Origin of the sequence: Kineococcus esterisolvens (assembly GCF_050871405.1) — a bacterium.
GTDB lineage: Bacteria > Actinomycetota > Actinomycetes > Actinomycetales > Kineococcaceae > Kineococcus.
This window is the reverse complement of record NZ_JBJLRI010000023.1, coordinates 1-53,524: the sequence shown is the minus strand read 5'-3', so window position 1 is coordinate 53,524 and position 53,524 is coordinate 1. Positions and strand designations below refer to the sequence as shown.

The following is a 53,524-nucleotide window of genomic DNA, read 5'->3' as shown; positions in this document are numbered from 1 at the left end:
CCCTCGGGCGTGGCGGTCGAGCGGATCACCCCGTGCGGCACCGGCTGCACGTACTGCGCGTACAGCTCGCAGAACCCCGCCATCGCGTCGTCCACGAACGAGGACGGGTCCCCGAAGATCTTCGTCATTCGAACGGTCTCCTTCGATCGCTCAGAGGGTGCGGAACGGGGCCCAGGGCGTCTGCTTGGGCAGCACGCGCCGGATGTACTCGCGGTTGGTGGCGCCGACGCTGATGCTGTCGCCGCCGTAGTGCTCCACGCAGAACGCGCCCCGGAAGCCGGATTCGATCGCGATGGCGATGGCCTTGCGGTAGTTGATGGTGCCGAACTCCAGCGGCGCGGGGTGCGTGCGCACCGAGCCGGTGCCGGGCTCCTCGTCGCGGTAGTAGTTCTTCAGGTGCCAGTAGTTGGTGTGCGGCAGCATCTTCGCCGCGATCTCCTCCCACGGCTCCACGGGACGGTGCAGGCGCCAGATGTTGCCGAAGTCGGGGTTCAGGCCGACGTTGTCGTAGCCGACCTCGTGGATGAACTGCACGGCAGAGTCGGCCGTGCCGAGGTAGGTGTCCTCGTACATCTCCAGCGCGATCTGCACGCCCACCTCCTGGGCGTGCTTCGCGAGCTCCTGGATCTTCTTGACCGCGGTGCGGCGCGCCTCGTCGGAGAAGTCGTCCGAGTAGCCCGGCTCCAGCCAGAACCACAGCGCCTTCGCCTGCGCCGGCGTGAAGCCGCGCATGAAGCCGAAGTTGACCAGCGGGATGCCGATGGCGGCGCAGGCGTCGATCGCGCGGTGCGAGTAGGCGAGGTTCTCGTCGGCCTTCTCGTGGTCCATGACGCTGCGGCGGGAGGTGGAGAACGCCGGGATGCTCAGGCCCGCGGCGCGCACGGTGCGGGCGAACTCCTGCAGCCGCTCCGGGGAGAGGTCCGCGATGCGGATCCAGGTGTCGGTGGGGTCGATGCTCGTGTACCCGGCGTCGACCATGACCTCGAGCGTCGCGGCCCAGCCCTCGGCCGGCTGGTCCTGCACCGTCGTGCCGTCGGGCAGCACGCCGGGGTGCGGCATCATCGGCACCGTGATGGGCCAGTTCTCGCGCGTCAGCACCTCGGGGTAGCCGTCGAAAACGGTCGTGCGCTGGGTGGGCTGTGCGGCGTCGTCGCTCACGTCTCGCTCCATCGGGACCCGGGGTCCCAGATTCTATAGAAAATCAGGACGGGGATCAGACTGCCTCACGCCGTCCGAGCTGTCAACGGCCGGCGGCGCGCCCGGGTGCCCGCAGTCGTGGCCCCCCGCCGGGGGTCAGTCCGTGGTCGCCCTGGCCAGCACCCCCTCCAGGTGCACGCGCATCGCCGCGGCCGCCGCTGCCGGGTCGCGCACTTCGAAGGCGCGCACGATCGCCTCGTGCTCGGCGACGCTCTCCGCGGAGTCCGGCACGTGCTGCTCCACCTGGTGCAGACGCTGCACGAACCCGCGGAAGGAGTCCAGGGTGCGCACGATGAACGGGTTGCCGGTGCCCTCGGCGACGAGCTCGTGGAAGGCCCAGTCGGCGGCCAGGTAGTCCTTGAACCCGCTGTAGCCGGGGCCCGTGGGGGCGTGCCGCTGCTTCTCGACCGCAGCGTGCAGCCGGGCGACGAACGCGTCGTCGGCGCGGTCGCAGGCGCGCTCGGCGTTGCCCGGCTCCACCAGCAGGCGCACGTCGACGAGCTGGGCCAGCTCGTGCGCCGACAGCAGCGGCGCCGCCCGGTACCCGCGCCGGGCGCTGCGCACCACCAGACCCGTGCCCTCCAGCCGCGCCAGCGCCTCGCGCACCGGCGTGGCCGAGACCCCCAGGCGGTCGGCGAGGGTCTGCGTGCGCAGCGCCGCGCCGGGTTCGACCCCGCGGCTCATCAGCAGTTCCAGGAGCGCGTCGTGGACGGCGTCGGTCACCCCGCGGTGCTCCTCGCCCGTCCACTCGTGCGCGCCGGCCGGGCGCGCCGGCGCGGCCACGCCGGGTGGTGGGGTTCCCATGGCACGCGGACGTTACCGTCCGCGCCCGGCCCGCTCCGCGCGCTGGGCGGGCGGCGTCTAGCGTGGCGCGCGTGAGCGCACAGGGGAACGCGACGGACGACGGCCGGGCGAGCGGGGAGGTCGCGGGGTTGTCCGCGCGGGCCCGGCAGGTGGCCCAGGACGAGGTCGTCGACCTGGCCCGCGACCTGATCCGCATCGACACCTCCAACCCCGGCGACGGCTCCGGCCCGGGCGAGCGGGCCGCCGCCGAGCACGTGGCCACCCTGCTGCACGAGGTGGGGTTGCAGCCCGAGTACGTCGAGGGTTTCCCCGGGCGCGGCAACGTCGTGCTCCGCATCCCCGGCGACGAGCGCGGCACCGCCGAGCGCGGCGCCCTGCTGCTGCACGGGCACCTGGACGTCGTGCCGGCCCGGGCAGCGGACTGGAGCGTCGACCCGTTCGCCGGCGAGATCGCCGACGACTGCCTGTGGGGCCGCGGCGCCGTGGACATGAAGGACATGGACGCGATGCTGCTGGCCGTCGTGCGCGACCTGGCGCGCACCGGGCAGCGCCCCCCGCGCGACCTCGTCGTGGCGTTCCTCGCCGACGAGGAGGCCGCCGGGGTGCAGGGCGCGGAGTGGCTCGTGCACCACCGGCCCGACCTCTTCGAGGGGGTCACCGAGGCCGTCAGCGAGGTCGGCGGCTTCTCCGTCGACCTCGACGGCCGGCGCGCCTACCTGCTGCAGACCGCCGAGAAGGGTCTGGCCTGGTTGCGGCTCGTGGCGCACGGCCGCGCCGGGCACGGCTCGCAGGTCGGCACCGACAACGCGGTCACCCGGTTGTGCGCGGCCGTGGCGCGCATCGGCGCGCACGAGTGGCCGATCGAGTACACCGCCACCGTGCGGCAGTTCCTGCGGGGCGTCTCGGAGATCACCGGTGTGGCCTTCGACGAGGACGACCCCTCCGCGCTGCTGGCGACGCTGGGCACCACCGCCCGCTGGGTGGGGGCCACGCTGCAGAACACCGCCAACCCGACGCTGCTGGAGGCCGGGTACAAGCACAACGTCATCCCCGGCACCGCCACGGCGCTGGTGGACTGCCGGTTCCTGCCCGGGCGCCAGGAGGAACTGCTGGCCACGATCCGGGAGCTGGCCGGCGAGCGCGTCGACGTGGAGACGGTCAACGAGAGCGTGGCCCTGGAGACGGACTTCGCCGTGCCGCTGGTGGACCGGATGCGCTCGGCGCTGGAGGCCGAGGACCCCGGCGCTGCCGTGCTGCCGTACTGCCTGTCCGGCGGCACCGACAACAAGTCGTTCTCGCACCTGGGCATCCGCGGGTACGGGTTCGCGCCGCTGCGGCTGCCCGCCGGCATGGACTTCGCCGGGATGTTCCACGGTGTCGACGAGCGGGTGCCGCTGGACGCCCTGCGGTTCGGCGTGCGCGTGCTGCAGCGGTTCGTCGCCACCTGCTGAGACCCCGGGCGCATGCACGGCGCTGCAGGGGGCAGGGGAGCGGTGGAGGGACACCGCTCCCTCGCCGAGAACCCCGCAGCCCGAGACCCCGGAGGCCACCGTGAGCAGTCCCGACCCCACCCGCCCGTTCGCCGTCGTCACCGGTGCCTCCACGGGCATCGGCCTGGAGCTGGCCAAGCGGTTTGCCGCCGGTGGCTACGACGTGCTCGCGGCCGCCGAGGACGAGCGCATCACGGCGGTGCCGGCGCAGCTGGCCGAGGTGGCCGACGACGCCCGGGTGGAGGCCGTGCGGGTCGACCTGTCCACCGCCGCCGGCGTCGAGCAGCTGTGGGCGGTCGCCACCGCCGGTGGGCGGTCGGTGGACGCGGTGGCGATCCACGCCGGGGTCGGGGTGGGCGGCGAGTTCGTCGAGACCGACCTCGAGGCCGAGCTGCACCTGATCGACCTCAACGTGGTCTCGTTCGTCCACCTGGCCAAGCTGGCCTCTCGGGCGATGGTGCAGCGGGGCGAGGGCCGGATCCTCTTCACCTCCTCGCTGGCCGCCCGCGTGCCCGCGCCCTACCAGGCCGTCTACGGCGCCTCGAAGGCCTTCGTGCAGTCCCTGGCGCAGTCGCTGCGCCAGGAGCTGGAGCGGAAGGGGGTCGTCGTGACCGCGTTCCTGCCCGGTCCCACCGACACGGAGTTCTTCGAGCGCGCCGGCATGGAGGACACGAAGATGGCGAACACCTCCGCCAAGGACGACCCCGCCACCGTCGCCGAGCAGGCGTTCAAGGCGCTGCAGAAGGGGCGAGACCACGTCGTGACGGGGTCGTTGGGCACCAAGCTGCAGGGCGCCACGGCCAACCTGCTGCCGAACGCGCCCCTGGCCAAGGGGCAGGGCAAGCTCGCCGAGCCCGGCTCGGCGGACTGAGCCGGGGTCCAGGACGCCGTCCCTGACGCCACTGTCAGTGTGCTCTTGATTACGGGGAGTACTGAAGACGCGCCGTTCCGGGTGAACGCACCGCCGTGCGCGCGACGCCCTGGCACACTGCCCACCTCGGCCCTCCCGCTGCGGGCGGGCCGGGACGTCGACGGAGAGCGCCGGGGGAACCGGTGCCGCGCGCAGGAGCGCGGCACCCGGCGGCGCGGGGGAGGAGTGGAACCTGTGAGTGCACCCACGCTCGTGCGCCAGGAGGCCGGCACGGGGGCGGGCCTGCCCGTCGTCGTGGCCGGCGCCGGCTCGCGCGGTCTGGCGGCCGCCGAGGCCCTGCTGGACGCCGGCCTCGAAGTTGTGCTCGTCGAGACCGCCGACGCCGTCGGCGGCCTGGCCCGGTCCGTGCAGCTGTGGGGCCTGCCGCACTCGCTGAGCTCACCCGGGCTCGCGGTGAACGCCGCCCCGCAGGTCGTGGCCCAGTGGCTGGACCTCAGCGGCGGGCACGTCGAACGCACCCGCGCCCGGCACGCCCTCGCCCCGCACGGGCACCGGCCCCGGGTGCCGCGCCGAGGACCCGAGGTGCTCAGCCCCGTCGCCGGCACCGGTGCGCTGTGGGCCGAGCTGGCCCGCCGGCTGCGCGCGCGCGGCGCCCTGGTGCTCACCGGCGCCACCGCCACCGGCCTGCACGTGCAGGACGGCCGGGTGGCAGCCGTGCGCGTCCAGGACGCCACCGGCGAGCACCTGCTCGCCTGCCGCGGTGTCGTCGACGCCCTGCCCACCCACCGGCGCCTGCTGCCGCCCGGTGTCGTCGCCGTGACCAGCAGCCGTGACGCGCACCTGGTGCACCTGCTCGTCGAAGCCCCCGACGGAGCCGTCGTGGGCCCCCGCGCCCACGACGTCACCGCCGCCGCCCCCGGGCCCCGCGTGCGCCGGCTGACCTCCGCCCGCGCGTGGCGACCGCGCACGCTGGCGTCCGCCCGCGGGGCCGTCCTGCGCGCCGAGCTGGCCGCCCCCGGCGACGAGCTGAGCGGGGCGGACGACGCCGCCCTGCGGCGTCTGGTCCTGGCCGAGCTGCCAGCCCTCGGCGTGCCCGCTCCGGTGCGCGTCCTGGACGACGCCGTGCTGCGACTGCCCGCCAGCCTGCCGCTCGCGGTCGAGGAGGCCGGCGGCGCGGCGCTCGCCGGGCTGGTCCGCGTCGAGGACGGCCCCGTCCCAGGCGCCGGGGACGGGCTGACCGCCGCGCGCGCCGCGGTGCAGCGGCTGGCGGTCCCCGTCCGCTGAGCGGCCCGGGGCACCGGGGGCCCGGGCCGCCGGCCCCGGGCCCCCGCGTCGGGGCCCCGGCTTAGCCTCTAGGCGTGCCCGACCCCGCCACCTACCGCCCCAAGCCCGGGGAGGTCCCCGACGAGCCCGGTGTGTACCGCTTCCGCGACCCCTCCGGGCGCGTGGTCTACGTCGGCAAGGCCAAGAGCCTGCGGCAGCGGTTGGCGAACTACTTCCAGGACCCCTCCGCACTGCACCCGCGGACCCTGGCGATGGTCACCACCGCCGCGAGCGTGGAGTGGACGGTGGTGTCCACCGAGGTCGAGGCGCTGCAGCTGGAGTACTCCTGGATCAAGGAGTTCGACCCGCGCTTCAACGTCAAGTACCGCGACGACAAGTCCTACCCCTACCTGGCCGTGACCATGGGCGAGGAGGTGCCGCGCGTGCAGGTCATGCGCGGCGCCAAGCGCAAGGGCACCCGCTACTTCGGCCCCTACACGCACGCGTGGGCCATCCGCGAGACCGTCGACCTGCTGCTGCGGGTCTTCCCCGTGCGCACCTGCTCCACCGGGGTCTTCAAGCGCGCCGCCGCCTCCGGCCGGCCCTGCCTGCTCGGCTACATCGACAAGTGCTCCGCGCCCTGCGTGGGCCGCATCTCCACCGAGGACCACCGGGCCCTGGCCGGCGACCTGTGCGACTTCGTCGCCGGCAACACCGCCCGCTTCGTGCGCCGCACCGAGCGCGAGATGCGCGCAGCCGCCGCCGAGCTGGACTTCGAGCGCGCGGCCCGCCTGCGCGACGACCTCGGCGCCCTGCAGAAGGCGCTGGAGAAGTCCGCCGTCGTGCTGCCCGACGCCACCGACGCCGACGTGTTCGCCGTCGCCGACGACGAGCTGGAGGCCGCCGTGCAGGTCTTCCACGTGCGCGGCGGGCGGGTGCGCGGCCAGCGCGGCTGGGTCGTGGAGAAGGTCGAGGACGTCGGCCCGCCCGAGCTCGTCGAGCAGCTGCTGCTGCAGGTGTACGGCGGCGAGAGCGGTGAGGCCGTGCCCCGCGAGGTCCTCGTGCCCCACCTGCCGGCCACCCGCGAGTCCGACGTGGAGGACTGGCTCGGTGAGCTGCGCGGCTCCCGGGTGGACCTGCGCGTGCCGCAGCGCGGCGACAAGCGGGCCCTGATGGACACGGTGCAGCGCAACGCCACCCAGGCGCTGGCCCTGCACAAGACCCGCCGCGCCGGTGACCTCACCACCCGCAGCCAGGCGCTGCAGGAGCTGCAGGAGGCCCTGGGGCTGGAGGAGGCGCCGCTGCGCATCGAGTGCTTCGACGTCTCGCACACCCAGGAGACGAACGTCGTGGCCTCCATGGTCGTCTTCGAGGACGGCCTGCCCAAGAAGGCCGACTACCGCCGCTTCGCGGTGCGCGGCGACGAGGGTGGCGTGGACGACACCCGCGCCATGCGCGAGGTGCTCACCCGCCGCTTCAGGCGAGCGCGCTCCGAGGGGGACGCGGGTGCGTCCCGCCCCGCCGAGGACGCCGAGGACGCCGAGGTGCCGAAGGAGGGTGCGGGGGTCGTCGTCGAGCTCGTGGACGGGGCCCGGCCGGTGGACGGCGCACCGGACGCGCAGGCGCCCGCCGGCCCCGACCCCGACACCGGCCGGCCGCGCCGCTTCGCCTACACCCCCAACCTCGTCGTCGTCGACGGCGGCCGCCCCCAGGTGGACGCCGCCGCCCGCGCCCTCGCCGACGCCGGTGTCGTCGACGTCGCCCTGTGCGGGCTGGCCAAGCGGCTGGAGGAGGTGTGGCTGCCGGGGGAGGAGCACCCCCTGGTGCTTCCGCGCAGCAGCCAAGGGCTGTTCCTGCTGCAGCGCGTGCGCGACGAGGCCCACCGCTTCGCCATCGCCTACCACCGCTCCAGGCGCAGCCGGGCCATGACCTCCAGCGCCCTGGACGGCGTGCCCGGCCTTGGGCAGACGCGTCGAGCCGCACTGCTGAAGCACTTCGGTTCCGTCAAGCGCCTGCGCGCGGCCAGCGTGGAGGAGGTCGCGGCCGTGCCCGGGGTGGGCCCGCGCACGGCAGCGGCCGTGGTCGAGGCCCTCGCCGGGGCGCCGACCGCCGAGCCGGCGGTGAACACCGCGACCGGGGAGCTGCTCGACTGATGCCTCCAGCTCCCGACCTCGCGACGTGAAGCGGACGCGCCGTGACTTCTCGACAGCGGAGCGTGCTGGTCTCGTCGCGCGCGACACGCCCGGGGTGACAGGATGACGCCCGTGGAACCCCCGGCCGACGACCGCACGCACGCTCCCGCGGGCGCTCCGCCCTCCGGCCCGGACCCCGTTGCCCCGCAACAGCAGCAGCAACCGGGCCCGGCCGCGCAGCCTGGGGCGGAGGGCCCCGCCCCGGCGCGAGCCCGCCGCCCGGAGCTGCTCATCATCACCGGCATGTCCGGGGCGGGCCGCTCCACCACGGGCAAGGCGCTGGAGGACCTCGGCTGGTACGTCGTGGACAACCTGCCGCCCCAGATGCTCGAACCGCTGGCCGAGCTGGCCGCCCGCGCCGGCCTGACGGTGCCGCGCATCGCCGTGGTCGTCGACGTGCGCGGCGGCAGCTTCTTCGCCGAGCTCACCGGCACCCTCGCCGCTCTGGACACCCGCCACGTCTCCCCGCGCGTGCTGTTCCTCGACGCCACCGACGAGGTCCTGGTGCGCCGCTTCGAGTCGGTGCGCCGGCCCCACCCCCTGCAGGGCGACGACCGCATCGTCGACGGCATCGCCCGCGAGCGCGCCCTCACCGGCGACCTGCGCTCGCGCGCCGACGTCGTCGTGGACTCCTCCTCCTTCAACGTCCACCAGCTCGGGGCGCTCGTGTCCTCCCTGTTCGAGGCCGAGGGCACCGACGACCTGCGCGTCACCGTCATGAGCTTCGGCTTCAAGTACGGCACCCCCGCCGACGCCGAGCACATCGCCGACGTGCGCTTCCTGCCCAACCCGCACTGGGAGCCGGAGCTGCGCCCCCTGACCGGCCAGGACGCACCCGTCTCGGCCTACGTGCTCGCCGCCGAGGGGGCCGCGCCCTTCCTGGAGCGCTACGCCGGGGCCCTGGAGCCGGTGCTGACCGGCTACCGCCGCGAGAACAAGCGCTACGCGACCATCGCGTTCGGCTGCACCGGCGGCAAGCACCGCTCGGTCGCGATGGCCGAGGAGCTCGGCGCACGGCTGCGCCGCGACGGCGTGGGGGTGCGCGTCCTGCACCGCGACCTGGGGCGCGAGTGAGCCTGCCCACCGGCCCCCTGCCCGTCACCGGCGCGGTGCCCCTGCGCACCGCCCCCTCCGACGCCCCGGCCGTCGTGGCGCTCGGCGGCGGCCACGGCCTGTCCGCGTCCCTGTCCGCCCTGCGCCACCTCACCGACCGGCTGACCGCCGTGGTCACCGTCGCCGACGACGGCGGCTCCTCCGGCCGGCTGCGCCGCGAGCTGGGCGTCCTGCCCCCCGGCGACCTGCGGATGGCCCTGTCGGCGCTGTGCGACGACTCCGAGTGGGGCCGCACCTGGCGCGACGTGCTCCAGCACCGCTTCGACAGCACCGGAGGGCTGCACCAGCACGCCACCGGCAACCTGCTCATCGCCACCCTCTGGGAGCTGCTGGGCGACGAGGTGAGCGGCCTGGACTGGGTCGCCCGCCTCCTGGGCGCCCGCGGGCGGGTGCTGCCGATGGCCGCGGTGCCCCTGGACATCGAGGCCGACGTGGTGGGGCTGGTGCCCGGCGACGCGACGGCCGTCACCGCCGTGCGCGGCCAGGTCGCGGTGGCCTCCACCACCGGCCGCGTCAGCGCCGTGCGGCTGGTGCCCCCGGACCCGCCGGTGCCGCCCGAGGTGGTGCACGCCGTGCGCACCGCGGACTGGGTGGTCCTGGGGCCGGGCTCCTGGTTCACCAGCGTCCTGCCGCACCTCATGGTCCCCGCCCTCTCGCAGGCGCTCTGCGCCACCGGCGCGCGGGTGTGCGTCACCCTCAACCTCGCCGTGCAGCCGGGGGAGACCGACGGCTTCAGCGCCGAGGCGCACCTGGAGGTGCTGGCCGCCCACGCGCCGGGCCTGCGGGTGGACGCCGTGGTCGCCGACCCCGTCGCCGTGGCCGACCCCGCCGCGCTGGCGGCCGCCGCGGCCCGGCTGGGCGCCGAGCTCGTCCTGCGCCCGGTGTCCATCGGCGACGGCACCGCCCGCCACGACGCGCTGCGGCTGGCGGCCGCCTACCGGGACGTGTTCGCCGGCCCCGCGGTGCCCGGCGGGGCCGCGGGGGTGGCACCGTGGGGGCGGCCGTGAGCGCGGCGGCCGGCCGGCCCGCGGGAGCGCGGGAACCGGTGCACGCCGGCCCGCAGCGGGGCCGGTGGGCGCACGAGCAGGCAGCAGGTGGCGCGGTGCGCGCCGCCGGGGGACGCGAGGTCCGAGGAGGACTGGGCATGGCGATGACGGCGGCGGTCAAGGACGAGCTGAGCCGGCTGCCGGTGACGACGACCGCGGCCCGCAAGGCCGAGGTGTCGGTGATGCTGCGCTTCGCCGGCGGGTTGCACATCGTCTCCGGGCGCATCGTCATCGAGGCGGAGCTCGACTCCGCCTCGATCGCGCGCCGGTTGCGGCGCGACATCGCCGACGTCTTCGGCCACCCCAGCGACCTGCTCGTGGTGCAGGCCTCCGGGCTGCGCCGCGCCACCCGCTACGTGCTGCGCGTGGCGCGCGAGGGCGAGTCCCTGGCCCGCCAGACGGGCCTGCTGGACACCCGCGGGCGCCCGGTGCGGGGGCTGCCCTCGCACATCGTCTCCTCCTCCACCCAGATCGCCGAGGCCGCCTGGCGCGGGGCGTTCCTGGCCCGCGGCTCGCTCACCGAGCCGGGCCGGTCCGCGGCGCTGGAGGTCACCTGCCCGGGCCCGGAGGCGGCGCTGGCGCTGGTCGGCGCCGCGCGCCGGCTGGAGCTGGCCGCCAAGGCCCGCGAGGTGCGGGGCGTGGACCGGGTCGTGCTGCGCGACGGGGACGCCATCAGCGCGCTGCTGACGCGCCTGGGCGCGCACGACGCGATGATGACCTGGGAGGAGCGGCGGATGCGGCGCGAGGTGCGCGCCACCGCCAACCGCCTGGCGAACTTCGACGACGCCAACCTGCGCCGCTCGGCGCGCGCGGCCGTCGCGGCCGGCGCCCGCGTGGAGCGGGCCCTGGAGCTGCTGGGCGACGACGTGCCCGACCACCTGCTTCAGGCCGGCCGTCTGCGCCTGGAGCACAAGCAGGCCAGCCTGGAGGAGCTGGGCCAGCTCGCCGACCCCCCCATGACCAAGGACGCCATCGCCGGGCGCATCCGCCGGCTGCTGGGGATGGCCGACAAGAAGGCCGGGGAGCTGGGCGTCCCGGGCACCGACTCCGGCCTCACCCCGGACATGCTGGACGCCTGAGGGCGGAGCGCCGGGGCCCCTCTGCGAGGGGGTTCGCGCACCACGGGGGCAGCCCCGGCTGCACCCGGACGTGACGCAGGCCATAGGGTCGTGCCGTCGCCGCGGCGCTGCGGCGGGCGCAGCACATGACGAGTACCGCAGAGCTGACGCGGCCGGGGCCTCCCGGTGCGTCGAGGAGGAGAGCGCATGACCACCAAGGTCGGCATCAACGGCTTCGGCCGCATCGGCCGCAACTTCTTCCGCGCCGTACTGGCCTCCGGCGCGGACATCGAGGTCGTCGCGGTCAACGACCTCACGGACGCCAAGGCGCTGGCCCACCTGCTCAAGCACGACTCGGTCCTGGGCAAGCTGTCCGAGGACGTGCGCGTGGACGGCGACTCCATCGTGGTCGGCACCCGCACCGTGAAGGTCCTGGCCGAGCGCGACCCGGCCAAGCTGCCCTGGGGCGACCTGGGCGTGGACGTCGTCATCGAGTCCACCGGCTTCTTCACCGACGGCGAGAAGGCCAAGGCGCACGTCGCCGGGGGCGCCAAGAAGGTCGTCATCTCCGCACCCGCCAAGAACGACGACGTCACCGTCGTCATGGGTGTCAACGACGGCGACTACGACCCCTCCAAGCACACGATCATCTCCAACGCCTCGTGCACCACGAACTGCCTGGCGCCGCTGGCGAAGGTCCTCAACGACGCCTTCGGCATCGAGCGCGGCCTGATGACGACGGTGCACGCCTACACCGCCGACCAGAACCTGCAGGACGGCCCGCACAAGGACCTGCGCCGCGCCCGCGCCGCCGCCCTGAACATCGTGCCCACCAGCACCGGTGCGGCCAAGGCCATCGGCCTGGTGCTCCCCGAGCTCAAGGGCAAGCTGGACGGCTACGCGCTGCGCGTGCCGGTCCCGACCGGCTCGGCCACCGACCTCACGGTGACGCTGAGCCGCGAGGTCAGCGTCGAGGAGGTCGACGCGGCCTACAAGGCGGCCGCCGAGGGTCCGCTGAAGGGGTACCTGGTGTACTCCGACGAGGAGCTGGTCTCCAGCGACATCGTCACCGACCCCGCGTCCTGCATCTACGACTCGGGCCTGACCAAGGTCATGGGCGACCAGGTGAAGGTCGTCGGCTGGTACGACAACGAGTGGGGCTACTCCAACCGCCTCGTCGACCTGGCCGTCCTGGTCGGCAGCTCCCTCTGAGCACCCGCACCGGCCCGGGGCAGCGCGCCCCGGGCCGGTGACTGCTGCCCGCCCGCACCCGCTCGACGCACCCCACCGGAGGAACCGTGAAGACCATCGACGACCTCGAGCGCGAGCTCGGCGGCCTGCGCGGCCGGCGGGTGCTCGTGCGCAGCGACCTCAACGTGCCGCTGGACCACACCGGCGAGGCCCCCCGCATCACCGACGACGGCCGCGTGCGCGCCTCCGTGCCCACGCTGCGCCGGCTCCTGGACGCCGGCGCCCGCGTCGTCGTCACCGCCCACCTGGGCCGCCCGAAGGGCGCTCCGGAGGCGAAGTACTCCCTGGCCCCCGTGCACGCGCGCCTCGCCCAGCTCCTGGACGGCGTGGACGTGTCCTTCTGCCCCGTCACCGTGGGCGAGCAGGCCACCGCCGCCGTCGAGGCCCTGGGCGACGGCTCCCTCGTGCTGCTGGAGAACGTCCGGTTCAACGCCGCCGAGACCAGCAAGGACGGGGCCGAGCGCGGCGCCTTCGCCGACTCCCTCGCCGCCCTGGCCGACGCCTACGTCTCCGACGGCTTCGGCGCCGTGCACCGCCGGCACGCCAGCGTCTACGACGTCGCCACCCGCCTGCCGCACGCCGCCGGCGGACTGGTCGCCACCGAGGTGGAGGTGCTGCGCCGGCTCACCTCCTCGCCCGAGCGCCCCTACGCGGTCGTGCTCGGCGGCTCGAAGGTCTCCGACAAGCTCGGCGTCATCGACAACCTGCTCGGCTCCCTGCTCACCTCGGGCGACCGGGTCCTCGTCGGTGGCGGCATGGTGTTCACCTTCCTCAAGGCGGCGGGCCACGAGGTCGGCAAGTCCCTCCTGGAGGCCGACCAGCTCGAGACCGTCGCCGGCTACATGCGCACCGCCGCCGACAAGGGCGTCGAGCTCGTCCTGCCCACCGACGTCGTGGCGGCCACCGCCTTCGCCGCCGACGCCGAGCACGACGTCGTGGCCGCCGACGCCATCCCCGCCGACCGCCTCGGCCTGGACATCGGGCCGAACTCCGCGGAGACCTTCGCGGCGAAGCTCGCCGACGCGCGGACGGTCTTCTGGAACGGGCCGATGGGCGTGTTCGAGATGGAGCCGTACGCCGGCGGCACGCGCGCCGTGGCGCAGGCCCTGGCGGACTCGTCGGCGTTCAGCGTCGTCGGTGGCGGTGACTCGGCAGCGGCGGTGCGCACCCTCGGGTTCGCGGACTCGCAGTTCGGCCACATCTCCACCGGTGGAGGGGCGAGTCTCGAGTACCTCGAGGGCAAGCAGCTGCCCGGCCTCGACGTGCTCGCCTGAGACGTGCTCGCCTGACGAGCCGGCCCGACGCCGACCGACCCGCCCCCCACCAGGAGGAGACCGCACGTGGCCCGCACCCCGCTCATCGCCGGGAACTGGAAGATGGTCCTGGACCACCAGCAGGGCACCCTGCTGGTGCAGAAGCTGGACTGGACCCTCAAGGACGCCCGGCACGACCACTCCGCGGTCGAGGTCGCGGTGCTGCCCTCCCACACGAGCCTGCGCACCGTGCAGACGCTCATCGAGGGCGACAAGCTCCAGATCCGCCTCGGTGCTCAGGACCTCTCGGCCCACGAGTCCGGCGCCTACACCGGTGAGGTCTCCGGCGCCCAGCTGGCCAAGCTCGGCGTCACCTACGTCGCCGTCGGCCACTCCGAGCGCCGGCAGTACCACCGCGAGGACGACGCCCTCGTGCGCGCCAAGACCGCGAAGGCGCTCGAGCACGGGCTGGTCCCGATCGTGTGCGTCGGTGAGCCGCTGGAGGTGCGCAAGGCCGGCGAGCACGTGGCGTTCACGGTCGGGCAGGTCACCGCCGCCCTGGAGGGCCTGACGCCGCAGCAGGTCGGCGGGCTGGTGCTGGCCTACGAGCCGGTGTGGGCCATCGGCACCGGCGAGGTCGCCACCCCCGAGGACGCCCAGGAGGTCTGCGAGGCGGTGCGCGCCGCGGTCGCCGGGCAGTTCGACGCCGACACCGCCCAGGCCGTGCGCATCCTCTACGGCGGCAGCGTCAAGCCCGCCAACATCGCCTCGATCATGAAGCAGCCCGACGTCGACGGCGCCCTCGTCGGTGGGGCCAGCACCGACGCCGGTGACTTCGCCAGCATCGTCCGCTACCGCGACCACCCGGCCTGAGGACACCGCGGCCGCGCGGTTCCACCGGGCGGCCGTGCCGATGGCCTACCCTGGTCCAGCCCCGACCCGGTCGGCCCGATGTGCGGGCCGGCCCGAGATGAAGGATCCGCGTGACCGTCCTCCGCACCGTGCTCCAGGTCCTGCTGGCGCTGTCCAGCCTCTTCCTGACGCTGCTGATCCTCATGCACAAGGGAAAGGGCGGGGGGCTGTCGGACATGTTCGGCGGCGGCGTCACCACCAGCCTGTCGGGGTCCAGCATGGCCGAGCGCAACCTCAACCGCTTCACGGTCGGGGTGGCCCTGCTGTGGTTCGTGTCCATCGTGCTGCTCGGCCTGGTGCAGCGCTTCACCGACGACTTCTGAGCCACCAGCACCCAGCACAACCAGCACCGCACCGCGAGCAGCGGACGAGGGGAGACGTTCAACGTGGCAGGTGGCAACGCCATCCGGGGTAGCAGGGTCGGCGCCGGCCCCATGGGGGAGGCGGAACGCGGGGACACCGCTCCCCGCGTGCGCATCTCCTACTGGTGCGCCAACGGGCACGAGACCCGGCCCAGCTTCTCCGAGGAGTCGGGTGTGGAGCCGCCGGAGACGTGGGACTGCCCGCGCTGCGGCTTCCCCGCCGGCACGGACCGGGCGAACCCCCCGGCGCCGCCCCGCAACGAGCCCTACAAGACGCACCTGGCGTACGTGAAGGAACGACGGAGCGACGCCGACGGCGAGGCGATCCTCAACGAGGCCCTGGAAGGTCTGCGAGCTCGCGGCCTCATCCGCTGAACCTCCGCGCCGTTCCGCACGAAGGCCCCGACCGTTCCCGGTCGGGGCCTTCGTGCGTTCCCGGTCGCGGCCGGGTCAGCCGGGCAGTTCCGATGCAGCGGCCGCGTCCACCAGCCACAGCGTCGACTCGGTGCCGCGCACACCGGCGGCGGGAGTGCTGCTGACGTCCTCACCGGCGACGCCGCGGGCGACGGCACCGGCCTTCTCCGCCCCGGAGGCGACCACCCACACCTGCCGGGCGCGGGCCAGCGCCCCGAAGGTGAACGACAACCGCACCGGTGGCGGCTTCGGGGACTCGCGCACCGCGATGACGCTGGACTCGTCGCGCCCCAGACCCGGGTGGTGCGGGAACAGGGACGCCACGTGCCCGTCCGGGCCCATCCCGAGCAGCAGCACGTCGAAGGCCGGGACCTCCGCACCACCGGCGGCCGCCGCCAGTTCCGCCGCGTAACGGGCGGCGGCGGCGTCCGGGTCGTCGCCGTCCGGCCCGTCCGAAGCGGGCGGCTCGTGCACCGTCGCGGGATCCAGGTCCAGCGCGTCCAGCAGGGCCCGGCGCGCCTGGGTGGCGTTGCGGTCCGCGTGCCCGGCCGGCAGGAACCGCTCGTCGCTCCACCACAGGTGCACGCGGTGCCAGTCCACCGCGTCACGGGCGGAGGAGGCGGCGACCGCTTCGAGCGTCTTGCCGCCGATCGTCCCGCCGGTCAGCGACACGTGTGCGACGCCCCGGCGTGCCTGCGCGTCGGCGACGGCGGCGATCAGCCGGCCCGCCGTCGCGTGCGCCAGCACCTCGGGTTCGGGGTGGACGACGATGAGGGGCTGCGTGCTCACGAGGAGGAACCGCCCGTCGTGCGCCTGGCGGTACGACCGGCCGCGGCCCGCTTCGCGGGTGCGGCCTTCGTCGCGGCCTTCGCCGTCGTCGTCCTCGCCGTCCTGGTCCCGCTCGCCGCGGACTTCTTCGCGGCCGCACCCCGGCCGGCAGCCGCCGGCCGCGCCGAGGCGACCGCCCCGGTCGACGCGGTCCCGCGGTCGGGGGCGTTCTCGGAGTGCTCGTCGTTCGGGACCGCGGTGCCGCCGACGCGCTCGGCGGGTTCCCCGGGCTTGGCCCGCTTCATCGCCCGGGACACGCGTGCGGACTCCACCTCCGCGGCGGCCTGCTCGCGGGCCGTCTCCGCGGGCGGCCGCAGCCGGCCCTGCGCCTGCGCGGTGCGCACCGTCACCACCTTGGTGCCGACCTTCGGCAGCCCCTCGCGCAGCACGTCGCCGTAGACCTCGTCGGGGTCCAGGCGGCGCAGCTCCTCGGACAGGCAGTCCTTGACCAGGCGACGGGCGAGGGCCATGCGGCGGTCCGGCTGGCCCGGCTGGGTGAGCGTCGCCACGTTCTGGTCGGGACGCACCAGCTCGACCGGACCCGAGGAGCGCTCCAGGCGCACGCTCTGCACGCCGGTGCCCTTCTTCGTGCGGGCGCGCAGCACCGGGGCCTTGAGCTTCACGGCCAGCCAGGCCGCCAGCAGCTCGGTGCTCGGGCTGTCCGGCGCACCCGCCACCGTGATGGACGTGACGCGCTCGAAGGGCGGCTGGTCCAGCGCCGCGGCCAGCAGCGCCCGCCAGTTGGTCAGACGGGTCCACGCCAGGTCGGTGTCCCCGGCGCGGTAGGTGGCGCGTCGCTGCTCCAGCGCCTTGCGCGGGTCGCGCGCCTCGGCGGAGTCGGTGATGCGGCGCTGCGCGATCCGTCCGATGGGGTCGTTCGCCACGTCCTCCGGCGCCGCGCCCGGCCACCACGCCACGATCGGCGCGTCCGGCAGCAGCAGCGAGACCACGGTGGTCTGGCCGTGCTCCACGAGGGGGCCGTAGGCGCGCAGCACCACGACTTCGCTGGCCCCGGCGTCCCCGCCGACGCGGATCTGCGCGTCCAGGCGGGCGGCGCCGCGCTTGTTGCCGCGCGCCAGCACGAGAACCCTGCAGGGGTGCTCGCGGCTGGCCTCGTTGGCCGCCTCGATGGCGTCCTCGGCGTGCGCGTCGTCGGTGACGACGACGAGCGTGAGCACCCGGCCGAGGGCGACCGCGCCGCCGGAGTCGCGCAGGTCGACCAGCGCCTTGTTGATGGCGCTGGTGGACGTGCTGGGCAGGTCGATGATCACTTCGTCCGCTCCCCGTCGAGGTGCTGTCCGGTCGTGGCGCCCGTGTCGCGGGCGGAGCCCCTCACGGCCGCCGCCAGGCGCGACCCGTGCGCTCCAGCATCGCCGTGGCCGAGGCCGGCCCCCAGGTGCCGGACGCGTACGGTTCCGGCTTGCCGTTGCGTGCCCAGAACTCGATGATCGGGTCGAGGATCTTCCACGACAGCTCCACCTCCTCGTGCCGCGGGAACAGCGGCGGGTCGCCGAGCAGCACGTCGAGGATGAGCCGCTCGTACGCCTCGGGGCTGGACTCGGTGAAGGCGTGGCCGTAGCCGAAGTCCATCGTGACGTCGCGGACCTCCATCGCGGTGCCCGGCACCTTCGAGCCGAACCGCAGGGTCACGCCCTCGTCGGGCTGCACCCGGATCACCAGGGCGTTCTGCCCCAGCTCCTCGGTGGCCGTGTGCTCGAAGGGCAGGTGCGGCGCCCGCTTGAAGACCACGGCGATCTCCGTGACCCGGCGGCCCAGGCGCTTGCCGGCGCGCAGGTAGAACGGCACGCCCGCCCAGCGGCGGGTGTCGATCTCCAGCTCGATGGCGGCGAACGTCTCGGTCGTGGAGTCGGCGGGGATGCCCTCCTCGTCCAGGTAGCCCTTGACGTGCTCGGAACCCTGCCAGCCGGCGGAGTACTGCCCGCGGGCGGTGGAGCGGGCGAGGTCCTTGGGGAGGCGGACGGCCGAGAGGACCTTCGCCTTCTCCGCGCGCAGGTCGGCGGCGTCGAAGGAGACCGGCTCCTCCATGGCCGTCAGCGCCAGCAGCTGCAGCAGGTGGTTCTGGATCACGTCGCGCGCCGCGCCGATGCCGTCGTAGTAGCCGGCCCGGCCGCCGATGCCGATGTCCTCGGCCATCGTGATCTGCACGTGGTCGACGTGGTTCGCGTTCCACAGCGGCTCGAACATCTGGTTGGCGAACCGCAGGGCCAGGAGGTTCTGGACCGTCTCCTTGCCCAGGTAGTGGTCGATGCGGAACACCGAGTCGGCGGGGAAGACGTCCTCGACGACGGCGTTCAGCTCACGCGCGGACTTCAGGTCGTGCCCGAACGGCTTCTCGATGACCACGCGACGCCACTGGTCGCCGTGCTGGGCGCTCAGGCCGCTGCGCGCCAGCTGCTTGGCGACGACCGGGAAGAACCTCGGCGGGATCGACATGTAGAACGCGTGGTTGCCGCCCGTGCCGCGCACGCGGTCCAGGTCGGCGACCGTCGCCGCCAGCTGGTCGAAGGCCTCGTCGTCGTCGAACTCGCCGGGGACGAAGCGGAAGCCCTCGGCCAGCTGGGCCCACACCGACTCGCGGAAGGGCGTGCGGGCGTGCTGGCGGACCGAGTCGTACACGATCTTGCCGAAGTCCTGGTCGATCCAGTCCCGGCGCGCGAAACCGGTGAGGGCGAACCCCGGCGGGAGCAGTCCCCGGTTGGCGAGGTCGTAGATCGCCGGCATCAGCTTCTTGCGGGCCAGGTCACCGGTGACGCCGAACATCACCATCCCGCACGGCCCCGCGATCCGCTGCAGGCGGCGGTCGCGGGGGTCGCGCAGCGGGTTCGAGCCCGCCGGGGTGGGGCTCACTTGCCCTCGACCTGGGTCTTCACGCGCTCGAGCTCGTCGGTGACCGTCTGCAGCAGCTCGGTCCAGCTCTTCTCGAACTTCTCGACGCCCTCGCGCTCGAGCAGGTCGACCACCTCGGTGTAGGACACGCCCAGGCGCTCCAGGTCGTCCAGGACGGCCTGCGACTCGCCGTAGGAGCCGCGGATCGTGTCGCCGGTGACCTCGGCGTGGTCGATCGTGGCGTCCAGCGTCTTGCCCGGCATGGTGTTGACGGTGTTCGGCGCCACCAGTTCGGTCACGTACAGGGTGTCCGGCAGGTTCGGGTCCTTCACGCCGGTGGAGGCCCACAGCGGCCGCTGCGCCTTGGCGCCGGCCTCCTTCAGCACCTGCCAGCGCGGGGTGGCGAAGACCTCCTCGTAGGCCTGGTACGCCAGGCGGGCGTTGGCCAGACCGGCCTTGGAGCGCAGCGCCTTCGCCTCGTCGGTGCCGATGGCGTCCAGGCGCTTGTCCACCTCGCTGTCCACGCGGGAGACGAAGAAGGAGGCGACCGACTCGATCTTCGAGACGTCCAGGCCCTTCTGCTGCGCCTGCTCCAGGCCCGTGAGGAACGCCTGCATGACGGCGCGGTAGCGGTCCAGGGAGAAGATCAACGTGACGTTGACGCTGATGCCCTCGCTGATGGCGGTGGTGATCGCCGACAGGCCCTCGACCGTCGCCGGGATCTTGATGTAGAGGTTGGGCCGGTCCACGGCCGCCCACAGCGCGCGGGCGGACTCCTCCGTGGCCGCGGCGTCGTGGGCCAGGCGCGGGTCCACCTCGAGGGACACGCGCCCGTCGAGGCCGTCGGTGCGGTCGTACACCGGGCGCAAGATGTCGCAGGCGCGGCGCACGTCCTCGGTGGTGATCTGGAAGACCGCCTCCTCGGTGTCCGCGCCGGACGCCACGAGCTCCTTGACCTGCTCGGTGTAGGCGTCGCCCTTGGCCAGCGCCGTGGCGAAGATCGTCGGGTTGGACGTCACGCCCAGCACACCCGCATCGACGAGCCGCTGAAGCTCGCCGGAACCGGTCAGCTCGCGCGACAGGTCGTCCAGCCACACCGACACGCCGTGCTGGCGCAGGGTCTCGAGGTTGTTGCTCACGGGATCTCTCCGTTCCGTTCGTCCGCCGCGGGCGCCGGGACGGCGCCCTCGCTGCTGGCGCCCTCGCGCGGTGGCGGGGACGCCGGTGCCCCGGGGGGGCCGCCCGGGGGCGGCCCCTCGGGGCGGGTGTCACTCCAGGCCGGCCAGGCTCTCCTTGGCGGCCGTCACCACGGCCTCGTCCGTCAGGCCGAACTCCCGGTACAGGTCCTGGTAGTCCGCGGAGGCGCCGAAGTGCTCGATGCCCACCACGCGGCCGGCGTCGCCGACCAGGTCGTGCCAGCCCATCGAGACGGCCGCCTCGACCGAGACGCGGGCCTTCACCTGCGGCAGCAGGACGGTGTCGCGGTAGGACTGCGGCTGCGCGTCGAACCACTCGCGGCACGGCATCGAGACCACGCGGGTCGGGACGCCTGCCTCCTCGAGCTTCTCGCGGGCCGCCACGGCGATCTGCACCTCCGAGCCGGTGCCGATGAGGATCACCTGCGGCGTGGCCGTGGAGGCCTCCACCAGCACGTAGGCGCCCTTGGCGACGCCCTCGGCGGCGCCCCAGCCGTCCTGCGAGCGGTCGAACGTCGGCAGGTTCTGCCGCGACAGGGCCAGGCCGGCCGGGCGGTCCGTGTTCTCCAGGATCGTCCGCCACGCCCACGCGGTCTCGTTGGCGTCCGCGGGGCGGACGACGTCCAGACCCGGGATGGCGCGCAGCGAGGCGAGGTGCTCGATCGGCTGGTGCGTGGGGCCGTCCTCGCCCAGGCCGATGGAGTCGTGCGTCCACACGTACGTCACCGGCAGCTTCATGATCGCCGCCAGGCGGACCGCCGGGCGCATGTAGTCGCTGAAGACGAGGAAGGTCCCGCCGTAGGGGCGGGTGCCGCCGTGCAGCGCGATGCCGTTGAGGATCGAGCCCATCGCGTGCTCGCGGATGCCGAAGTGCAGGGTGCGCCCGTACGGGTTGCCGTCCCACGTCTTGGTCGTGCGGCTCGGCGGCAGGAAGGACGGCTCGCCCTTCATGCTCGTCAGGTTCGACTCGGCCAGGTCGGCCGAGCCGCCCCAGAGCTCGGGCAGCGTGGAGGCGAGGGCGTTGAGCACCTCGCCGGACGCCTTGCGGGAGGCGATCGCCTTGCCGGGCTCGAACACGGGCAGGGCCTGCTCCCAGCCGTCGGGCAGGGTGCGGGTGCTCACGCGGTCGAACAGCTCGGCGCGCTCGCCGGCGCCCTCTCGCCACGCGTCCATCTGGACCTGCCACTGCTCGCGCAGGGCCTTGCCGCGCTCGCGGGCGGCGCGGGTGTGCGCGATGACGTCCTCGGGCACCTCGAAGGTCTGCTCGGGGTCGAAGCCGAGGACCTCCTTGGTGGCGCGGACCTCGTCCTCGCCCAGCGCGGAGCCGTGCGACTTGCCGGTGTTCTGCAGGTTCGGCGCCGGGTAGGCGATCGTCGTCCGCAGGACGATCATGGACGGCTTGGTGGTCTCCGCCTTCGCGGCCTGCAGGGCGTCCCACAGCCCCTGGACGTCCTCGGTGTAGGGGCCCTCGCCGCCGTTGGTCCAGTCCAGGGTCTGGACGTGCCAGCCGTACGCCTCGTAGCGCTTGCCGGTGTCCTCGGCGAGCGCGATGGCGGTGTCGTCCTCGATCGAGATGTGGTTCGCGTCGTAGATCGCGATGAGGTTGCCCAGCTCCTGCACGCCGGCGATGGCCGAGGCCTCGGAGGACACGCCCTCCTGGATGTCGCCGTCGGAGGCCAGCACGTACACGAAGTGGTCGAACGGGCTGGTGCCCGGGGCCGCCTCGGGGTCGAACAGACCGCGCTCGCGGCGAGCCGCCATCGCCATGCCGACGGCGGAGGAGATGCCCTGGCCCAGCGGGCCGGTCGTCATCTCCACGCCCGCGGTGTGGCCGTGCTCGGGGTGGCCCGGGGTCTTGGAGCCCCACTTGCGCAGGGCCTTCAGGTCGTCCAGCTCCAAGCCGTACCCGGCCAGGTACAGCTGGATGTACAGCGTCAGGCTCGAGTGCCCGCAGGACAGGACGAAGCGGTCGCGCCCCGTCCAGTCGGGCGCCGCGGGGTCGTGCTGCATCAGCTTCTGGAACAGCGTGTAGGCGACGGGGGCCAGGCTCATGGCCGTGCCGGGGTGCCCGTTGCCCGCGCGCTGCACGGCGTCCATCGCCAGGACGCGGACGGTGTCGACCGCCTTGCGATCGAGGTCGCTCCACTCGAGGCTCTGCTGGCTCACGTGTCTCCTCCCGTGCGAACCAGCTGACCGTCCAGCGCCGCCGGGGCGGTGGGGGAACCGGCCGTGGTCCGCTCTCTGTCTGCGTCGTTCGTCCCCGGCGCCGTCACCGGTCCCGGTGCGGCACGGCGCCGCTGCCCGGGGGCTGCGACGGGACCCGGTCCGCCCGCGGTCGTCGTCAGTGGTGCCGGCCGGAGGCCTCCGCGCGGAGCGGTGGCCGGTGGACCGGCGGATCACTGCAGACCGAGCCTACTCGCAGCCCGGCGTGGCGCAGCTCACGGCCGGTCGGCGGGCTCTTCGGCGCCACGACGCGCCCCGGACAACGACACGACGTAATAGAGGCGTAGCATCGCCGGTGCCCGCTACCGCCTCGCCCAGAGGATCCTGTGACTGTCGTCGACCCGCGTCCCTCCGACGCCCCTGCGCACTCGCGGCCCCTGCTGGGACGCCGGCGCGGGGCTCCCCGGGGACCCAGCCGATTCCCTCGCGCCACGGCCTACCTCGCCCTGACCAAGCCGCGCATCATCGAGCTGCTGCTCATCACGACGATCCCCGTCATGGTCTTCGCGGCCGGTGGTCCACCCCCGTTGGGCCTGGTGCTGGCCACGTTCGTCGGCGGCGCCTTCGCGGCCGGCTGCGCCAACACGCTGAACTGCTACTTCGACCGCGACATCGACGCGCTCATGAAGCGCACCTCGAAGCGTCCGCTGGTCACCGGCGAGGTCACCCCCCGCCAGGCGCTGGCCTTCGCCGCGGTCCTCGGCCTGGCGTCGGTGGCGCTGTTCGTCGCCTTCGTCAACGTGCTCTCGGCGGTGCTGGCCGTGACGGCCATCGCGCTGTACATCCTGGGCTACACGCTCCTGCTGAAGCGGCGCACCTCCCAGAACATCGTCTGGGGCGGCGTCGCCGGCTGCATGCAGGTGCTCATCGGCTGGACGGCGGTGACGGGCCGGCTGGACTGGGCGCCGTTCGTGCTCTTCGGCGTCATCTTCCTGTGGACGCCCCCGCACTACTGGCCCCTGTCGGTGCGCTACCGCGAGGACTACGCCAACGCGGGGGTGCCGATGCTGCCCGTCGTCGCCAAGCCCACCACGGTCTCCCGCCAGATCGTGGCCTACACCGTGGCGATGGTGGTGTGCTCCCTGCTGCTGGTGCCCGTGGGCGGTGCCGGCGTGGTCTACGGCGCGGCAGCCGTCGTGCTCGGTGCCGGCTTCCTGGCCCAGACGATCGCCCTGCACGGGCGCGCCCGCCGCTTCGAGCGGGAGACCGGGGGCCGCGACGCCGGAACCGCCGAGCAGCTCAAGCGCATCAGCCCCATGGGCGTCTTCCACGGCTCCATCACCTACCTGACGCTGCTGTCCATCGCCGTGGCGGTGGACCCGTTCGTGCGGATCGCCTGGCCCCTCTGAGGCTGCTCGGCCCCGGGCCCCCGTCGACCACCTCCCGGTCGGCGGGGGCTCGTCACGTCTCGTCCTCGTGGCGCTGGGGCGCTGGGGCGCGGTGGTCGCCGTGGCGGGGCGGTGGCGGGTGCCGGGCCCGGCTCTGCCGAGCGCCACGGGGGAGAGGTGACCGGAGGCGGGGTGACTGACCGCACCCGCCCACCACCCGGCTGCGGGCCGGGCCACGGCGACGCGCCCGCGGGGGAGACGGCGAGCGCCGGGCACCCGACGGGGTGCCCGGCGCTCGGGAGCGGGCCCGTCAGGCCGTGGCGGCCGCAGGGGCCGGGGAGGCGGGGGAGAGGGCCTCGCGGGGGGCGGTGAGGGCGCACAGCAGGCGGACCTGGAAGACCACGAGGGCGCAGGCGCCGGCCATGTGGACGGCCACCAGGACCCAGGGCAGGTCGGTGAAGTACTGCACGTACCCGACGACGGCCTGCGCCAGCGTCACCAGCAGCAGGTGGACCGAGGCCCGTCGGGCGGACCGCGGGGCGCCGGTGGCCCGCAGAGCGACGACCAGGCCCACGAGCAGGCCGGTGTAGGCCATGACGAGGTCGGCGTGCAGCCAACTCACGGACTGCGGGTCCAGGCTGAAGCGGGCCGGTTCGTCGGCGTCGCCGGAGTGCGGCCCGGAGCCGGTGACGACCGTGCCGACGACGACGACCGCGTACAGCACCACCGCGGACAGCCAGGCCGCCCCGCGCACCTCGCGGCGCACGACGGTCACCCGGGGACCGGGCGCCTCCAGCCCGCGGCGCCACAGGACGGTGGAGGCCGTCACCAGCAGCATCGAGACCAGGAAGTGCGTCATGACGAAGCCGGGGTGCAGGTCCGTGTGCACGGTGATGCCGCCGATGACGGCCTGCGCGAGGATCCCGAAGATCAGCAGCCCCACGTACGGCAGCAGGTCGCGGCGCCGGTTGCGCCACACGACCACGAGGCAGGCCAGGGCGAGCAGGCCCACCAGGCCGGTGAGGGTGCGGTTCCCGAACTCGATCCACTTGTGGTAGCCCTCCTCCTGCACCACCACGGGGGTGTAGGAGCCCGGCACGCACTGCGGCCACGTCGGGCAGCCCAGACCGGACCCGGTCAGTCGCACCACGCCGCCCGTCACGACGATGAGGCACTCCCCGAGGACGTTCAGCAGCAGCACGAGGCTGCTCCAGGTGCCCAGCGCGCCGCGCGCGAGGGGCCGGGTGTCCGCACCGGCGGCGGTGGAGGTCAGTCCCACGTCGTGCTCACTACTCCCAGGAGAACCATCGGGCGGACGCGGCGGCGGCCGCGGCCGCCCACGCGAGGAGGACGAGCAGCGGGCCGACGGCCACGACGTGCTCGGTGAGGGCGCTGCGCAGCGCGGTGCCCAGGGCGCCGGAGGGCAGCGCGGAGGTGAGGGCCGGCACGGGCGAGGGCAGCACCAGGCCGCCCCCGGCCAGCAGCAGGACCCACACGAAGTTGGCGGCCGCCAGGGTCGCCTCGGCGCGCACGGTGCCGGCGAGCAGCAGCGCCAGGGCGGTGAAGGCCGCGCACCCCAGCACCAGGGCCGGCAGGGCCGCGAGCATCCCCAGGGCGTCGGGTCGCCAGCCGCAGGCGACGGCCACGGCGCACAGCACGAGCACCTGCACGGCCACCAGGACGGCCACCGCGCCGGCCTTGCCGGCCAGCAGCCCACCGCGGCCCAGCGGGCTGGTCGCCAGCAGGCGCAGCACCCCGTTGCGGCGGTCGAAGCCGGTCGCGATGGCCTGGCCGGTGAACGAGGTGGAGACCACCGCCACGGCCAGCACCCCGGCCAGCGCCAGGGAGGTCCGGTCGCCCTCGCCGAGGTCGACCGACGTGGTGCGCGCCGCCGCCACGAGCACGATGACCGGCAGCACGAGGGTCAGCAGCAGTTGCTCGCCGTTGCGCAGGGCCACGCGCGCCTCCAGCCCGGCCTGGCGCAGGGTGCGCCGGAGGAAGGGGGCGGCGCCGCCGCGGGGGGTGAGGTCGAGGGCCGGGCGGGGGACGCTTCCGCCGGCCGGCCCGCTGCGCCCGGGGGAGGCGGCCACGCCTGCGCCGCTCACCGCAGCGTCCGGCCCGTGAGGTCGAGGAACACGTCCTCGAGGGTACGGCGGGCGGCGCCCAGGCCCTGGGGCAGCACGTCGTGGGTGGCGCACCAGGAGGTGACGGTCGCGGCGGTGCGCGGGTCCGCGGGCACGCCGGAGACGACGTAGCGCCCCGGTTCGGGCTCGGCGACCACCGCCCCGGCGGGCAGGGCCGCGGCGAGGGAGCCGGTGGGCAGTCCCGAGCGCGCGCCGAAGGTGAGGGCGGCGGCCCCGCGGGTGAGCTCCTCGGGGGACCCGGCGGCCACCACGCGGCCGTGGTCGACGACGACGACCTCGTCCGCCAGCCGCTCGGCCTCCTCCATGAGGTGGGTGGTCAGCAGCACGGCCACGCCGGCGTCGCGCGCCTCGCGCACCACGTCCCAGACGGCCAGGCGGGCCTGCGGGTCCAGCCCGGAGCTGGGCTCGTCCAGGAAGAGCAGCTCGGGGCGCCCCACGAGGGCGCACGCCAGCGCGAGGCGTTGGCGCTGACCGCCCGAGAGCCGGCGCACGCGGGTGCGGGCGAAGGAGGTCAGCCCCAGGCGCTCGGCCAGCGGGCCGACCGGCAGCGGGTCGCTGTGCAGGCCGGCGAGGTGGCGCAGCGCCTCCAGGGCGCCCACCCCGGTGGGCAGCCCGCCGTCCTGCAGCACGACGCCCACCCGGGGGCGCAGGGCGGCCCCGTCGGTGGCCGGGTCGCGGTCGAGGACCCGAAGCGTCCCGGAGTCGACGCGGCGCAGCCCTTCGCAGCAGGCGACGGTCGTGGTCTTGCCCGCGCCGTTGGGGCCCAGCAGGGCGGTCACCCGGCCGCGGCGCGCGGTGAAGCTCAGCCCGTCCAGGACGGCGGTGCCGCCGTAGCTCTTGCGCAGCGCGCGCGCCTCGACCGCGAGGTCCGCGGCGTCGCCGGGCGCGGGGGCGGTGGGGGAGGAGGGGGCGGCGGCCACGGGGCACGAGTCTACGAGCCGCGGTAGTAGCCGCGGTCCGTCGCGGACGTGTCCCACCTCACCCCTGGCGGCCCAGGCCGGGCGGGGGCCCGCGTTCCGCGCGGAGGAGCATTTAGGTAACATGGACGTTGTGGAAATGGTGAGGGTCACCTCACCCCGGGCGCGTGCCGGGGGTGAGCAGAGCGCCGCTGAGCTGCGCACGCGCACCCGCGTGCACGCCGCAGTGGCCGAGCTGGGCCCGGTCAGCGCGGCCCGCATCGCCACCCTGCTCGGCCTGAGCGGTCCCGCGGTGCGCCGGCACCTGGACGCGATGGTCGCCGAGGGCGTCCTGGAGACGCGCGAGCCGCGCCCCGCCCAGCGCCGCGGCCGCGGCCGGCCCGCGCGCGAGTTCGTCGTCTCCTCCGCCGGGCACGACTCCATGGCGGCCGGCTACGACGACCTGGCCCTGGCCGCGCTGACCTACCTGGCCCAGGTGCAGGGGCCCGAGGCCGTCGCCGCCTTCGCCGAGCAGCGCTTCGCCGCGCTGGAGGCTCGCCTGTCGGCCGTCCTGCCGGCCGGTGCCTCCACATCCGAGCGCGTCGAGGCCCTGGCCCAGGCCCTGGCCGCTCAGGGCTTTTCGGCCTCGGCCCGACCGGTGGGGGGCGGAACAGGCGCCGAGGGGACGCAGTTGTGCCAGGGGCACTGCCCCGTGCGCCGCGTCGCCGAGGCCTTCCCCGAGCTGTGCGAGGCCGAGCGGCGCGCGTTCGAGCGGGTCCTGGGCACGCGCGTGCAGCGCCTGGCCACGCTGGCCCACGGCGACCACGTGTGCACCACGCACGTCCCGCACGGCCCGCCGCACGAGGCCCCGCCGGGTCGAGGCCCGCAGGACCAGGGCCCCCGCCGGGGCCCGTACCAGACTCCCCTCGCCGTCACCACCGCGGGGAACCAGACGCCGACGGAAGGACGACGACTGTGACCGACACCGTGTCTGACACCCAGACCACCGACCTGGCGGGACCGCCGGAGCTCGAGGGCCTGGGCAAGTACCGCTACGGGTGGGCCGACTCCGACAGCGCCGGCTCCACCGCGCGCCGCGGGCTGTCCGAGGAGGTCGTGCGCGACATCTCGGCGAAGAAGGGCGAGCCCGAGTGGATGCTGCAGATGCGCCTGAAGGCGCTGAAGCTGTTCTACCGCAAGCCCATGCCCAACTGGGGCTCGGACCTCACCGGCATCGACTTCGACAACATCAAGTACTTCGTGCGCTCCACGGAGAAGCAGGCCACCAGCTGGGACGAGCTGCCCGAGGACATCAAGAACACCTACGACCGCCTGGGCATCCCGGAGGCCGAGAAGCAGCGCCTCATCGCCGGCGTCGCCGCGCAGTACGAGTCGGAGGTCGTCTACCACCAGATCCGCGAGGACCTGGAGGAGAAGGGCGTCATCTTCGTCGACACCGACACCGGCCTGCGCGAGCACGAGGAGCTCTTCAAGGAGTACTTCGGCACCGTCATCCCCGTCGGTGACAACAAGTTCGCCTCGCTGAACACCGCGGTGTGGTCCGGCGGCTCCTTCATCTACGTGCCCCCGGGCGTCCACGTCGACATCCCGCTGCAGGCCTACTTCCGGATCAACACCGAGAACATGGGCCAGTTCGAGCGGACGCTGATCATCGCCGACGAGGGCTCGTACGTGCACTACGTCGAGGGCTGCACCGCGCCGATCTACCAGTCCGACTCGCTGCACTCGGCGGTCGTGGAGATCGTCGTGAAGAAGAACGCCCGCGTGCGGTACACGACCATCCAGAACTGGTCCAACAACGTCTACAACCTGGTGACCAAGCGCGCCACGGCCGCCGAGGGCGCCACCATGGAGTGGATCGACGGCAACATCGGCTCCAAGGTGACGATGAAGTACCCGGCGATCTACCTCATGGGCGAGCACGCCAAGGGCGAGACGCTGTCCATCGCGATGGCCGGTGAGGGCCAGCACCAGGACGCGGGCGCCAAGATGGTGCACGCCGCGCCGCACACCGCCAGCTCGATCGTCTCCAAGTCGATCGCCCGCGGTGGCGGGCGCACCTCCTACCGCGGCCTCATCCAGGTCCTGGAGGGGGCGCACCACTCGGCCTCGACGGTGCGCTGCGACGCGCTGCTGGTCGACACCATCTCCCGCTCGGACACGTACCCGTACAACGACATCCGCGAGGACGACGTCGTCATGGGGCACGAGGCGACCGTCTCCAAGGTGAGCGACGACCAGCTCTTCTACCTCATGAGCCGCGGCATGGCCGAGGACGAGGCCATGGCCATGATCGTCCGTGGTTTCATCGAGCCCGTGGCGCGCGAGCTGCCCATGGAGTACGCGCTGGAACTGAACCGCCTGATCGAGCTGCAGATGGAAGGGGCCGTCGGCTGATGACCGCCGTCGACGAGACGAAGACCGACCCGGCGGCGGGTTCCCCCGTCAACACCGCCCGGGCGCACAGCCACGGTGCCGGCGTGGTGCCGGACGCCAGCCGCGCCGAGCGCGTGACGTCCTTCGACGTCGCCGACTTCGCCGTGCCCACCGGCCGCGAGGAGGAGTGGAAGTTCTCGCCGCTGCGCGAGTTCGCCCCCCTGTTCGAGGCCGCCCCCGCCGGCTCCGCCCGGGTCGAGGTCACCGCGCCCGACGCGGTGGTGCACCGCACCGGCACGCTGCAGGAGGTGGGCGCCGGCACGGCGTTCACCCCCGGTGACCGGATCGCGGCCGCCGGCTGGGCCGCCACCACCGAGGCGCACCTGGTCTCCGTCCCGGCCGAGGCCGAACTGGACGCCCCCGTGCTGGTGGCGGTGCGCGGCACCGCCGGCAGCACCACGTCCGGGCACCTGGTCGTCGAGGCCGGCCACCACGCCAAGGCCCTCGTCGTCGTGGCGCACACCGGCTCCGGCGCCCACCGCGGCGGCGTGGAGGTGCGTGCCGGCGACGGCTCCGACCTGACCGTCGTGACGCTGCAGGAGTGGGACGCCGACGCCGTGCACGTCGGCCAGCACGACGTCCTGGTCGGGCGCGACGCCCGAGTGCGGCACATCGCCGTCAGCCTCGGCGGCAAGGCGGTGCGGGTGTCCACCAACGTGCGCTACGCCGCACCCGGTGGCGACGCGCAGGCCCTGGGCGTCTACTTCGCGGACGCCGGCCAGCACCTGGAGCACCGCCTGTTCGTCGACCACGAAGCCACGAACTGCAAGAGCTACGTGGAGTACAAGGGCGCCCTGCAGGGCGCCGACGCGCACGCGGTGTGGATCGGTGACGTCCTCATCCGCGCCGCCGCCGAGGGCACCGAGACCTACGAGCTCAACCGCAACCTGGTCCTCACCGACGGCGCGCGCGCCGACTCGGTGCCGAACCTGGAGATCGAGACCGGTGAGATCGTCGGGGCGGGCCACGCCTCGGCGACCGGCCGCTTCGACGACGAGCAGCTGTTCTACCTGCAGGCGCGCGGCATCCCCGAGGACGAGGCCCGCCGGCTGGTGGTGCGCGGCTTCTTCGCCGGCATCGTCGAGCGCATCGGCGTGCCGGAGATCTCCGAGCGACTCATGACCACGATCGAGACCGAGCTCGCCGCCACCGCCCTGGCCGGCGCGAGCAGCACCGAGGAGAACTGATGCCCACGCTGGAGATCCGCGACCTGCACGTCACGGTCGACGAGGCCGACGGCGGCACCAAGGAGATCCTCCGCGGTGTCGACCTCACCCTGAAGTCGGGCGAGGTGCACGCGGTCATGGGCCCGAACGGGTCCGGCAAGTCGACCCTGGCGTACTCCATCGCCGGCCACCCCAAGTACACCGTCACCGGTGGCTCGGTGACGTTGGACGGCGAGGACGTGCTGGCGATGAGCGTCGACGAGCGCGCCCGCGCCGGCCTGTTCCTGGCCATGCAGTACCCCGTCGAGGTCCCCGGTGTGACGGTGTCGAACTTCCTGCGCACCGCCAAGACCGCCATCGACGGCGAGGCGCCGAAGCTCCGCACCTGGGTCAAGGACGTCAAGCAGGCGATGGACGACCTGAAGATGGACCCCACCTTCGCCGAGCGCAACGTCAACGAGCACTTCTCCGGCGGTGAGAAGAAGCGCCACGAGATCCTGCAGATGGAGCTGCTCAAGCCGAAGTTCGCGGTCCTGGACGAGACCGACTCCGGCCTGGACGTCGACGCGCTGAAGGTCGTCTCCGAGGGCGTCAACCGCGCCCTGGCGAGCACCGGCCCCGGCGTGCTCCTGATCACCCACTACACGCGGATCCTGCGCTACATCAAGCCGCAGTTCGTCCACGTCTTCGTCGAGGGCCGCGTCGCCGAGCAGGGTGGTCCCGAGCTCGCCGACTCCCTCGAGGAGACCGGTTACGACCGCTTCCTCACCCGCGCCTGAGACCCCGGAGGTCGTCGTGAGCGACACCACCACCCAGAGCACCGAGCAGCCCGCCGAGCAGCCCGCCGCCCCCGCGGCGGCGGGCCCGGTCCCCGCCCCCGTGGAGGAGGTGGAGGAGGCCCTCAAGGACGTCGTGGACCCCGAGCTGGGCATCAACGTCGTCGACCTCGGCCTGATCTACGGGCTGTCGGTGTCCGAGGAGAACGTGGCCACCATCGACATGACGCTCACCAGCGCGGCGTGCCCGCTGACCGACGTCATCGAGGACCAGACCCGGCAGGCGCTGACCGACGTGGTCGCCGACCACCGCATCAACTGGGTGTGGATGCCGCCGTGGGGGCCGGAGAAGATCACCGACGACGGGCGTGAGCAGCTGCGCGCGCTCGGCTTCAACGTCTGAGACGACAACGCCCGGGAACGACGCCTGAGCGTTCCCACCCGCGACCTCGACCGGGGGCCGGCCGCCACAGCGGCCGGCCCCCGGTCGCGTCCCGTCCCCACGCACGGGCCTCCCCGCGGGGCTCACCCCTCCTGCTCGGGGTCCTCGCCCGGGCCGTGCTCGAGCCCGCGCGCGGCCAGCGCCTCGCTGACCGCCTCGGCGTGCGCCACGGTGCGCACCACCGCCGGCACCAGCACCGCCCGCGGGTTCCGCTGCAGGCCGCGGGCCGCGGCAGCGTCGCGCGCGTCGGCGAGCAGCCCCGCCACCACCGGCACCCCCGCCACGGCCACCGTGAACGTCAGCGCCACCTGCTCGGGGTGCACCCCCACCCGCCGCAGCGGCCGGGCTGCCTGCGCCACGGCGTCCAGCAGCACCGGGACCGGGGTGGTCGCGGTCACCGCGGCCGCCGCCCACAGGCACCCCACGAGCCCGGCGAGCACCGCCGCAGCCCGCGCCGGGCCCTGCGACCACACCTGGAACGCCCCCAGCGCCACCAGAACCCACGCCAGCGAGCGCAGCTGCCCGGCCAGGTAGCTCGGCCGCAGCCCGGCGCTCAGCGCCGCACCGGCGACCACGGCGCACACCCCCGCCAGGACCAGCGCCGCGGGCACCGGCGCCAGCAGCCACCGGGTCAGGCCCGTGGCCAGCCCGACGCCCACCAGCGCCAGGAGCTTCGCGCCCGCGCCGGCGCGGTGCAGCCAGGAGGTGCCCGGTTGCAGCCGGCCCAGCAGGGGCGCCGCCGTCGCCAGCCCGCGACGTCGGTGCGACCACCTCACGCGCCGGCCCGGTACGCGGCCACGACCTCGGCGGCCGGTCCGTCGGCGACCAGCCGTCCGCCCTCCAGCCACAGCGCCCGCCGCGTGCGGGCGGCCAGGTCCAGGTCGTGGGTGGCCACCACCAGCTGCGCCGGCGAGCTCAGCAGCACGTCCGCCACGCGCCGGGCGTTGCGCAGGTCCAGCAGCGTCGTCGGCTCGTCGCACGCCAGCACCGCCGGGCCGGTGGCCAGGACCGCCGTCAGGGCCAGCAGCTGGCGTTGCCCCGACGACAGCCGGCGCACCCCGGCGTCGGCGCCCTCGGCCAGCCCCTGCTCCGCCAGCAGCGCTCGGGCCCGGGGCTCCCGCTCACGCCGGGGCACCCCGGCGCGGCGCAGCGACAGGACCACGTCTTCCAGCGGGGTGGGCATGACCACCTGCGCGTCGGGGTCGGGGAAGACGAACCCCACCCGCCGGCGCACCGCGGCCAGGGCGAGCTCCGGCTGCAGGCCGTCGACCTCCACGGTGCCCGCCGAGGGCAGCACCAGGCCGTTGAGCAGGCGCAGCAGCGTGGACTTGCCCGAGCCGTTGGGACCGACCAGCGCGATCGAGGGTTCGGCGAGGTCCACGCTCAGCGGGTGCAGGACCACCCGGGCCCCGGCGCGCACCTCGGCCCCCGACAAGCGGATCACGCCGGCCCGCCCGGCCCGGGCACGGCCGTCCCGCTCAGCGGCCCAGCAGCAGCCGCGGGGAGGCGCGGTGCACCGCGGTGGCCACCACGACGGCCACGACGGCCTTGACGAGGTCGCCGGGCACGTAGCGCAGCGATGCGACCGCCGCCTCGCCCGGCTCCAGGCCGCCGGCCAGCGCCATGCCCGGCACCCCGCCGGCGTGCACGACGGCGATCCCGCCCAGCAGGCAGCCCGCGACGGCACCGGCCAGCGGTGCCCGGCGGCGGGCGCCGGCGCGCGCCAGCGCCCCGGTGACCAGCGCCCCGGCGGGGTAGGCCAGCAGGAACCCGGCGCTGGGACCGGCCAGGACCGCCAGCCCCGCCGCTCCGCCGGCGAACACCGGCAGCCCGGCCAGGCCCAGGACCAGGTACACCAGCGCCGCCAGCGCGCCCCGCCAGGGCCCCAGCACCGTCCCGCACAGCATCAGGCCCAGCGTCTGCAGGGTGATCGGCACGCCGAGCGGGCCGACCGGCAGCGCCGGCGTCAGCGCCAGCGCGGCCACGAGTGCGGCGAAGACGGCCACCAGGGCCAGGTCACGGGTGCGGCCGGCCGGGCGGCGCACGTCGTCGAGCGCCCCGCCCGCCGCCTCGCGGGGGGGACGGCGGGACACGTCGGGGCGGGTTCCGGCGGCTGCCCGCGCGGCGGCGCGCGCCGGCGACCGGCGCAGGGGGGATGGCATGGCGTGACGGTAGCGGACCGGCGTGCGGGTGCGGGGCGCACGCGGGTGGTCGGGACGGGCCGGCGCGCGAACGCCCTAGGATGGTGCCGTCCCCGACCTCCCGTCCGCTGAGAGCTGCCCCCGTGATCGTCGCGACCGACATCGAACTGCGTGCGGGAGCCCGGCTCCTGATGGAGGGCGTGAACTTCCGCGTCGCCGCCGGCGACCGCATCGGCCTGGTGGGCCGCAACGGCGCCGGCAAGACCACCTTGACAAAGGTGCTGGCCGGTGAGGCCCAGCCCGCCTCCGGCACCGTGACCCGTTCCGGTGAGATCGGCTACCTGCCGCAGGACCCGCGCGCCGGGGACCCGGAGATGCTCGCCCGCGACCGCATCCTGGCCGCCCGCGGCCTGGACGAGGTCATCACGCGCCTGCGGCGCGCCGAGCAGGACATGGCCAGCGAGGACCCCAAGGTCCGGGACCGGGCGATGGACCGCTACACCAAGCTCGACGCGCGGTTCGTGGCCATGGGCGGTTACACCGCCGAGAGCGAGGCGGCGCGCATCTGCGCGAACCTCAACCTGCCCGAACGCATCCTGGACCAGCCGCTGAAGACCCTCTCGGGCGGTCAGCGCCGGCGCGTGGAACTGGCCCGCATCCTCTTCTCGGCCAGCGAGACGCTGCTGCTGGACGAACCCACCAACCACCTGGACGCCGACTCCATCGCCTGGCTGCGCGACCACCTCAAGAGCTACTCCGGCGGCCTGATCGTCATCAGTCACGACGTCGAGCTGCTGGAGGTCGTCGTCAACCGGGTGTTCCACCTGGACGCCAACCGCGCCACGATCGACGTCTACAACGTGGGCTGGAAGAGCTACCTCAAGCAGCGCGAGACCGACGAGAAGCGCCGCCAGCGCGAGCGCGCCAACGCCGAGAAGAAGGCCGGTGCCCTCATGGCGCAGGCCGACAAGATGCGCGCCAAGGCCACCAAGGCGGTGGCCGCGCAGAACATGGCCAAGCGTGCCGAGCGCCTGGTCAGCGGCCTGGAGGACGTCCGGGCCCAGGACAAGGTCGCCAAGCTGCGCTTCCCCAAGCCCGCGCCCTGCGGCAAGACCCCCTTGACGGCGCAGGGGTTGTCGAAGTCCTACGGCTCGCTGGAGATCTTCACCGGGGTGGACCTGGCCATCGACCGCGGCAGCCGCGTGGTCATCCTGGGCCTGAACGGCGCGGGCAAGACGACGCTGCTGCGCATGCTGGGCGGGGTGGAGCAACCGGACACCGGCCGGATCATCGGCGGCCACGGCGTGAAGATCGGCTACTACGCCCAGGAGCACGAGACCCTGGACGTGGATCGGACCGTGCTGGAGAACATGCGCTCGGCGTCCCCCGACCTGGACGACACCCGGGTGCGCACCGTGCTGGGCTCCTTCCTGTTCTCCGGCGACGACGTCGACAAGCCCGCCGGGGTGCTCTCCGGTGGGGAGAAGACCCGCCTGGCGCTGGCCACCCTCGTCGTCTCCAGCGCCAACGTGCTGCTGCTGGACGAGCCGACGAACAACCTGGACCCGGCCAGCCGTGCGGAGATCCTGGACGCGCTGCGGCACTACGAGGGTGCCGTGGTGCTCGTCACCCACGACGAGGGGGCCGTGGAGGCTCTGGACCCCGAGCGCGTCGTGCTGCTGCCCGACGGCGTCGAGGACCTCTGGAACGCCTCCTACGCCGAGCTCGTCTCGCTCGCCTGACGCGCGCCCGGGCGAGGTCCCGGGACCTCGCCCGGCACTCGTGGACGCGTTCGAGTGGCCGATCGCGCCACAGGTGGTGACCATGGTGGGCGTCGGCGACGACGTGGAGGAGGTCGGTGTGACCGAGGCGGTCAAGCGGGGATCCCGGTTGAGCGGGACGGAACGCGCGCAGCTCGCCGAGGAGCTGTCGAAGGGGTACGCGGAGGGCAAGAGCATCCGTGCCCTGGCGGAGGAGGCCGGGCGCTCGTACGGCTTCGTCCACCGGCTGCTCAGTGAGAGCGAGGTCTCGCTGCGCAGCAGGGGTGGCGCCACCCGGGGGCGCACCAAGCAGCACCCGGAGCCCGAGCAGCGGGCGAGTTGAGCCCGGGCCGTGGACGGGGCCTCCGGCCGCTCACAGCGAGCGGTCGGCGCCCCCGTCCACGGTCAGGGACGCCCCGGTGACGTAGGAGGCCGCCGGGGACAGCAGGAACACCGCAGCGCGCGCGAACTCGTCGGGCAGACCGGCCCGGCGCAGCGGGACCGCGCCGAGCCCGTCGCCGTCCGGCGAGGCGGGCTCCTCGAACTCCAGGGGCGAGTCGGACTCGACCCGGCCCACGAGCACGTTGTTGATCCGGATCCCGCGCGGGCCCAGCTCGTCGGCCAGGGCCTTGGCGGCCATCGCCAGGCCGGGTCGCAGCCCGTTGGCGACCCCGGCCTCCTGGTCGGGGCTGCGCACGGTGCTCGACAGCAGCATCACCAGCGAGGCGCCCTCGCCGGTGGCGGCCTTGGCCACCGAGCGCGCCAGCCGCAGCGGACCCAGCAGGCTGGCCTCGAACGCCTCGCGCCACGAGGCGTCGGTGGCCTCCAGCACGGACGAGGTGGGCGGCGTGCCGCAGGAGACGACGGCCCCGTCCAGGCGCCCGAAGCGGGCGTTGGCGGCGGCGACCAGGCGCGTCTCGGTACCGGGCTCGGCGATGTCGCCGGGGACCAGCAGCATCCGCTCGGGGGAACCGATGCCGCCGGCGACGGCGGCCAGCTCCTCGGGGTCGCCGGCCGACAGCACCAGCAGCGCTCCCTCGTCGGCGAGCACCTGCGCGCAGGAGCGCCCCAGTCCGGTGGAGGCACCGGAAACGATGTAGACGCGGTCGCTCAGGCCAAGGTCCATGACCACATTGTTGCGCAGGGTGGCTAGTGAGCCACGCAGCATCACCACTCGGCGGTGCGTCGCGGGGTGCTCAGCGCTGCGGACGTGCCGATGCGTCCACGGCGAGGTCCTCGGCCTCCTCATCGCTGCCCCGGCGCACCGGGCGTGCCGAGCGCGCTGGGCGGGCCGGCCCGCGCCGCCGCGCGGCGGGTGGGGGAACCGGCCCGGAGGGCCCGCCCGGTGCCCCCGCGGCACCGTCCGGCACCTCCCGCACCGGCAGCGCCCGTGCCTGCAGCTCGCGACGGCCCGCCACGACCCAGACCACCAGCGCCGTCAGCGCGAACCCGTACCACTGCACCGTGTACGCCAGGTGCGGCCCCTCGTCGACCCCGGGGCGCTCGGGCAGGGCCGGTGCCGGCACCGCGGAAGGCGCCTCCGCGGCGAGCACCGCGTACCCGCCCCGCAGCGCCGGCGCCCCCGCGGAAGACGTCACCTCGGCCACCGGGCCGGCGGCGACGGACGAGACCTGCCCGCCGGGCACCGTGCTGTCACGGGCCGCCTCCCAGCCGCGCACCCGTGCCGTGACGGTGACCGTTCCCCGCGGCGGTGCCGGCACGGCGTCCGGCGCCCGAGTGGTGCTGCCGGCCGGGACCCAGCCGCGGTCCACCAGCAGGGCCGTGCCGTCACCCAGCACGAGCGGCACCAGCACGTCGTAGCCGATCGCCTCCCCGTGCTGGCGGTTGCGCACCAGGACGGTGGCGTCGGCGTCGTAGGTGCCGCTGACGCGCACGGGCGTCCACACGTCCTCCTCCGCCGGGGGCGAGCCGTCCGCCGGCAGGACGGTGTCCAGGGCGACGGGGGTGGCGTCGTAGTTGCTCACCAGCGGCGCGTTGGCGGCCAGCCGGGACTGGCGCCGGTGCCACTGCCACTGGCCCAGCAGCAGGCACACCACGGCCACGGCCACGGCCAGGCCCAGCCCGCGCCGCCAGCCCGGCTCGCGCAGCAACCCCAGCACGCCGCGAGCGCCGGTGCCGGCCGGTGGTCGGGCGGTGCCCGCTCCGGGCGGGGCAGCGGGCGCGCTCACGGGGTCAGGGCGTCGACGCCGACGACCTCCCGCAGGAAGCCGCGGGCGCCGAGGAACTGCGCGAGGTGCTCGCGGTGCTGCCCGCACGCCAGCCACGTCTTGCGCCGCTCGGGCGTGTGCAGGCTGGGGTTGTTCCACCGCAGGCCGAAGTCGGCGGGGGAGGTGCAGCCGCGGGCGCTGCAGACGAGGTCGGACGGCGGTTCGTGCCCCGGTTCCCCGGCGGAGCCTCGTGCGCCCGGCGCCGCGGGGACGGCTGGAGTGTCCACGGCGCCAGTCTCGCACCGCCGCGGCGCCCGGTCGACGTGCGGCGGCGCACCGGCCGCGGCCCGTGCCCGCACGAGCGCCGCCCGGCTCAGGAGGCCCGCTCCGAGCGCCCACCGGCGGGTGCACCCGGTGCACCGGACGCGTCGTCACCGGGGGAGCGCACCGAGGTGATGCGTGCTTCGAGGGCGGGCAGGTCGCGCACCGGCGCGTCCGGGACGTCGAAGGACTGCGGCGGCGGCCCCTTGGACTCCCGGCCGGCGTTGGCCAGCACGACGGCGACGTAGGGCAGGAAGAGGGCGCCGGCCACGAAGAGCCAGCGGGTCCAGTGGTCGACCAGGACGAACAGCACGAAGCAGGCCGTGCGGATCACCATGGAGACGACGTACTTGCGGTAGCGCACGCCGAGGTCGTCGGTGTGGGCGGTGGGGGCGGCGGTGATCCGGTAGACGCCGGCGGGGTCCGTGTGAGCGGTGTGCCCGCCGGCGGGGGTGGGGTGCGAGGGCACGACGCCCACGGTAAGCCCGGGGTACGACACCCGCCCCCGCTGCGAGCGCCGGCCGCGGTCGCCGGGCCGCGGGCCCCGGCGATGCGTTAGCTTTCCTCCCCGTGCCCGACGCCACCCCCGACGCAACCCCCGACGCCCCGTCCGCAGCCGCCACGAGGCCCGCGGCGAGCCCCGCCGCTCAGGCACCCGGCGAGCAGCGCACCCCGCGCAGCGTCCTGGTCACCGGCGGCAACCGCGGCATCGGCCTGGCCGTGGCGCGCGCCTTCGCCGCCCGGGGCGACCGGGTCGCGGTGACGCACCGCTCCGGAGAGGTCCCCGAGGGCCTGCTGGGGGTGCGCGCCGACGTCACCGACGGCGCCTCCCTGGACGCCGCGTTCGCCGAGGTGGAGCAGGCGCACGGGCCCGTCGAGGTGCTCGTCGCCAACGCCGGGATCACCCGCGACCAGCTGCTCATGCGCATGGGCGACGACGACTTCGACGCCGTCGTGGACACCAACCTCGCCGGGGCCTGGCGCTGCGCCCGCCGGGCGGTGCGCGGCATGGTGCGCGCCAAGCGCGGCCGCATCGTGTTCGTCTCCAGCGTCGTGGGCCTGTACGGCTCGCCCGGGCAGACGAACTACGCCGCCAGCAAGTCCGGCATGGTGGGCCTGGCCCGCTCCATCGCCCGCGAGCTGGGCGGGCGCGGCATCACCGCCAACGTCGTGGCGCCCGGGTTCATCGACACCGACATGACGCGCGAGCTGCCCGAGGCCACGCAGGCCGACTACGAGGGCCGCATCCCCGCCGGCCGGTTCGGCGACGTCGACGACGTCGCGCAGGCCGTGCTGTTCCTCGCCGACGCCGGCTACGTCAACGGCGCGGTGCTGCCCGTCGACGGCGGCCTCGGCATGGGCCACTGACACCAAGCGAAGGACGGAGAGAGGAACCCATGGGTCTGCTGGACGGCAAGCGGCTGCTCGTCACCGGAGTGCTCACCGACCGCTCGATCGCGTTCGCGGTCGCCCGCGTCGCGCAGGAGGAGGGCGCCGAGGTCGTGCTGTCGTCCTTCGGGCGCCAGATGAAGATCACCTCCACGATCGCCAAGCGGCTGCCGAAGCCCGCACCGGTCGTCGAGCTGGACGCCACCAGCGAGGAGGACCTCGCGGCGCTGGAGTCCCGCGTGCGCGAGCACGTCGACGGCCTGGACGGGGTGCTGCACTCCATCGGCTTCGCGCCCAAGGACGCCATGGGCGGCAACTTCCTGAACACCGAGTGGTCCAGCGTGGCGACCGCGCTGCAGGTCTCGGCGTACTCGCTGAAGTCCATCGCGGTGGCCGCCCTGCCGCTCATGGCGAACGGCGGCTCGGTCGTGGGCCTGACCTTCGACGCGCGCGTGGCCTGGCCGGTCTACGACTGGATGGGCGTGGCCAAGGCCGCGTTCGAGTCCACCGCCCGCTACCTGGCCCGCGACCTGGGCCCGAAGGGCGTGCGCGTCAACGTCGTCTCGGCCGGCCCGCTGCGCACCACCGCGGCGACCTCCATCCCCGGCTTCGAGACCCTCGAGGGCACCTGGGGCGAGCGCTCCCCGCTGGGCTGGGACGTGACCGACACCGAGCCGCCGGCGCGCGCCGCCCTGGCGCTGATGTCGGACTGGTTCCCGGCCACGACCGGCGAGATGATCCACGTCGACGGCGGCTTCCACGCCATGGGGTCCTGACGGGCCGTGGGCGAGCAGCCCCCGCCCTCCGGCGGCCGGCGCCTGGTGGTGGTGGCCGTCTGCATGGTGGTCGTCGTCGCCGGGCTGGTGGCCCTGGCCACCTGGGCCAGCGGCAACGGCTGAGCACGCCCGCCGGGGCCCGGAGCGGACCGGTCGGCGAGGGGCGGTGGTGCCCGCGGGGCGACCCGCAGGCACCACCACCCCTCAGCGACCGGCCGGGGCCGCGCCGGTGGACGGCGTGCGGGCCAGGGCCTCGTCGGCCAGGTCGGCGTCCTCCACGTCCTCGCGGGTGATGCCCAGCAGCGGCAGGACGGCGTCCAGGTAGGGCACGTTGAGCGCGGCGTCGGCCTGCTCGCGCACCACGGGCTTGGCGTTGAAGGCGATGCCCAGGCCCGCGGCGCCGATCATGTCCAGGTCGTTGGCGCCGTCGCCGATGGCGACGGTGCGGTGCAGCGGCAGCCCCTCGGCGGCGGCGAACTCGCGCAGGGCCGCCGCCTTGGCGGCGCGGTCCACCACCGGGCCCAGCAGCCGGCCGGTGAAGCGCCCGTGCACCACCTGGAGCCGGTTGGCGCGCACGTGCGCGATGCCCAGCTCCGCGGCCAGCGGGCCCACGACCTCCAGGAACCCGCCGGAGACCAGCGCGAGGGTGAACCCCAGCCGGTGCAGCGTGCGGCACAGCGTGCGCGCCCCCGGTGTCAGCACGACCGCCTCGCGCACCCGCTCGACCACGGAGGTGTCCAGGCCCTCCAGGCACGCGACGCGCTGCAGCAGGGAGGCGGCGAAGTCGATCTCGCCGCGCATGGCGCGCTCGGTGACGGCGGCCACCTCCGCCTCACGCCCGGCGTGCGCGGCCAGCAGTTCGATCACCTCCTGGCGGATCAGGGTGGAGTCGACGTCCATGACGACCAGGCGCCGCCCCATCCGGGCCAGGCCGCCGGGGGAGACGGCGGCGTCCAGGCCGTGCCGGCCGGCCTCGGCGGCCAGCGCCCGTCGCAGGTCCAGGACCTCCTCGGCGGTGGCGTCCACCGACACGTCGAACTCGACGCTGGTCACGGGGGTGGAGGACATGCGCCGCACGCGGTCCACGTTGGCGCCGCGCTCGGCGAGCACCGCGGTGGTGCGGGCGATGGCCGCCGGGCGCAGCGGGGCGCCCAGCAGCGTCACGTGCAGCCGCCGCGGGCGCGCCGCCGGTGCGGCGGGCTCGCGCACGGTGCAGGTCACCTCCAGGCCGTGCGGCTCGCCCCAGCCGGCCAGCGCCGAGGCCACCGCCGCCGGCTCCGCGGTGCCCACGAGCACGGCCAGCGTCAGCACGCCGCCGACGACGACCTGCTCGACGTCGAGGACCTGCGCGTCGGTGCCGGCCAGTTCGGTGAACAGCGCGGAGGTCACCCCGGGGCGGTCGGCGCCGGTGACGGTCACGAGGAGGGCGGGTCCACCGGCGGGCACTGCGCCCGGGGACGTGTCGTCGAGGGTTCCGGGCACGCGCGGAAGGCTACCGGCCCGCCCGGGGCGGCCGGGTGAACCGGGTGAGCCGGGCGGGCCGCGCGGCGAGCGCTCGCACGCGTCAGGCGCCGGCGTTCTTCTCGTCGCGCCAGGAGAGCCACTGCTGCAGGGGCGCCAGGTCGAAGTCGGGGCCGCCCACGCCGATCGTGAACAGCCGCGTGCCGGCGGCGTGCAGGGCCTCGCCCTTCTCACCGGGGTCGTCCGCGGTGTCGACGCCGGCGGACCGCTCGATCTCGTGCGGGTCGCGACCGATCGCCGCGCAGTGCGCGTCGAGGACCTCGTGCTTGTGCGCGATGGTCTCCGCGTCGCCGAAGCCGTGCCAGATGTCGGCGTGCCGGGCCACGATGCGCAGCGTCTTGCGCTCTCCGCCGCCGCCGATGAGCACCGGGACACGGCGGGTGGGCGCCGGGTTCAGGGCCGCCAGGCGCGACTCGATCAGCGGCAGGTCCTCGGCGAGCTTGTCCAGGCGGGCGCCGGCGGTGCCGAACTCGTAGCCGTACTCGGTGTAGTCCTTCTCGAACCAGCCCGAGCCGATGCCCAGGACCAGGCGCCCGGTGCCGGTGTCGTGCGCGGAGACGTGGTCCACGGTGCGGGCCATGTCCGCCAGCAGCTGGGGGTTGCGGTAGCTGTTGCAGGTGACCAGCGCACCGATCTCGATGCGGCTGGTGGCCTCCGCCCACGCGGCCAGCATCGTCCAGCACTCGAAGTGCAGGCCGTCCGGGTCGCCGTACAGCGGGTAGAAGTGGTCCCAGTTGAAGGCGACGTCCAGGCCCATCTCCTCCGCGCGCGCGGCGGCGGCGCGGATCGCGGGGTAGGGGGCGTGCTGCGGCTGGAGCTGGACGCCGATGCGCACCGGGCGGTCGCCGGCGGCGGGTGCGGGGGAAGTCATGGACCCCGATGCTGCCGCACGGCGCCCCCGGGCGACAGGGGCGCGCCCCACGCGCTCAGGACGGGATCGTCTGCCCCTTGCCGACCACCGTGATGCCCGAGTCGGTGACGGTGAAGCCGCGCGCGCGGTCCTCCTCGGGGTCGACCCCCACGCGGGCGTCCTCGGGCACGATGACGTTCTTGTCGAGAATGGCCCGCTGCACCACCGCGTGCCGGCCCACCTGCACCCCGTCCATGAGGACGGACTCGCTGACGTGCGCCCAGGAGTCCAGGCGCACCTTCGGGGAGACCACCGACTTCTCCACCAGGGCCCCGGAGACGACGGTGCCGGCGGAGATGATGGAGTTCACCGCGTGCCCGTAGGTGCCCTGCCAGCCGTGCACGAACTTCGCCGGCGGGTAGAAGTCCTGCGCGGCGATGATGGGCCACTCGTAGTTGTAGAGGTTGAAGACCGGCAGCACCGAGATGAGGTCCATCTGGGCCTCGAAGTAGGAGTCGATGGTGCCCACGTCGCGCCAGTACGCGCGGTCGCGGTCGGTGGCGCCGGGCACCTCGTTGTCCTTGAAGTCGTACACGCCGGCCAGGCCGCGCTCGACGAAGTCGGGCACGATGTCGCCGCCCATGTCGTGCTTGGAGTCCTCCTCCTCGGCGTCGCGGGTCACCGCGTCCACGAGCGCGTCGGCGTCGAAGACGTAGTTGCCCATCGAGGCCAGCACCTCGTGCGGGGAGTCGGCCAGGCCCTGCGGGTGCTTGGGCTTCTCCAGGAACTGCGCGATCCGGTTGCTGCCCGGCTCGGTCTGGATGACGCCGAACTGGTCGGCCAGCGAGATCGGCTGGCGGATCGCGGCCACCGAGCACGGCGCCCCGGAGGCCACGTGCGCGTCGACCATCTGGGAGAAGTCCATCCGGTACACGTGGTCGGCGCCGACCACCACGACGATGTCGGGGCGCTCGTCGTGGATGAGGTTCATCGACTGGAAGATCGCGTCGGCGCTGCCCAGGTACCAGCGCTTGCCCACGCGCTGCTGCGCCGGCACGGAGGCGATGTAGCTGCCGAAGAGGTTCGACATCCGCCACGACTGCGAGATGTGGCGGTCCAGGCTGTGGGACTTGTACTGCGTCAGCACCACGACCTTGCGGAACCCGGCGTTGACGAGGTTCGACAGGGCGAAGTCGATGAGCCGGTAGGTGCCGCCGAAGGGCACGGCGGGCTTGGCCCGGTCGGCGGTGAGGGGCATCAGCCGCTTGCCCTCCCCGCCGGCGAGGACGATCGCGAGGACGTTGGGTGCAGCCACGAGGGGCACGATAGGGCCGCGACCGCCACGATGCCCGGGAAACGCCCCGCGCGTCGTCGCCGGAGCCCGCTCGCGGGCCCGTCGGGCGGGCGCGGAGCGGACCGGACGAGCACGAGGAGCGAGCATGCGCGTGGACCTGCTGACCAGGGAGTACCCGCCGGAGGTGTACGGCGGCGCCGGGGTGCACGTGGCCGAGCTGGTGCGCGCGCTGCGCGCCGTCGAGGGCGGCCCGGAGGTGCTCGTGCGCTGCTTCGGCGCCCCCCGCGAGGAGGAGGGCGTCACCGCCTACGGCGAGCCGGTGGAGCTGGCCGGCGCCAACGCGGCGCTGCGCACCCTGGGGGTGGACCTGCCGATGGCCGCGGGCACCGCCGGGGCGGACCTGGTGCACTCGCACACCTGGTACGCCAACACCGCCGGGCACCTGGCCTCCCTGCTGCACGGGGTCCCGCACGTGGTGACCGCGCACAGCCTGGAGCCGCTGCGGCCGTGGAAGGCCGAGCAGCTCGGCGGCGGCTACGCCCTGTCCAGCTGGGCCGAGCGCACCGCCTTCGAGGCCGCGGCCGGCGTGATCGCCGTCAGCGCCGGCATGCGCGCGGACATCCTGCGCAGCTACCCGGCCCTGGACCCGGCGAAGGTTCACGTGGTGCACAACGGCATCGACGCGACCGAGTGGACCCCCGTGGACGGCCGCGACCTCGTGCGCGCCAACGGCGTGGACCCCGACCGGCCCAGCGTCGTCTTCGTCGGGCGCATCACCCGCCAGAAGGGGCTGCCGCACCTGCTGCGCGCCGCCGCCCAGCTGCCGCCTCAGGTGCAGCTGGTGCTGTGCGCCGGCGCCCCCGACACCCCCGAGATCGCCGCCGAGGTGGCCGGTCTGGTCGGCGAGCTGCAGCAGCAGCGCTCCGGCGTGGTCTGGCTGGACCGGCACCTGTCGCGCCAGGAGCTGCTGCAGCACCTGTCGCAGGCCACCGTGTTCGTGTGCCCGTCGGTGTACGAGCCCCTCGGGATCGTCAACCTGGAGGCCATGGCGTGCGGCGCCGCCGTGGTCGGCACCGCCACCGGTGGCATCCCCGAGGTCGTGCGCGACGGCGAGACCGGCTGGCTGGTGCCCATCGAGCAGGTCGCCGACGGCACCGGTGCCCCCGTGGACCCCGAGCGCTTCGTCGCCGACCTGGCCGCCGCGCTGGCCGAGGCCGTCTCCGACCCCGACCGCGCCCGCGAGCGCGGCGCAGCCGGGCGCCGGCGCGCCGTGGAGGACTTCAGCTGGTCGGCGATCGCCGGCCGCACCCTCGAGGTGTACGAGTCGGTCCTCTGAGACAGCATCGCCCCATGCCGCCCACCGCACCGCCCCACGTCCCCCGCTCCTCCCGGGTGGTGGCGGTGGAACCGGTCCTGCCCCCGCACCGCTACGGGCAGGCCGAGATCGCCGAGCAGCTGGCGCCCCTGCTGGCCCCCGAGGGCCCGCGGCGCCAGCTGCTGCACCGCCTGCACGCCGCCTCCGGCGTCCAGCACCGGCACCTGGCGCTGCCGCTGGAGCGCTACGCCCGCCTGGGTTCGTTCACCGCGGCCAACGCCGAGTTCGCCGAGATCGGCCTGGACCTGGCCGAGCGGGCCCTGAAGGGTGCGCTGGCGACCGCGGGCGTGACCCCGGAGGAGGTGGACTTCCTGCTGTTCACCACCGTCACCGGCGTCGGGGCCCCCTCGCTGGACGCCGCCCTGGCGGTGCGCTGCGGTCTTCGGCCCACCGTGAAGCGGCTGCCCTCGTTCGGCCTCGGCTGCGCCGCCGGGGCGGCGGGGCTGGCGCGCGTGGACGACTACCTCGCAGGCCACCCCGGCCAGGTCGGGGTGCTGGTCTCGGTGGAGCTGTGCTCGCTGACGCTGCAGCGCGAGGACGGCTCCACCGCCAACCTCGTCGCCAGCGGCCTGTTCGGCGACGGTGCGAGCGCCGTCGTGCTGGCCGGTGCCGACCGGGCAGCCGGCACGCCCGGGTGGGACGTGCTGGGCTCCCGCAGCCGGCTGTACCCGGGCACCGCCGACGCACTCGGCTGGGACGTGGGCAGCTCCGGGCTGAGCATCGTGCTGGCCGCCGACCTGCCCGACCTGCTGGCCGCCGAGCTCGGCGCCGAGGTGCGCGCCCTGCTGGGTGAGCACGGGCTGGACCCGGACGGGGTGCGGCGCTGGGTCGTGCACGCCGGGGGACCGAAGGTGCTGCGCGCCGTGGCCGGCGCGCTCGACCTGGCCGACGGGCCCACCGGGGCGCTGGCCCCCAGCTGGGACGCGCTGCGCGGTGCGGGCAACCTGTCCAGCTCCTCGGTGCTGCACGTCCTGGCCGCCACGCCGCACCAGCCCGGTGAGCACGCCCTCGTGCTGGCCGTCGGGCCCGGCGTGGGCACCGAGCAGGTGCTGCTGCGGGCCGCGGCGTGAGCACCGCGCTGTTCGCCGCGCTCGTGCTGGCCACCGGCGCCGAGCGCATCGCCGAGCTGGTGGTCTCCACCCGCAACGCGCGCTGGTCCTTCGCCCGCGGCGGCGTGGAGACCGGCCGCGGGCACTTCGGCCCGATGGTCGTGCTGCACACCGGCCTGCTGCTGGCCTGCCTGGTCGAGGTGGCGCTCGCCGACCGCCCGTTCCTGCCGGCGCTGGGCTGGCCGATGCTGGTGCTGGCGGTGCTCAGCCAGATGCTGCGCTGGTGGTGCATCGGCTCGCTGGGGCGGCGGTGGAACACCCGCGTCATCGTGGTGCCGGGCATGCCGCTGGTCACCCGCGGGCCCTACCGCTTCCTCAAGCACCCCAACTACGTGGTGGTGGTCGTCGAGGGCTTCGCGCTGCCGCTGGTGCACACCTGCTGGGTCACCGCGGCGGTGTTCACCGTCCTGAACGCGGTGCTGCTGCTGGGGTTCCGGCTGCCCGCGGAGAACCGGGCGCTGGCCGCGCTGCCGGCCGCGCAGCGCGACGCGGGCTGACGCGCGGCGCACGGCACCGGCCGGGCCCGTCGCGGGGCGCCGCTCAGGCGGTGGACAGCAGCAGGGAGGCGGCCAGGGCGAACATCACCGAGGCGATCACCACGTCGAGCACCCGCCAGGCGCGCGGGCGAGCGAACAGCGGGCGCAGCAGCGTCGCGCCGTACCCCAGGGCGGCGAACCACGCGGCGCTGGCCAGCGCCGCACCGGCGGCGAACCACCACTGGCGCCCGGGGTGGCTCTGGGCGATCGAGCCGAGCAGGACCACGGTGTCGAGGTAGACGTGCGGGTTCAGCCAGGTCAGCGCCAGGGCGGTGGCCACCGTCGCGGCCGGTGAGACCGGCGTCGCCGCGTCCCGGGGGTCCAGCGACTGCGGGCGCCACGCGCGGCGGGCCGCGAGGAACCCGTACGCGGCCAGGAAGCCGGCGCCGGCGACGCGCACCACGTCCAGCAGGCCGGGGTGGCTGCGGACGACGGCGCCGGCACCGGCCACCCCCGCGCCGATGAGCGCCGCGTCGGAGAGCAGGCACACCAGCACCACCGCGCCCACGTGCTGGCGGCGCAGACCCTGCCGCAGCACGAAGGCGTTCTGCGAGCCGATCGCGACGATCAACGACAGGCCGAGCCCGAGGCCGGAGGCGGCGGCGAGGAGAGCGGGGAGCACCCGGCGACCGTAGGCACCCCCGCGGCGGAAGAGAAGCTCATCTTCCTGCAGCACCGTTAGCATCGCTGTCCATGGACCTGGACCTGGGTCAGCTGCGCGCCCTGAGCGCCGCGGTCTCCGAGGGCACCCTCGAGGCCGCGGCCCGGGCCCTGCACGTGACCCCCTCGGCGATCAGCCAGCGCCTGCGCGCCCTGGAGGTCGCCACCGGCCGGGTGCTGCTGGTGCGCAGCAAGCCGGTGCGGGTCACCGGCTCGGGCGAGGTGCTGCTGCGCCTGGCCCGCCAGGTCGAGCTGCTGACCGGCGACACCCTCGCCGAACTGGACGCCGACGGGGCGGGCGGGCCGGCGGGGCGGGGCGTGCAGACGCTGCCGATCGCCGTCAACGCCGACTCCCTGGCCACCTGGGTGCTGCCCGCCCTGGCCCCCCTGGCCGGACCGGTGTGCTTCGAGATCCACCGCGACGACGAGGGCCACACCGCGTCGCTGCTGCGCGCGGGCACGGTGGTGGCCGCCGTCACCACCGATGCCGATCCGGTGTCCGGGTGCTCGGTCACCCGGCTGGGGGTCATGCGCTACCGACCGGTGGTGGCCGCCGACCGCGCCCGCGAGTGGTTCCCCGACGGCCCGACGGCCCGAGCCCTGGCGCGGGCCCCCGTGGTGGTCTTCGACCGCAAGGACGACCTGCAGCACCGCTACCTGCGCAGGCGCCTGCCCGGGACCGAGGGGACGGCCCAGCCACCGGTGCACCACGTGCCCTCCTCCGCGGACTTCCTGACCGCCGTCCGCCTGGGCCTGGGCTGGGGCATGCTGCCCGACCTGCAGAGCTACCCCGACGAGGTCGCCGGTTCGCTGGTGGACGTCGACCCCGCCGGCGCGATCGACGTTGTCCTGCACTGGCAGCAGTGGAAGCTGCGCTCGGCGTCGCTCGACCGGGTGGCGGCCGCCGTGACCGCGGCCGCTCGCCGCCACCTGGTGCAGTGACGCCGCGCCAGGTGCGCGAGTCGGAGCAGCGCTACCCGGGCACCTGGCGCCGTGCCGGTCGAACCGCCCGCCGACACCACCACGGCCCCCACCGGCACCTGGTGGGGCCACCCGGTCCTCGACGTCGTGAGCGAGGGTCCGGGCGTCGTCGCGTGCCGCGACGAGCTGCCCGCCTGCGAGGCGGCGACGGGCGACGCCCCGGTCGTCGTGCGGAGCGGCGAGGTGGACCCCGCCCCCTTCCACGTCCTCCTGGAGCCACCCTCCGCACCGGGGACCACCGGTGAGCTGACGCGCGCTCGGCAGGACCACCGGGCCACGGTCGTCTCCACCTCCGCCGTCCCCGACCGGGCGGGGGAACCGGCCCGAGCGGGGGCGCACCACGCGAGCGTGGTCGCGCACCAGGGGGATGGTCGAGTCGGCATCCACGAGTTCGATCCCCGCCCCGCCCGCGGTCGGCGGCCGGTCCTGCTCGGCCTGCGGCTGCAAGACGACGGGAACCATTCCGGCTCCTCGGATCTGCGGGTGGGAAAGCAGACCTGGCCCGATGGGCTGGGCCGCGGCAGACCACTGGCTACCCTGCGGCCGAGGGTCGCGACCAGCGGTGATCGCGCGCGGATCGCGGGATGACCGTGCGTTCCGCGCGCTGTGTCATGAGCACGCCCTTGCCGGTGCTGGGTCTCCTAAGGTGCGGTGACGATGAACGGGGTGACGGCGAGGAGGCCGGACACGTCCTGGAAGTCGCTCAGGTTGTTGGTCACCAGTTCGAGGTCGAAGGCGTGCGCGGTCGCGGCGAGGTAGGCGTCGACGACCTGGATGCGGAGCTGCTTCTTCGTCCCGCCGGCCGCGAGGATGCTCGCGGCCACCTGTCCGTAGGCGTCCACGACGGTGTCGTCCACGGGGAGGGCGTTCGGCCACAGGCGCCGCGCGATGGTGAAGTCGGTGAGGCGCTGCTGCTGAGTCGGCCCGGAGGCCACAGCGATGCCGAAGCGGAGTTCCGCGAACGTCATCTGCGAGACGTAGGTGGGCTGGTTGGGGTCGATGCTGAACGCAGACCCGACCGGAGCGCGCAGGATGTCGATAAGGACATTCGTGTCCAGGAGGTATCCAGCGGTCACTGCTGGTTGAACCTCTCCTGGGCGATCTGCTTGGTGAGGTCACCCAGTCGTGGACCGCGAGGGGCGGCCTCGCGGCCGTGGGTGGTCGCCCACTCGCGGACGGCGCGGGCGTCCGTCGCGGAGCTCGAGTCGTCGGGCTGGCTCGGCTGCACAGCCTCGGTGCCCGGGTCATCGTCGCGTCCTGCGTAAGGATCACGCGCGATCGGGTCGAGCGTCTCGGCCACCTGACGGTCGAACTCGGAGTGGTCGAACGGGCCAGCGACGGAGTTGAGGCTGGCGGCAGCGCTGAGGGGGACGCCGCTGAAGGCGCGCAGGCGGTCGGGGACGGGTGCGATGGGCGTGATGCGGGCGACAGGCCGTCCGTGGTTGGTGATCGTGTAGCCCTCGCCCGTGTCCTCCAGTTCTCGCAGGATGCGCGCGTACTCGTTGCGCAGTTCGCGGGCAGTGATGGTCTTCACGCCAGCGAGTGTAGCCAGTTCTGGCTACGCTGGCCAGTTCCTGAGTGACGGGTCGTTGCGGGGTCACCGTCGTAGTGTCGAGGTCATCGGCGGGTAGTGGTCCATGTCAGCCCGACCGGGCAGCATCAACCCCCGTGACGCAGGTTGTGATCTCGCGCCTCTCACCACGAACGGACATCACCCAGCCGTCGGCCAGCACGCGGATTGCGGGATGACCGAGCGGTGCGTCGTGCCCTCAGCAAGGCGAGCCGCACGGGGCTCGAGGCGTCGGGGCGCGGGTGAGCTGAGGCGGCTCAGCTGGTGGTGACGGCCACGCCCCACTGTGAGGGGCCGTCGTGGGCTTCGGTGACCGAGAACGTGGCGGTGCCGGTGGTGGGGACGAGGTCCCCGACGCGGTGTCCTTGCCCGTCGCAGTCGACAGTGACCGCGGTGCCAGCCAGGTCCAGTCCCAGGCTTCCGCCGCCGGTGCAGGCGGCGAAGGCCCCGTAGGTGGTGCCGGCGGTGAGGGGGCCGACCGTGACGTCCGAGCTCTGCCAGCCTTCGGCGCCGGAAGCGATGAGAGGTCCTGCTCCGTCGGCTTCAGCGGCGTTGAAGGCGACGTCCCATGCCTTTGCGGCGTCGGTGGGGGCGGGTTGATCGCTGGAGCAGGCGCTGAGAGTGCTCACCGTCAGCAGGGCGAGCAAAGTCCAGCCTCGTCGGGTGAACGGTCTCATGAAGGAAGGCTAGTGACGCTGATCAGGTGCAGGGCTGCTTTCGTCGTGTCGGTGCGCACCAGCGGGGTCGGCTGGCGGCCTCGTCACGCGGGCGTCGCTAGCGACCGTGGCCGCGCCCGGAAGGCGGGATGACCGTGGGGTCGGTGGCCTACCGCGGATGCTCGGAGCGCGGGACGAACGTGGGGTCAGGAGGGCTGAGGGTCGCTACTCAGGCGGGCGCCGGTGTTGAAGTTGGTCACGAGTTCGCTGGGGCCGAGACACTGCTCGAGCAGCGCGGCGCCCTCACGTCGATCGGCGTCGGTGTTGGTGGTGTCGTCGGCGAGGGGGGTGTGACCTCCGTCGCCGTACAGGGCGCTGCCCGCGGTGATGGTGTCGCCTTCGGGCAGCAGGAGAGTTGAGGCTTGCTCGTCCCAGGTGGTGCCCACTGGCCACAGGACGGGTTCGTCGTCCAGGGTCAGGCAGGTGCCGTCGTAGGTGAGGGTGCCGCCGACGTAGGCGGCCATGCTGCTGTCGCTGTGGGTGCTGTGGGCGACCACGGGTCCATCGACCACCAAGCCGGGACTGCTGGCGTCGTCACCGGCGGTTGGGGAGCAGGCCGTGAGAGCCGCCACCGTCAGCGCCGCGGCGGTCCAGGCGGTCGGCCGTAGGCGGTGCTGGGGGCGGGGGCGGTCCATGAGGGTTGGACGCGCTGGAGGCGTGGACGGTTGCTGGCGAGATCACACACGGATCGACAAGAGCGCGACATCGCTAGCGTCCATGATCGCGCACTGAACGCGGGATGAGAGGAAGATCAGGCTGAGCTGTGGAGCCAGTCCACGCTGCTTCACGTCTCACGTCCATGGCGATGACACGACTGCCTCTGCTGCTGAGCGCTTTCCTGCTGTCCGCGTGCAGCTCAGGCTCCTCAGTGCCGACAGAGACAGCGGCGCCTGACCCACTCGCCTTGCCAGGCCCGTGCAAGGACGACGGGGTGGTCATCGACTACGAAGACGCCCCTGGGTACGCCACTGCCGAAGAGGCGATCGAGGCCTACTTGGATTCGCTCGTCAGCGAGCAGCGGCTGTCCCGTGAGCAGGCGCAGGTGCTGGCGCGGGCGCTCATCGAGGAACCGACCCGTCAATCCCTTGGCGCCCCCCTCGGGCAGACGGTCTCCGAGCAGTCCAACTACACCGTCTCAGTGGGACTCGAAGACGCCGGCCAGGGCACGATGCGGGTGGGGAACTACGGCCTGGAGTGTGCTCGCAGCTAGCAGGGGGCCGAGGCAGCGGCCAGCTTGCCCGCTCTGTGCCGGAGCGGTGGGTGTCGGCTGCGGACTACCGCTTCGGTGAGCGCTGCTGGTGGAAGGTGACCACCCCCGTGAAGTCGTGGAGCCTGAATCGAGCAAGCTGGTCAGGCGACGATGACAACCTTTCAACTCGTCCCTGCCCCTAGAAGGGTGTCACCACCCACCCGTCCTGAAGGGGTCACCGATGAGACCCGACCGCGACCGGCTCGAGCAAGTCGTTCACCAGCACGGCCCGTCCCTGCTGCGCACCGCCACCTTGCTCACCGGCTCACACGCAGAGGCCGAAGACCTCCTCCAGGACACCCTCGAGGTCTGCTTCCGTCGCTGGCCCGCCCAGGTCGAGCACCCCGGCGCCTACCTGCGTACCGCGATGACCCGCCTGGCCGCCCGGCGCCGGCCTCGCTGGCACCGGTGGCTGTCCCTGGACGGTGACCACGCTGCAGCGGGGGATGAGGCAACGCGGGTCGACCAGCGCTACGACCTGCTGGCGGCGTTGCGGCAGCTGCCTCCGCGCCAGCGGGCGGTGGTGGTGCTGCGTCACTGGGAGGGCTACAGCGAAGCCGAGACCGCTGATGTCCTGCACTGCTCGATCGGCACGGTCAAGAGCCACGCCTCGCGGGGGCTGCAGCGGCTACGTGACCTGCTGCCCCACCTCAGCCCACCACCGCCGGACCCACCGGTCACGGCCGCGACGCACACACCGACCGACGCGGTGACCACCCTCGTGACCGATGCATCGGGCGACCAGACGACCTCCTGGAAGGGAGCCTTGCGATGAGCACCCTTGAAGACGACTTCCGCACCGCCGCTCACGCCGCGACCACCGACCTGCCTTTCGACCCCGAGCGCACGCTGTCTGGAGTGACGCGTCGCCAGCGCCGCCGCCGCGCCCAGCTCGTCGGGGTTCGGGTCCTACCTGCGGCACTGGCCCTGAGCGTGGCCGCCGTTGTCGGCCCGAGTCTGCTCGCCAGACACGACGGTCAAATCGGTCAGAGCAGCCAGGGCGGGACGACCTTGGCTCCTTACGTCTTCGCTGCCGCGCCGCTGCCGGCTGCCCCTGCGGCTGAGGTCGATGGCGTGGTCATCGGCCATCTGCCCGCCGGGGCCAGCGTGAGCGCGCCCGTCCGCGCGGACAACGCGCCGTCACCGGCGTCGGTGGCGGTGACGATCGCCGCGGGCAGTGACGGCGGTGGCATTACCGTGTCGGTGGCCCGTGCTGAGGGCCTGACCCTGGACCGGTACTTGGAGACGAACTGGTTCCGCGGGACCGCGACCACCGTGTCCGGGCGTCCGGCCCTAGCCAACAGCATCCGCAGCGACGATGCCGCCGGCCTGGTCTGGTCGCCAGCTGATGGGGTGGTCATTGAAGCCCACGCAGCATCCGATCGAGCTCAGGAGCTGCGCGAGCTGGTGGAGAACATGCACTTGAAGTGACCCTGCAGGTGCACACGGATGGCGGGATGACCGTGAAGTCGTAGACCCGCCGTGATCGCGCTCAGATCGCGTTATTTGTGGGTGATGGTCTCGGTGGGTAGGCGTCCGAGGCGGGGTAGGAAGCGGCCGGTCCTGGCCGCGTAGGAGT

Annotated in this window: 55 protein-coding genes; 30 read left to right on the top strand and 25 right to left on the bottom strand. The window is 74.2% G+C overall.

What is annotated here, in order from left to right; translation table 11 throughout:
* Positions 1–150: 150 nt before the first annotated feature.
* Together ACRYR8_RS09850 and ACRYR8_RS09845 are read right to left on the bottom strand one after the other, a co-directional pair.
* On the bottom strand, positions 151–1,062 hold the full coding sequence (locus ACRYR8_RS09850) for a sugar phosphate isomerase/epimerase family protein (RefSeq protein WP_432484302.1): 912 nt from the start codon (positions 1,060–1,062) through the stop codon (positions 151–153).
* 231 nt (positions 1,063–1,293) lie between these two features.
* On the bottom strand, positions 1,294–2,001 hold the full coding sequence (locus tag ACRYR8_RS09845; RefSeq protein ID WP_432484296.1) for a GntR family transcriptional regulator: 708 nt from the start codon (positions 1,999–2,001) through the stop codon (positions 1,294–1,296).
* Positions 2,002–2,129: 128 nt separating this feature from the next.
* Here ACRYR8_RS09845 and ACRYR8_RS09840 point away from each other — a divergent pair, with 128 nt between their 5' ends.
* The 12 genes from ACRYR8_RS09840 to ACRYR8_RS09785 all read left to right on the top strand — a co-directional run bounded on the left by ACRYR8_RS09840 (position 2,130) and on the right by ACRYR8_RS09785 (position 15,187).
* A complete protein-coding gene (locus ACRYR8_RS09840) occupies positions 2,130–3,452 on the top strand; it encodes a M20/M25/M40 family metallo-hydrolase (RefSeq protein ID WP_432484301.1) in 1,323 nt (440 codons plus the stop codon).
* 100 nt (positions 3,453–3,552) lie between these two features.
* Entirely contained in the window at positions 3,553–4,362 is an 810-nt protein-coding gene (locus tag ACRYR8_RS09835) for an SDR family NAD(P)-dependent oxidoreductase (RefSeq protein WP_432484295.1), read from the top strand.
* Between the two features lie 234 nt (positions 4,363–4,596).
* Positions 4,597–5,646 carry an FAD-dependent oxidoreductase gene (locus tag ACRYR8_RS09830; RefSeq protein WP_432484294.1) on the top strand — a complete coding sequence of 350 codons (1,050 nt, stop codon included), beginning with the start codon at positions 4,597–4,599 and terminating at the stop codon, positions 5,644–5,646.
* A gap of 74 nt (positions 5,647–5,720) precedes the next feature.
* Positions 5,721–7,778, top strand: coding sequence for an excinuclease ABC subunit UvrC (gene uvrC / locus ACRYR8_RS09825; protein WP_432484293.1), 2,058 nt, complete (start codon positions 5,721–5,723; stop codon positions 7,776–7,778).
* A gap of 102 nt (positions 7,779–7,880) precedes the next feature.
* Entirely contained in the window at positions 7,881–8,891 is a 1,011-nt protein-coding gene (rapZ, locus tag ACRYR8_RS09820) for an RNase adapter RapZ (protein ID WP_432484292.1), read from the top strand.
* A complete protein-coding gene (locus ACRYR8_RS09815; RefSeq protein ID WP_432484300.1) occupies positions 8,780–9,937 on the top strand; it encodes a gluconeogenesis factor YvcK family protein in 1,158 nt (385 codons plus the stop codon). Before rapZ ends, ACRYR8_RS09815 begins: the two co-directional genes overlap by 112 nt.
* Before the next feature lie 137 nt (positions 9,938–10,074).
* Positions 10,075–11,055 (top strand): DNA-binding protein WhiA, encoded by a 981-nt coding sequence (gene whiA / locus ACRYR8_RS09810; protein WP_432484299.1) that lies wholly within the window; start codon positions 10,075–10,077, stop codon positions 11,053–11,055.
* A 186-nt stretch (positions 11,056–11,241) separates the two neighbouring features.
* Complete coding sequence (gene gap / locus ACRYR8_RS09805; RefSeq protein ID WP_432484291.1) at positions 11,242–12,246, top strand: type I glyceraldehyde-3-phosphate dehydrogenase; 1,005 nt, start codon at positions 11,242–11,244, stop codon at positions 12,244–12,246.
* Positions 12,247–12,332: 86 nt separating this feature from the next.
* Entirely contained in the window at positions 12,333–13,559 is a 1,227-nt protein-coding gene (locus ACRYR8_RS09800; protein WP_432484290.1) for a phosphoglycerate kinase, read from the top strand.
* Positions 13,560–13,625: 66 nt separating this feature from the next.
* Positions 13,626–14,411 carry a triose-phosphate isomerase gene (gene tpiA / locus ACRYR8_RS09795; protein ID WP_432484289.1) on the top strand — a complete coding sequence of 262 codons (786 nt, stop codon included), beginning with the start codon at positions 13,626–13,628 and terminating at the stop codon, positions 14,409–14,411.
* Positions 14,412–14,521: 110 nt separating this feature from the next.
* Positions 14,522–14,773: a preprotein translocase subunit SecG gene (gene secG, locus ACRYR8_RS09790; RefSeq protein WP_432484288.1), complete on the top strand. Its 252-nt coding sequence runs from the start codon at positions 14,522–14,524 to the stop codon at positions 14,771–14,773.
* Between the two features lie 63 nt (positions 14,774–14,836).
* Entirely contained in the window at positions 14,837–15,187 is a 351-nt protein-coding gene (locus ACRYR8_RS09785) for an RNA polymerase-binding protein RbpA (RefSeq protein ID WP_432484287.1), read from the top strand.
* 75 nt (positions 15,188–15,262) lie between these two features.
* Here the strand turns inward: ACRYR8_RS09785 and pgl are convergent, their stop codons facing one another.
* From pgl to tkt, 5 genes are all read right to left on the bottom strand, one after another.
* Entirely contained in the window at positions 15,263–16,015 is a 753-nt protein-coding gene (gene pgl, locus ACRYR8_RS09780) for a 6-phosphogluconolactonase (RefSeq protein ID WP_432484286.1), read from the bottom strand.
* Positions 16,012–17,325 (bottom strand): glucose-6-phosphate dehydrogenase assembly protein OpcA, encoded by a 1,314-nt coding sequence (opcA, locus tag ACRYR8_RS09775; RefSeq protein WP_432484285.1) that lies wholly within the window; start codon positions 17,323–17,325, stop codon positions 16,012–16,014. Before opcA ends, pgl begins: the two co-directional genes overlap by 4 nt.
* A 61-nt stretch (positions 17,326–17,386) precedes the next feature.
* A complete protein-coding gene (zwf, locus tag ACRYR8_RS09770; protein ID WP_432484284.1) occupies positions 17,387–18,922 on the bottom strand; it encodes a glucose-6-phosphate dehydrogenase in 1,536 nt (511 codons plus the stop codon).
* A complete protein-coding gene (tal, locus tag ACRYR8_RS09765) occupies positions 18,919–20,040 on the bottom strand; it encodes a transaldolase (protein WP_432484283.1) in 1,122 nt (373 codons plus the stop codon). The genes zwf and tal overlap by 4 nt, the downstream gene beginning before the upstream one ends.
* 129 nt (positions 20,041–20,169) lie before the next feature.
* Positions 20,170–22,263 (bottom strand): transketolase, encoded by a 2,094-nt coding sequence (gene tkt, locus ACRYR8_RS09760; protein ID WP_432484282.1) that lies wholly within the window; start codon positions 22,261–22,263, stop codon positions 20,170–20,172.
* A 383-nt stretch (positions 22,264–22,646) separates the two neighbouring features.
* Here tkt and ACRYR8_RS09755 point away from each other — a divergent pair, with 383 nt between their 5' ends.
* The gene (locus ACRYR8_RS09755) at positions 22,647–23,669 is read left to right on the top strand and encodes a heme o synthase (protein WP_432484281.1); all 1,023 of its coding nucleotides are present in this window, start codon (positions 22,647–22,649) and stop codon (positions 23,667–23,669) included.
* A 289-nt stretch (positions 23,670–23,958) separates the two neighbouring features.
* Here the strand turns inward: ACRYR8_RS09755 and ACRYR8_RS09750 are convergent, their stop codons facing one another.
* The 3 genes from ACRYR8_RS09750 to ACRYR8_RS09740 all read right to left on the bottom strand — a co-directional run bounded on the left by ACRYR8_RS09750 (position 23,959) and on the right by ACRYR8_RS09740 (position 26,712).
* Entirely contained in the window at positions 23,959–24,870 is a 912-nt protein-coding gene (locus ACRYR8_RS09750; RefSeq protein ID WP_432484298.1) for a COX15/CtaA family protein, read from the bottom strand.
* A 67-nt stretch (positions 24,871–24,937) separates the two neighbouring features.
* Positions 24,938–25,753, bottom strand: coding sequence for an ABC transporter permease (locus tag ACRYR8_RS09745; RefSeq protein ID WP_432484280.1), 816 nt, complete (start codon positions 25,751–25,753; stop codon positions 24,938–24,940).
* Positions 25,750–26,712, bottom strand: coding sequence for an ABC transporter ATP-binding protein (locus ACRYR8_RS09740; RefSeq protein ID WP_432484278.1), 963 nt, complete (start codon positions 26,710–26,712; stop codon positions 25,750–25,752). The genes ACRYR8_RS09745 and ACRYR8_RS09740 overlap by 4 nt, the downstream gene beginning before the upstream one ends.
* A gap of 136 nt (positions 26,713–26,848) precedes the next feature.
* Here ACRYR8_RS09740 and ACRYR8_RS09735 point away from each other — a divergent pair, with 136 nt between their 5' ends.
* Genes ACRYR8_RS09735 through ACRYR8_RS09715 form a run of 5 tightly spaced genes read left to right on the top strand, consistent with a single transcriptional unit; the run spans position 26,849 to position 31,490 of the window.
* The gene (locus tag ACRYR8_RS09735) at positions 26,849–27,667 is read left to right on the top strand and encodes a helix-turn-helix transcriptional regulator (protein ID WP_432484297.1); all 819 of its coding nucleotides are present in this window, start codon (positions 26,849–26,851) and stop codon (positions 27,665–27,667) included.
* Positions 27,668–27,675: 8 nt separating this feature from the next.
* Complete coding sequence (gene sufB / locus ACRYR8_RS09730; RefSeq protein ID WP_432484276.1) at positions 27,676–29,106, top strand: Fe-S cluster assembly protein SufB; 1,431 nt, start codon at positions 27,676–27,678, stop codon at positions 29,104–29,106.
* Positions 29,106–30,332, top strand: a complete 1,227-nt coding sequence (sufD, locus tag ACRYR8_RS09725; protein WP_432484275.1) for a Fe-S cluster assembly protein SufD — start codon at positions 29,106–29,108, stop codon at positions 30,330–30,332. Before sufB ends, sufD begins: the two co-directional genes overlap by 1 nt.
* Entirely contained in the window at positions 30,332–31,090 is a 759-nt protein-coding gene (sufC, locus tag ACRYR8_RS09720; RefSeq protein ID WP_432484273.1) for a Fe-S cluster assembly ATPase SufC, read from the top strand. The genes sufD and sufC overlap by 1 nt, the downstream gene beginning before the upstream one ends.
* A gap of 16 nt (positions 31,091–31,106) precedes the next feature.
* Positions 31,107–31,490, top strand: a complete 384-nt coding sequence (locus ACRYR8_RS09715) for a metal-sulfur cluster assembly factor (RefSeq protein ID WP_432484271.1) — start codon at positions 31,107–31,109, stop codon at positions 31,488–31,490.
* 122 nt (positions 31,491–31,612) lie between these two features.
* Here the strand turns inward: ACRYR8_RS09715 and ACRYR8_RS09710 are convergent, their stop codons facing one another.
* The 3 genes from ACRYR8_RS09710 to ACRYR8_RS09700 are packed head-to-tail and all read right to left on the bottom strand — an operon-like array spanning position 31,613 to position 33,691.
* Positions 31,613–32,305, bottom strand: coding sequence for a CbiQ family ECF transporter T component (locus ACRYR8_RS09710; RefSeq protein WP_432484269.1), 693 nt, complete (start codon positions 32,303–32,305; stop codon positions 31,613–31,615).
* Positions 32,302–32,973, bottom strand: a complete 672-nt coding sequence (locus ACRYR8_RS09705; RefSeq protein ID WP_432484267.1) for an energy-coupling factor ABC transporter ATP-binding protein — start codon at positions 32,971–32,973, stop codon at positions 32,302–32,304. The genes ACRYR8_RS09710 and ACRYR8_RS09705 overlap by 4 nt, the downstream gene beginning before the upstream one ends.
* Positions 32,974–33,007: 34 nt before the next feature.
* Positions 33,008–33,691 carry a biotin transporter BioY gene (locus ACRYR8_RS09700; RefSeq protein ID WP_432484266.1) on the bottom strand — a complete coding sequence of 228 codons (684 nt, stop codon included), beginning with the start codon at positions 33,689–33,691 and terminating at the stop codon, positions 33,008–33,010.
* 122 nt (positions 33,692–33,813) lie between these two features.
* Between ACRYR8_RS09700 and ACRYR8_RS09695 the strand changes: the two genes are divergently transcribed.
* Positions 33,814–35,412, top strand: a complete 1,599-nt coding sequence (locus ACRYR8_RS09695) for an ABC-F family ATP-binding cassette domain-containing protein (RefSeq protein WP_432484265.1) — start codon at positions 33,814–33,816, stop codon at positions 35,410–35,412.
* Positions 35,413–35,494: 82 nt separating this feature from the next.
* Positions 35,495–35,773, top strand: coding sequence for a helix-turn-helix domain-containing protein (locus tag ACRYR8_RS09690; RefSeq protein ID WP_432484264.1), 279 nt, complete (start codon positions 35,495–35,497; stop codon positions 35,771–35,773).
* A gap of 30 nt (positions 35,774–35,803) precedes the next feature.
* Here ACRYR8_RS09690 and ACRYR8_RS09685 read toward each other — a convergent pair whose 3' ends face one another.
* The 4 genes from ACRYR8_RS09685 to ACRYR8_RS09670 form a co-directional block, all read right to left on the bottom strand.
* Positions 35,804–36,556 carry an SDR family oxidoreductase gene (locus ACRYR8_RS09685; RefSeq protein WP_432484263.1) on the bottom strand — a complete coding sequence of 251 codons (753 nt, stop codon included), beginning with the start codon at positions 36,554–36,556 and terminating at the stop codon, positions 35,804–35,806.
* A 70-nt stretch (positions 36,557–36,626) separates the two neighbouring features.
* The gene (locus ACRYR8_RS09680; RefSeq protein ID WP_432484262.1) at positions 36,627–37,619 is read right to left on the bottom strand and encodes an SURF1 family cytochrome oxidase biogenesis protein; all 993 of its coding nucleotides are present in this window, start codon (positions 37,617–37,619) and stop codon (positions 36,627–36,629) included.
* A complete protein-coding gene (locus tag ACRYR8_RS09675) occupies positions 37,616–37,885 on the bottom strand; it encodes a hypothetical protein (protein ID WP_432484261.1) in 270 nt (89 codons plus the stop codon). Before ACRYR8_RS09675 ends, ACRYR8_RS09680 begins: the two co-directional genes overlap by 4 nt.
* Before the next feature lie 86 nt (positions 37,886–37,971).
* Complete coding sequence (locus tag ACRYR8_RS09670) at positions 37,972–38,388, bottom strand: DUF3099 domain-containing protein (protein WP_432484260.1); 417 nt, start codon at positions 38,386–38,388, stop codon at positions 37,972–37,974.
* 101 nt (positions 38,389–38,489) lie between these two features.
* Here ACRYR8_RS09670 and fabG point away from each other — a divergent pair, with 101 nt between their 5' ends.
* Entirely contained in the window at positions 38,490–39,287 is a 798-nt protein-coding gene (gene fabG / locus ACRYR8_RS09665; protein WP_432484259.1) for a 3-oxoacyl-ACP reductase FabG, read from the top strand.
* Between the two features lie 29 nt (positions 39,288–39,316).
* Complete coding sequence (fabI, locus tag ACRYR8_RS09660) at positions 39,317–40,084, top strand: enoyl-ACP reductase FabI (protein ID WP_432484258.1); 768 nt, start codon at positions 39,317–39,319, stop codon at positions 40,082–40,084.
* Positions 40,085–40,288: 204 nt separating this feature from the next.
* Here the strand turns inward: fabI and serB are convergent, their stop codons facing one another.
* The 3 genes from serB to glgC form a co-directional block, all read right to left on the bottom strand.
* Entirely contained in the window at positions 40,289–41,566 is a 1,278-nt protein-coding gene (gene serB / locus ACRYR8_RS09655) for a phosphoserine phosphatase SerB (protein ID WP_432484257.1), read from the bottom strand.
* Positions 41,567–41,648: 82 nt separating this feature from the next.
* Positions 41,649–42,476: an LLM class F420-dependent oxidoreductase gene (locus tag ACRYR8_RS09650; protein ID WP_432484256.1), complete on the bottom strand. Its 828-nt coding sequence runs from the start codon at positions 42,474–42,476 to the stop codon at positions 41,649–41,651.
* A gap of 55 nt (positions 42,477–42,531) precedes the next feature.
* Positions 42,532–43,770, bottom strand: coding sequence for a glucose-1-phosphate adenylyltransferase (gene glgC, locus ACRYR8_RS09645; protein WP_432484255.1), 1,239 nt, complete (start codon positions 43,768–43,770; stop codon positions 42,532–42,534).
* A 124-nt stretch (positions 43,771–43,894) separates the two neighbouring features.
* Between glgC and glgA the strand changes: the two genes are divergently transcribed.
* From glgA to ACRYR8_RS09630, 3 genes are read left to right on the top strand one after another with little or no spacing between them, the layout of a single operon-like run.
* A complete protein-coding gene (glgA, locus tag ACRYR8_RS09640) occupies positions 43,895–45,085 on the top strand; it encodes a glycogen synthase (RefSeq protein ID WP_432484254.1) in 1,191 nt (396 codons plus the stop codon).
* A 14-nt stretch (positions 45,086–45,099) separates the two neighbouring features.
* Positions 45,100–46,194, top strand: a complete 1,095-nt coding sequence (locus tag ACRYR8_RS09635) for a type III polyketide synthase (RefSeq protein ID WP_432484253.1) — start codon at positions 45,100–45,102, stop codon at positions 46,192–46,194.
* Positions 46,191–46,730 (top strand): isoprenylcysteine carboxyl methyltransferase family protein, encoded by a 540-nt coding sequence (locus tag ACRYR8_RS09630; RefSeq protein ID WP_432484252.1) that lies wholly within the window; start codon positions 46,191–46,193, stop codon positions 46,728–46,730. The genes ACRYR8_RS09635 and ACRYR8_RS09630 overlap by 4 nt, the downstream gene beginning before the upstream one ends.
* 43 nt (positions 46,731–46,773) lie before the next feature.
* Here ACRYR8_RS09630 and ACRYR8_RS09625 read toward each other — a convergent pair whose 3' ends face one another.
* A complete protein-coding gene (locus ACRYR8_RS09625; RefSeq protein ID WP_432484251.1) occupies positions 46,774–47,391 on the bottom strand; it encodes a LysE/ArgO family amino acid transporter in 618 nt (205 codons plus the stop codon).
* Positions 47,392–47,462: 71 nt separating this feature from the next.
* Between ACRYR8_RS09625 and ACRYR8_RS09620 the strand changes: the two genes are divergently transcribed.
* Complete coding sequence (locus tag ACRYR8_RS09620; protein ID WP_432484250.1) at positions 47,463–48,371, top strand: LysR family transcriptional regulator ArgP; 909 nt, start codon at positions 47,463–47,465, stop codon at positions 48,369–48,371.
* 51 nt (positions 48,372–48,422) lie between these two features.
* Positions 48,423–48,998 carry a hypothetical protein gene (locus ACRYR8_RS09615; protein ID WP_432484249.1) on the top strand — a complete coding sequence of 192 codons (576 nt, stop codon included), beginning with the start codon at positions 48,423–48,425 and terminating at the stop codon, positions 48,996–48,998.
* 53 nt (positions 48,999–49,051) lie between these two features.
* Here ACRYR8_RS09615 and ACRYR8_RS09610 read toward each other — a convergent pair whose 3' ends face one another.
* The 4 genes from ACRYR8_RS09610 to ACRYR8_RS09595 all read right to left on the bottom strand — a co-directional run bounded on the left by ACRYR8_RS09610 (position 49,052) and on the right by ACRYR8_RS09595 (position 51,193).
* Positions 49,052–49,486, bottom strand: a complete 435-nt coding sequence (locus tag ACRYR8_RS09610; RefSeq protein WP_432484248.1) for a type II toxin-antitoxin system VapC family toxin — start codon at positions 49,484–49,486, stop codon at positions 49,052–49,054.
* Positions 49,483–49,944, bottom strand: a complete 462-nt coding sequence (locus ACRYR8_RS09605; protein WP_432484247.1) for a type II toxin-antitoxin system Phd/YefM family antitoxin — start codon at positions 49,942–49,944, stop codon at positions 49,483–49,485. The genes ACRYR8_RS09610 and ACRYR8_RS09605 overlap by 4 nt, the downstream gene beginning before the upstream one ends.
* Before the next feature lie 293 nt (positions 49,945–50,237).
* Positions 50,238–50,609 (bottom strand): hypothetical protein, encoded by a 372-nt coding sequence (locus ACRYR8_RS09600; RefSeq protein ID WP_432484245.1) that lies wholly within the window; start codon positions 50,607–50,609, stop codon positions 50,238–50,240.
* Positions 50,610–50,842: 233 nt separating this feature from the next.
* Positions 50,843–51,193 carry a hypothetical protein gene (locus ACRYR8_RS09595; protein ID WP_432484244.1) on the bottom strand — a complete coding sequence of 117 codons (351 nt, stop codon included), beginning with the start codon at positions 51,191–51,193 and terminating at the stop codon, positions 50,843–50,845.
* 434 nt (positions 51,194–51,627) lie between these two features.
* Between ACRYR8_RS09595 and ACRYR8_RS09590 the strand changes: the two genes are divergently transcribed.
* From ACRYR8_RS09590 to ACRYR8_RS09580, 3 genes are all read left to right on the top strand, one after another.
* Positions 51,628–51,906, top strand: coding sequence for a hypothetical protein (locus ACRYR8_RS09590; protein WP_432484243.1), 279 nt, complete (start codon positions 51,628–51,630; stop codon positions 51,904–51,906).
* 220 nt (positions 51,907–52,126) lie between these two features.
* Positions 52,127–52,720, top strand: coding sequence for a SigE family RNA polymerase sigma factor (locus ACRYR8_RS09585; protein WP_432484242.1), 594 nt, complete (start codon positions 52,127–52,129; stop codon positions 52,718–52,720).
* Positions 52,717–53,376 (top strand): hypothetical protein, encoded by a 660-nt coding sequence (locus ACRYR8_RS09580; RefSeq protein ID WP_432484241.1) that lies wholly within the window; start codon positions 52,717–52,719, stop codon positions 53,374–53,376. The genes ACRYR8_RS09585 and ACRYR8_RS09580 overlap by 4 nt, the downstream gene beginning before the upstream one ends.
* Positions 53,377–53,524 lie beyond the last annotated feature (148 nt).

Excerpts from the sequence above, each read along its gene's own strand:
- ACRYR8_RS09850 (WP_432484302.1), bottom strand. The coding sequence starts at position 1,062 with ATGATGCCGCACCCCGGCGTGCTGCCCGACGGCACGACGGTGCAGGAC.
- ACRYR8_RS09845 (WP_432484296.1), bottom strand. The coding sequence starts at position 2,001 with ATGGGAACCCCACCACCCGGCGTGGCCGCGCCGGCGCGCCCGGCCGGC.
- rapZ (WP_432484292.1), top strand. The coding sequence starts at position 7,881 with ATGACGCCCGTGGAACCCCCGGCCGACGACCGCACGCACGCTCCCGCG.
- whiA (WP_432484299.1), top strand. The coding sequence starts at position 10,075 with ATGGCGATGACGGCGGCGGTCAAGGACGAGCTGAGCCGGCTGCCGGTG.
- gap (WP_432484291.1), top strand. The coding sequence starts at position 11,242 with ATGACCACCAAGGTCGGCATCAACGGCTTCGGCCGCATCGGCCGCAAC.
- ACRYR8_RS09735 (WP_432484297.1), top strand. The coding sequence starts at position 26,849 with ATGGTGAGGGTCACCTCACCCCGGGCGCGTGCCGGGGGTGAGCAGAGC.
- sufD (WP_432484275.1), top strand. The coding sequence starts at position 29,106 with ATGACCGCCGTCGACGAGACGAAGACCGACCCGGCGGCGGGTTCCCCC.
- sufC (WP_432484273.1), top strand. The coding sequence starts at position 30,332 with ATGCCCACGCTGGAGATCCGCGACCTGCACGTCACGGTCGACGAGGCC.
- ACRYR8_RS09700 (WP_432484266.1), bottom strand. The coding sequence starts at position 33,691 with ATGCCATCCCCCCTGCGCCGGTCGCCGGCGCGCGCCGCCGCGCGGGCA.
- ACRYR8_RS09690 (WP_432484264.1), top strand. The coding sequence starts at position 35,495 with ATGGTGGGCGTCGGCGACGACGTGGAGGAGGTCGGTGTGACCGAGGCG.
- ACRYR8_RS09685 (WP_432484263.1), bottom strand. The coding sequence starts at position 36,556 with ATGGACCTTGGCCTGAGCGACCGCGTCTACATCGTTTCCGGTGCCTCC.
- fabI (WP_432484258.1), top strand. The coding sequence starts at position 39,317 with ATGGGTCTGCTGGACGGCAAGCGGCTGCTCGTCACCGGAGTGCTCACC.
- ACRYR8_RS09650 (WP_432484256.1), bottom strand. The coding sequence starts at position 42,476 with ATGACTTCCCCCGCACCCGCCGCCGGCGACCGCCCGGTGCGCATCGGC.
- glgA (WP_432484254.1), top strand. The coding sequence starts at position 43,895 with ATGCGCGTGGACCTGCTGACCAGGGAGTACCCGCCGGAGGTGTACGGC.
- ACRYR8_RS09635 (WP_432484253.1), top strand. The coding sequence starts at position 45,100 with ATGCCGCCCACCGCACCGCCCCACGTCCCCCGCTCCTCCCGGGTGGTG.
- ACRYR8_RS09620 (WP_432484250.1), top strand. The coding sequence starts at position 47,463 with ATGGACCTGGACCTGGGTCAGCTGCGCGCCCTGAGCGCCGCGGTCTCC.
- ACRYR8_RS09585 (WP_432484242.1), top strand. The coding sequence starts at position 52,127 with ATGAGACCCGACCGCGACCGGCTCGAGCAAGTCGTTCACCAGCACGGC.
- ACRYR8_RS09580 (WP_432484241.1), top strand. The coding sequence starts at position 52,717 with ATGAGCACCCTTGAAGACGACTTCCGCACCGCCGCTCACGCCGCGACC.